Here is a 57,671-nt window from a genome sequence, read left to right on the forward strand (position 1 = left end):
GATGCTTTGTGGAAAACCATCGGCAGCATACTGCCGCTCTTCTCAGCATATGAATGCGGAAATTACTTCCTGAATTCAGGGTATGGACGTACTTAAATGCAGAATGCTCTAGTCAGCCGACGCCAAAAAATGGCGTGGCTGAGTGGGACATGCGGGCGGGTAGTTCGCAGTTATTTATTCTTGGCTTGCTTGGTTTTTTCTGAAATTCCCGCCAAAACGCCAGTGGTAATTTTATGCAGCAGATCAGCTGTTGCTTGAGTAAGTTGCAATCCAGCTTCGAGCTGGGTATGCCCGACAGATGCTATTTGTTGGGTAAAGGTGTCCAGAGTTTCTCGTAGCTGAGCACCAATCGCTGTACCATTGCGTTTTGCATGAGTGACCAGATCATTCAAGGTATCAGCAATCAAACCTTTGGCGGTCGTTGAGGTCTTTTGGACAACATCGAGAAATAAGCTTTCCAGACTTTCAAGATCAGCACGTGTCTTACTGAGTTCCTCACGCGAAAATTGCTGGGCTTTCCCGGCTGCTTCCTCCACTGCTAATTTTGAGGCTTCGGCGAATTGTGCGAAGGCGGTTTCCAATCCAGCAACTGCATGGGTAATTTGGGTCTGGGCAGCATGGGATTGTTCCGTTGCATGCACCAATTTCTGCTGCGCCCCATCGTGCGCACCTTGCATCACAGCGGCTGCAATCCGGCCCATCGATTCAATATCTAAACGATGTGCTTGCATTGCTTTGAGGGTCAATTGTCGCACCGTTTCTTTTACGTCCCCACCATGAGCGATTGCCTCGCGGACATCAGCTTCGAGTTTTGCCATATCATCCTGGTTATGCATCGTGCTATTGCTTTCATTTTGCATTTTAAGTACCTCCGGATTTAGAGAAATGTGTCACAGCAGGTTCATTTTCCGCCCTCAATGGCAAGTCGGTCAAGGCCACCCATATAAGACTGTAAAACAGATGGAATAGTTACGCTGCCATCCACATTTTGATAATTTTCAAGAATGGCTACCAGCGTTCGTCCAACCGCTAGGCCAGAACCGTTCAGTGTGTGGAGCAATTCCGGTTTTCCTTTTTCGTTGCGAAAGCGTGCCTGCATGCGTCGTGCCTGGAAAGCTTCGCAGTTGCTGCAGGAAGATATCTCACGATAGGCATTTTGTGCAGGTAACCACACTTCGATATCATACGTCTTTGCAGCCGAAAATCCCATATCACCAGTACATAATGTCATCACCCGATAGGGCAATTCCAGTTTTTGCAAAATTTTCTCTGCATGGCTGACGAGCTGTTCCAATGCCTCATAGGATTCTTGTGGATGCACGATATGCACGAGTTCGACTTTATCGAATTGATGCTGGCGAATCAAACCGCGAGTATCCTTTCCATAGCTGCCCGCTTCTGAACGGAAGCAAGGGGTGTGAGCAACAAATTTCAGCGGAAGCTGTTCAAGCGGAATAATTTCATCACGCACCATATTGGTTAAGGGTACCTCGGCAGTGGGGATCAGGTGTAATTTGAATGAATCCTGCTCGGTTGAGATGGTTGAACTAGAATGGCTGCAACTTCCAGCATGCACGACAAACAGGTCTTCCTCAAATTTCGGTAATTGTCCTGTACCCTGCAAGCAATCCGCATTGACCAGATAGGGGACATAAACCTCGGTATAACCATGCTCCTGAATATGTGTATCCAACATGAACTGCGCCAGCGCACGGTATAGACGAGCGATGCCACCTTTCATCACGTTAAATCGTGCCCCACTCAATTTGGCTGCTGTCTCAAAATCTAGAGAACCTAGTTCTTCACCTATGCTGACATGGTCTTTGATGGCAAAGTCGAATGATCTGGGCGTTCCCCAGCGCCGTATTTCAAGATTATCCGTTTCGCTTTTCCCTTCTGGAACACTGCTATGCGCTAAGTTAGGGGTTATCAGTAATATTTGTTGCAGTTCGGCCTGAATATGTTCAAATTGGCTCTCAGCCTGTTTAAGTTCATCTCCAAGATGAGCGACTTCTGCCATAATTGCAGTCACATCCTCGCCTTTTTGCTTGGCAATGCCAATTTGCTTGGATGTGGCATTGCGTTTTGCTTGTAACTCCTGAGTATGAGTCTGGATCGATTTGCGTTGCGCTTCCAGCGAATGGAATTGTACAACTGGGAAGGTATAACCGCGTTTGGCCAGGCGTGCAGCGATGTTTTCTAGATCGGTGCGTAATTGTTGAATATCTAGCATGTATTACTCCAAAAGAAGTGACTCATCTTAATTGACCGGCCAGATATTATGCCTGTAATTACGATATTCCTTGTGTTTTAGGTTTAAAGTTTGCTTATATTGAATCTGTGGAAATTTAAGCTGGCTTCGACATGCTCAGCCCGAACGGTGTGATACTTCACCATAGTGGATTGATCAATTTGAGTCACTTGGAATTTGACAATTCTGTCAAATAGATAATGGTCGGTTCAATCAGGTAAATATACGAAGGAAGTAAGTGTATTTGTTCAACTTCCCTCAAATTGGCATAATGCAAATACTTTTTGCCCTTGCTTTTCTAGACGAGCTCTACCGCCAACATCAGGTAAATCAACTACAAAACAGCATTCGACGATTTCTCCACCCATCTCCTGGATCAGCTTGACAGCTGCCTCCATGGTACCGCCTGTGGCAATAAGATCATCCACCAGCAATATCTGTTCTCCTTTCTGGATTGCATCGATATGAATTTCAATTCGATCACTGCCATATTCTAATTGATAGTCACAACCGATGGTTTCGGCGGGCAATTTGCCTGGCTTGCGTATCGGCACAAAACCAACTCCCAGTGCATACGCAACGGGAGCACCGATAATGAAGCCGCGCGACTCAATGCCGACAACTTTGTCGATCTTGCTCGTTCGGTAGCGCTCAACAATTTCCTGGACGGTAGTACGCAAACCAATAGGATCTTTCAGCAGTGTGGTAACGTCGCGAAACATGATGCCCTCATGAGGATAATGAGGAATGGTGCGAATACGGGATTTAATAGGCATAAAAAGTTTAATTAAAGAAAATCTATCGATCAGAGCAAAGTTGATATTTTTGTATCCATCTTAGCGTATTTTATCCAATCTAGCAGTATGTTGAATTTGCAGGCATAACATATTTGGATATTATGAAAACTAAATCTACCCTCTATCATAAATATGAGTTATTTTAAATTTGGCTGCGATGGGTGTTTCTGACGAGGTAATAAATTGCATTATTTCTCAGTTCTGATTTTTATTAGAACACTCGATAATATGGTGATGGCAAAAGTTCTCAGCCTAACCCGGCATTTTCTTTTCGTCGATCATGAGATCTGCAATTAAGGATAATTGACCATGAGAATTTGCAATACAGAGCGTGAATGGCGGCGGCCATGACGCGATACTGGAAATTGTTTACGCAGGTCAGTCAGCACCGTAATATGCTGGAAATTAGGAAAATCGATTTGAGAATAATGAGTTTCCACTGTTCCCAACGGCCCTGTTTGTCCTTTATTCTTATTTTAGTAAATTATTTTGTCTGCTTTTTCTAACCAACCTGAGAAGACTTTCAATGATTCTGGTCGTAGTATTTGCTCCATTGGAATCTTACGATGTGGCAAATTAGACATCATTTCTTCATAAATAAATTGATCGTCGAATCCGATTTGGGCTGCATCCTTTCGGGTACAGGCATAATATACTTTTTCTGGGCGAGCCCAATAGATAGCACCCAGACACATCGGACAAGGTTCGCAGGAAGTATAGATTTGGCACCCATCAAGCTGAAAAGTACCTAAATGCTGACATGCATCTCTTATTGCGATGATTTCAGCATGAGCAGTAGGATCATTCATCAAGATTACTTTATTGATACCTCTTCCAATAATTGAGTTATTTTTGACAATTACACAACCAAACGGCCCGCCCTCATTATGGATCATTCCATAAGCTGAGAGACTAATGGCTTCCAGCATAAATTGTATTTGTTGTGCTTCCTTCATGAGTTGTTTATCGTTTCTTTCTCTTAGCGCATCGCAAAGATCAATTCAGCTATGCTACAGAGCATTGTCTTACCAATAGCGCACATTCCCTGTATCAAGATGGATAAAGTTGGAGTTGGGATAATATCCAACGCCACCTACTTTTAACGATAAAGCCGCTTTTCTCAAATCAGCGAGGGAAAATTCAGGTAATCGAATGTCGATTGCCCTACCTTGCATATGCAGACTCTGCTTTGCTACGCCATGATTTTGCAAGGCAAGCATTTTGTTGGTTTCGGGTGAGCGATAGCCAGAAATAACTTGGAATTCTTTCCTTGCACCCATTCGACTATACAGAAATTGTAATATGTCGAGTAATCGAAGATCAATTATATGCGTTTTCCCGGTACGATGATCGCGCAGTATTTTTTCAATATCTCTTAGTGAGCTGGAAATATAACGGCCTTTTTCCCAGTAAACAGATTTTACTCTTTCGCCTGTATGCAAATTAAGCAACGCCAATTGTTTAACTGTTGTTTTTGGCTTACTGGCATAGGCTGCTGCTGGTAACGCTAGCAACGTGCAGGCGCTTAACCCTGTTTTAATAAAAAAGCGCCGACTAACATCCAGTTCTGTTAGTTGATTATTATCATTATTAGCTCCCTGTAAAAACACTGCGAGTCCTCCCATAAGATATCAAGATTTTATTTAGAAAAGATATTATTGCTTACCAGCGAACATGCTCTAGAATTCGCTTATCACGCCCATAAGTATCTGATGCGAAATAAATATTGTTTGAGTTGTCAACCCATGTCGTGAGATAGATTAAATAGATGGGTAAGCGTTTGGGTAAATTAACTGTAATTGTTTTACCGCTTTTTATTTTGTCAACGATATCAGTCACTGCATTGGGTTCATTCAAAACAAACCCAGCTAATTGCAATGGCTTTTCTAAGCGGATACAGCCCGAACTAAACATTCGAACATCTTTCTGAAACAATTGTTTAGAAGGGGTATCATGTAGGTATATGTTGAAAGGGTTCGGAAACATAAATTTTATAGTGCCTAACGCATTTTTCTCTCCTGGATCTTGCCTTAACACATAAGGAAAATTTTTGCCTGCTGCATGCCAGTTAATCAAATCTGGATTAACTGCTTCGGAATGACCATCATGGTTTACATAAACTCTTATTCTTTGTGAAGTAAAAAAATTAGGATTATTTTGTTGTTTAGGTAGTAAATCTTTACGCGCAATACTGTTTGGAACATTCCAGTATGGATTCAGGATAAGGTGAGAAATGAGGCTATTAAAACTGGGCGTTGAACGATAATCGCGTCCTACGATAATACGCATATCTAAAACATGCTTCTCATCCTCAATAGCAGCCAGACGAAATCCAGCAACATTGACCAATAAGTAACGATCACCTAATTCTCTTGGCAGCCATCGCAAACGTTCCATATTGATACGTAATTGTCTGATTTTCTGCTCAGGTGTTTTATTTAGTGCTGCCCGTGTATTAGGTCCGATAACCCCATCAGCATTCAGTCCATGCTGCTCTTGAAATACTTTGATCGCGTTTACCAATTCCTCATCATATTTTTCGCTTTTACTCGGAGCGATATCATAGTCAGGATTGCCGAGCATGGCAAAAGCTTGCGCGATTCGGGAGCGAAGCAGTGGAATAATCGAGTGATTCATATTGGGTCGAATCAGGGGTGCTTCCGGAATAATGGTCCAATTAATGCCGCGTGCTACCAGCTCACGATATTTGGCTAAAGCCTGTTTCATCAGCTGATAGCCCTTGGATTTAGGAGGTAAATCTTCTAGAGATGATTTTAAATTTCCAGAAGCAATAGCGTTCTGCAAGTAAGCTGCTGGATCGAATATCTGCTGTTGAATATGCCAATCAGGGTCAACTTCTGAGGCTATCAGACGACCCTTGCGTAAATCTCTAGCGAGCATCAAGATTGCTTGAGTAGTGCGTAACTCGAGCTCAAGTAGAATAGAGTCCTCGTTACTTTGTTTACGTAAGTGTAATAATTGTTCAAGCTTATAATCTTTGCTATCCAGGCCTTCCTGTTCGGCAGTTGCAATGAATGCTATTGCTATATCAAATCCGGGTGATAGATTGTCAGCCTGTACCCAAGCGGGATGATAATCGCGCATTGCATAAAAGTGTTTTAAAATAGCTACATCAATTTTGCTCGATGCAGTAGGAAGCTTATCAAGCTGATTGCGCAATGCTTGAGCATTAATTGAAGTGACATCCTTAGCAGTTGCGGGAAGTAAGCAAAATATTCCAATAATAAAAAAGACTGCTTGAAGTGCTCGAATTTTAGTAATCGGGGTATTTTTAATGTGGAAATAGAAAAACCTCGTACTACCTTCTAATAGACTACTCATGCAATATCGATAAAACTTAAACCAATTTATAGTAACTTGGCTTTTTACCATATATCGGCCAAAATTACTAAGAGAGAACTGATATATTTTGAGCTTATTTAGAAGATTTATAAAAATGGAGGTGTAAATCACTATCATTACCAACAATAGATTAAAGCGTCATAACTTGATCATTGACCCTAATGATGCTGTCACGTAAAGTTAAACATATTAAGTATAAGATAAATAAACTGATATAGATAAAAGAAAGGATATTCAGAAAATCATGGATATTAAAAAATGGACTGATGAAGAGCTTTCTTCAACACGCGATAAGCTCGATGTATGGTGCCTCAAGCATGCCACCTCAAGCTGGGGGAATCGCATGGGGCTATTGACTGCAGTGCTCGGAGCCATAGCAATTTCAACCGGTGTGGTATTTATTTTCTTTGATGGTATTACTGCGATGAGTATTGTCTTGATCATACTTGGCGTAGTCACCTGCTACAGCTGGTACAAGAGTGAGAAGCAGCGCAAAACCAATATGGATTTCCTTGAGGAACTTAAGGTAGAAATCGCGCGTAGGGCTAAACGTAAAGAAGAGAAGTCAACAAGTTAAGCTTATTTACTCCAGATTTTTTGCATGATGTTAGCGGTAATTTTTGAAATTACTTAAGCAGAGAGTTACTGAGAAAAAAGTATCTGTTAATTCTGTTTTAACGGTTTGCAAAGAAAAAATTGTTTACTTTAATGTATTTATTCAGTCTGTCTGAAGGCAGGGTGGTTAGGTAAGAATGCACGTCTATTTTATGAGGGGGATCAACGGCTCTGTTGTACGGTTATCTACTTAATCAATGGGCAAATTGTTCCTTTTCCAAAGCATCCCTGATCTCTGCCAATTCTTTGCGATGAGCTTCAGTAGCAATGGGATAGCTAATCTGGAGCATTTTCATTGTATTCCTGATAATTTTGGATACGAGCAATTGGGCATTGCGTTTGTCGTCTGCTGGTATGATATACCAGGGTGAATGCTCGCTACTGGTAGCACCCAGGCATTCAGCATAGGCTATTTGAAAAGAATCCCAGTGTTGACGGGCTTCCATATCAGCACGGCTGATTTTCCAGTTCTTTTTTGGCTCGTCAATGCGTGCAAGCAAGCGTTGTCGTTGTTCTTCTTTTGATAAATGAAGAAAAAATTTGACAATGCGAATCCCATTGCGATGTAAGTAGCTTTCTAGGTTGATAATATCCTGGAAACGTTCCTGCCAGATTTTTGCTGGGTCGAGAAACTCCATGGGTAAATGTTGCTGCGCCAATAACCCTGGCATGACGCGAACTGCGGTTACTTCTTCGTAATAAGACCGATCGAAAATACCGATACGCCCTCTTTCAGGGAGGCGATTGTTGCTTCGCCATAGAAAATCATGATCAAGATCCTCAGCAGTGGGTTGCTGAAAACTGAATATCTGACATCCTTGTGGATTGATACCAGTCATCACATGTTTGATGATGCTTCCTTTGCCTGCTGAATCCATGCCCTGAAAAATGAGTAACATGGCATAGCGATTGTGCGCATAAAGCATATCCTGGAGAGTACCCAGTTCTTCATGTAATTCATTTAAAAGTTCCTGGTGATGTTTTTTGGATGAATAGAGTGGCTTAATTCTGGTTGGCCACTCGGATAAATTTACCTGTGTGTCGGGATCAATCTTGAAGTTGGCAAGTTCTAAATTAAGCTCCATGTTAATTCCTTATAACAAATCCATCATTCTGAGGCTGCTTCTGGAGGTTATTTTATCAATCGAATTGAGGCAATCAGATATTGCATCTGATTATTAAGATTACGACTAGCATCTCCTCATTTTGTTGATTTTCAGGCGTGTTGATGGGAAAGAGTTAATCTTGCATACATTTCCTTTCTGATCATTGTAAACAAACAGTTCTTTCGCATGGATACCTTTTTATTTTTTCAGTAGTTAACTTCATATTTAAACTCATGATCAAGTTAAGGTTTGCTTTAAAAAATTTTTGCTGAGTCATGCAGAGCGATCTTATTTAACAAAAACAAGCTGCTAAAAAAAGCAGAAATAAAAAGACAGAAGTAAAACGTTTGACAGCTCCTGCTTCATTCATTTCTATTATTGCTAGCCTCTCTATAGTATATTGACGTATACCCTATAGGGGTATACGATAAGCTCATTTCTGCAATAAAAAGTAAGGAGGGTCAAGGTGAGTACGCTTACACATAAACACATTGAGCTGCCGATAGAAGGGATGACTTGTGCGGCTTGTGCGGCGCGAATTGAAAAGAATCTCAACAAATTACCGGGTGTGCATGCGGCAGTAAATTTTGCCAGCGAGAAAGCGATAATAGAGTTTGATGATGCCGCAACGCATGCTGAAGATCTGATTCACTCGATTGAGAAAGCTGGCTTTCATGTTATTCCTCCGACAATACAACTGCGGATCAGCGGCATGACGTGCGCGGCATGCAGTGGGCGCATTGAACAAGCGTTGAATAAAATTCCTGGTGTTACAGCCACCGTTAATCTAGCGACAGAAGTTGCTCATGTCAGCTTCAATCCGGCTGCGGCAACGGTGGATGATTTGATTGCGGCTGTTGTCAAGGCAGGCTATGGTGCGAGTGAGATCAGTGAAGCAAGTCGCAATGAAGAGAAAGTCAGGCGACTGGCAGCTTATCAGGCGGAGCTTCGTACCTTCTGGTTATCCGCTGCACTTACCTTACCATTTATGCTGCAAATGGGTGTTATGTTGACGGGAGACCATGCTGATCTGCTGCCACGCTGGCTGCAGTGGTTATTGGCAACACCTGTGCAGTTCTGGGTGGGGAGACGTTTCTACGTTGGCGCCTGGCATGCCTTACGGGGCGGTGGAGCCAATATGGATGTGTTGATCGCATTGGGCACCAGCATGGCTTATTTCTTCAGTGTAGCCGTTACCCTTTTCGCACTGGATCAGCACGTTTATTTCGAGGCAAGTGTCGCCATCATTACGCTGGTATTGTTAGGTAAGTTGATGGAGGTTCGCGCAAAAAGCAGAACTTCTGCCGCCATTGAAGAATTGATTAAGCTGCAACCCAAAATCGCCCGGGTTGAGCGTGAGGGTGAAATTATCGAAGTCGATGTCGATACCCTTAAAGTAGGCGATGTTTTTATTGTGCGGCCCGGCGAGAATTTGCCTATAGATGGGGTTGTGATCGAAGGTACATCCAGTGTGAACGAAGCGATGCTGACAGGAGAGAGTCTGCCGGTAACTAAACAGGTCGGTGCCAAAGTATTTGCAGCCACTCAAAATCAACAAGGGTTACTGAAGTGCCGTGCCACTAGCGTGGGGGCGCATACGCAGCTTGCCGCCATTATTCGCCTAGTAGAGGAAGCACAGGGTTCCAAGGCGCCGATCCAGCGTATGGCTGACACCATTTCAGGAATATTTGTGCCGGTAGTCGTGGTCATCAGTATCCTGACCCTGGTATTAACGTGGTGGTTGATGGGGAATTTCGTATTGTCGCTGATCAATGCGGTTGCAGTGCTGGTCATTGCATGTCCATGCGCACTGGGATTAGCGACGCCCACAGCCATTATAGTGGGTACTGGGCGCGGTGCTCAAGTGGGTGTGCTCGTGAAAAATGCTGCCGCGCTTGAGCATGCTGAAAAAATTCAGGTTTTGATTGTAGACAAGACAGGCACCCTTACGGAAGGGAGGCCTGTTGTTACTGATGTCGTTCCGGCAGGCCCAGTTACAGAACAAGCATTGTTACAGATAGCTGCTACCCTGGAACAAGGGTCAGAGCATCCACTCGCAAAAGCCGTGCTCGAGTACACAGCTAGCATGGCTATCCAGCCTCAGGCGATGAGTAATTTTACAGCGGTAACTGGAAGTGGCGTTATGGCTCGTATCAGTGACGCTGAATATTTACTGGGCTCGCCAAAATTTCTACAAGCGTATGGCGCAACCCTTGACCAATCTCGCTTGGCAGCACTTCAGGCTGAAGGCAAGACTGTGATTGGAGTAACTGTGCATTCAGACGGGGTGTGGCAGGTACTCGGTTATCTCGCCATCGCTGACCGGTTACGGCGTACTTCCGCGCAGGCCGTCCAGCGATTGCAGGCAATGGGCATTCAAGTCATCATGTTGACTGGCGATAATGTGGCTACCGCAGCTGCCATTGCTAAACAAGCAGGTATTAACCACTATCGCGCCGAAGTCTTGCCCCAAGACAAAGCAGCCGAAGTGACCAAAATAATAGCAAGTGGACAATTCACCGCTATGGTAGGGGATGGCATTAACGATGCTCCTGCACTGGCTGCAGCTGACGTAAGTTTTGCCGTTGGCGCGGGATCTGATGTGGCGATCGAAGCAGCGGACATTACGCTGATGAATAATGATTTGATGAGCGTGGCCGATGCGATTTCACTTTCCCGTGCGACTTTGGGCAAAATTCGCCAAAACCTGTTCTTTGCCTTTATCTACAATGTGCTCGGTATTCCATTGGCTGCCATTGGCATGCTTAGCCCGATTATCGCGGGAGCCGCCATGGCCATGAGTTCGGTGTCGGTCGTCAGTAACTCACTGCTGCTTAAGCGATGGCAGCCAGGTACCTAAATTAACTAATATAAAGAGGAGTCATTAGATGCAAACAACCATCATCAATATCAAAGGCATGACCTGTATGGGCTGTGTTAGAAGTATTAAAAATGTGCTGGAAAAGATTCCGGGAGTGAGTGGCGCGGAAGTCTCACTGGAGGATGCTCAGGTTACCATCGAGTACGACGCAGCTATCACCGGTATCGATCAGTTTAAACAAGCAATCGAGGAAGCAGGTTTTGAAACCATTATCTAATAACAAAAAAGAGTTATGCCACGTGCCCGATCACGTGATACAACCCAATAAGGAGGCGTTAATAAAACGCCTTAACCGCATTGAAGGTCAGGTGCGCGGTGTAGCCAAAATGATTACGGAGGATCGCTATTGTGTCGATATCCTGAATCAGGTTTCAGCCCTACAGTCTGCCCTGGATGCGGTGGCCATGCAATTACTTGAAAACCATACGCATGGTTGTATGCAGTCGGCCATTCAGTCTGGTAACGGTGATGCTGCTATTGATGAACTTATGGCTGTGGTGCGGAAGTTTGCACGATAAGAAGATTGTAAATTTTGTTATTTGTTGGGAATTTGTGCTGTCGGGCGCCCAAAGTAATATCCCTGTGCGAGGTCGATGCCCATGCTTTTGATCATGCTCAATGTGGCAGCATCTTCAACAAATTCTGCTACTGTCATCTTTCCGAGTCCGTGTGCCACTTCTACCATAGCTTTAACGATAATCTGATTATCCCGATTCTTAGGGAGATCGCGAATAAATAAACCATCTATTTTTATTATTTCTACATCCAGATATTTCAGATAGCCAAAAGTGGCAAAACCGCTACCAAAATCATCCAGACAAACTTGGCAACCAGATTGTCGAATTGCTTCAATAAAGCGTTGGGCATCCTGGATGTCTGACACCGCCACAGTTTCGGTCAGCTCTATAATAAGGCGCCTGGGATCCACATCAAATTTGTTCAGCAGATTATGAATATAGTTTGGGATAGCCGGATCACCAAACGTGCGGCCTGAAATATTAATCGCTACCGGTGGCATAGTTGGATTCTGACTAAGTAACTCGATACTGCGTTTTATTACCCATTGGTCTATGTGAACGATTTGTCCGTTTTTCTCTGCGACTGGTATGAATTGATCCGGCATGATCAAATTATCGGATCCATTTGAGTTCCGCATCCTGATGAGGGATTCTAAATGCGTCAGGGTATTCCGGCTGGTTTCATATACACCTTGGAAATGAATTTCGAACAGCTCTTGATCAAGAGCTTGTTTTATCCGGTTGTGCCAAGTTATTCGGTTTAACGTGGCTTCAGAAGTATCATGGATAGGATCGTAGATGGCCCAGGTATTTTTACCTTGATTCTTGGCTTGATACATGGCGGCATCGGCATGAGCGATCAGGTTTTCAGCTGTTTCTCCATGTTCTGGGAAGATAGCTACACCTACACTGCTGGTGAAACGAATATTTGTATTGTGAAAACGCAAGGAAATAGATGAAGTGGTTGTTACGATACGGACAGGCAGTGCGCTGATATCATCTTTTGGTTGAATAAGACTTAGAATAGCAAATTCATCGCCTCCTAATCGTGCGAATATTTCAATATGGCGAACAATGCTGGAGATTTCTCTGGCAGCACGAACTAATACCATATCACCTGCCCGATGACCAAAAGTATCATTAATGTATTTGAAATCGTCCAAATCAAAATAGAGCAATGCAAATTTGCTTTGATTGCGTAAGGAAGTTGCGATTAAATTGTCTAACTCTTCCTGAAAACGATGTCGGTTGTATAAGCCTGTCAGCGGATCTCGCTCAGCAAGATAAATGAGTTGTTTGGCTGTTTGCCGCTCCTTGGTAATGTCTTCATAAATCCACAGTCGTCCTATAGATCGACCTTTAACATCGTTTACCGGGTAAGATAGCTGGGTAAGTATTCGTCCATCAGTGAGTTGAAGCTCAGACTGTTCGCTAACTTCATGGGTATCGAGAGCGTCACGTCTAAATTTTGCTGCATGGCTGGATTGTACAAAATACTTAGTAAATCGCTCAAACACAGTTTTGGTCGGTATATTCAATAAGTTTTCATGGGAGCTAATATCCCACATATGAAGAAAAGCTGGATTAAAATACTCGACTTTCTGTTCATCATCCTCAAACAGAATTCCGATATTCATGGCGGAGAGCAAAGCCCTCATACGGCTTTGCTCTCGCTCCGCCAACGTGCGGAGCTCACGTTGGTGCTTTTCAGAGATACGCAGTTCTTCTATAGCTGATTTTAGATTTTCTTCAGTTTGTCTTTGATTCGTGATATCAAACAGGACACCTTGAAATAATAATGGTTTACCCGCTGCATCTTTTAGTAAAATGGCATCATCCCGAACCCAGGCAATATTGCCATCCTTTTTAAAAATACGATATTCCAAATTGTAAGGCTCACCAGCCATAAAGCTGACTGACAAGCTAGCGATGATTTTTTCCCTGTCATCCGGATGAATTTGTTTTATCCGCATTTGTGGATCATCAAGACATTCTTGAACACTAAAGCCGATCTGTGATTCGATTTGTGGGCTAACATAAAGAGTATCTCCAGTAGAATTGATGTTGGCTATGTAAGTTACCGCTGGAATTTGTTCGATCAGTGTTCGATATTTTGACTCGGCATTCAAGCGATCAGTAATATCTCGCGCATACGCCAAGACACCAATTACTTCGCCATTGGCATCCCGCATTGGCAGTTTCCAAGTATCAAACCAGCGTAGCTGCCCATCTGCCAGCGTCGCAGGATCAGCAGGGTTATGTACTGTTTTACCGGCAATCGCTTCATCGTCATCCGTGTGAAACCCTCTGATTCCCTGAGCTGGATCACCATAACACAGATGCTCAGACCAGAAATCAGTATCCGGTTTACCTATCATCTCAGCTGGTTTAAGTCCTTGACTGCTGGCAAATGACTGATTTACCAATACAAAACGATACTGTTTATCTTTGACGAAAATCCAGTCTGGGGTTGCATCAATAACTGTTTGCAGTAATGTCTTTGCTTGCTTGACTACTTCTTCTGCAAATTTACGTTCGCTGATATCTTGAACCGTACCAAGCACTTCAATTGCTCTGCCACTACTATCAGATGTGATTTCAGCTTGCTCTTTAACCCATTTAATTTTTCCATTGGCGTTAATTTGGTGTTCGATATCGTAAGGCGCACCTTGCAAGGCTGCACGCCAGGCACAATCAACCCAATCCCGGTCTTCTGGTACCACACAGGCCAGAAAGTCCTCATAATTGAGGAGAGTACTATCTTTTACTCCAAAAATTTTGAAAGCTTCCTCAGACCAGGTGAGTACATTATTTTTCAGATTTAAATGCCAGCTACCCAGTTTGGCTAGGGACTGTGCACGGCGAAGTGCATCTTCGCTTTGGCGTAAAGCGAACTCCTTAGCTTTACGCTCACTGATATCAGTATGAGTACCCAACATGCGTAGCGGATGTCCTTGGTCGTCCCATTCGACCATCTTGCCCAGAGAAAGTATCCATTTCCAATCACCTTGCTGAGTGAGCTGGCGGAATTCCACCTGATAATCTTCGCGTAAGCCATTGAGGTAATCTTTGTAAATTTGAAAGGCTGACTCGCGATCTTCTGGATGAAGGCGATCGCGCCAATAGTTAATGGTTTCCTCAAAGGTTTTTGGATCATAACCCAGCATACGAGCATATTCAGGGCTGACAGTTGCTACTCCTGTTTGCACATTGAAGTCATAAAGACCCTGGTTAGATGCTGCCAGTGCCATACGCAGGCGCGATTCACTGTCACGCAAGCCTTGCTCTGCTTGGCGCCAGCTAGCCTGAATACCGATCATTATGTGCGAGATGAGCGCAACGGTTGCCACAAAGATACACAAGACTAACTGATCTAGCTGGGGATGGCCTTGAGAAAAAGGGCCGAGATTCTGTGAGGTCCCCCAGATGGCAAGCAAAGTAATTGCTGCAGATACAATAGAAATGCCTATGATATTGAAGCGTAACCCTGCCCAAATCAAGGGGGGAAATACCAAGAAGGCGAGCGATAACTTGAGGTGGCCCAGCGCCAGAGCATCACCGAATGCCAGCCAGGTTACGGCAATACAGCTACTTATGACCAGGAAGAATTCCAATCCGAGTCGAGGATGACGAAGGTCAGGATTTGCTTGATTGGCTGCCCAGGCTAGCAGTAGAGGGGAAAAAATCATTACCCCGATTATGTCTCCTAGCCACCATCCTAGCCAAGCGTCAAATACTAAGTCGCTTGATAGCAGGCCATTAAAATACAAAGAGAGCGTGCCACCCGTCGCGCTCAATAGCATCGAACCAGCAGTAATCAGAATAAAAATAACTACATTTCGACCTCGTCTAAAAATGTTTTGAGATCCTATGATTCTTTTCAGCATCAGCGCCCCGAATGTCGGAGCAAGAGTATTGCCTATAGCGATCTCAAGTGCAGTGGAGAAGATAGGTTCGCCCGTAGTTAAATTAACTAAGAGCGCACCGAGAAAAATGCCAATCCAGCATGAAGGTCCCCATACTAAGATAGCCGCTAGTGATATTCCGGTAGGTGGCCAGAACAAGGTAATGTTAGAACCAATGAAGGGCATGCTTAGTCCCAGCTTTCCGGCTATAAAATAAGCTGCCGTTAGGGCGATAACTCGCATCATGGGAAATTCAAGCGAGTTTAGTAAGTGCAATTTCATGCTGGATTTAATTGCAGTCAGGAAGGAAAGGAGGATAGATATTTATGAGATAGATTGATGCTACTTTCCAGGTAAACGCTAGCCATCCTTTGGTAACATATAGCTGGGCAAATTGCCTTTACTGGTTATCAGGAACATGCCATCTTTTTATTTTCTCTATTAATATCTGCTTGATGCTTCATTATATTATTTGAGTCTAATTTAATGTCATATAAATTTTTAGTGTAGTCATAGATGTGTTGTAACAAAATATGCAATGCCAGCTAAAATAACGCACTAAATATTTGTTGGTATTTAATATTTACTCAGATAATTAATGTAGATACGCCAATGGCGGTAAAGAAAGGAATATCTCATGTCAAATTTGTATCAAAAGAATTCACAGTCAATTGGGCGAACGCCGTTAATTCGTCTTAATCGGATTACTGATGGCGCAGTAGCGACTGTGCTAGCAAAGATTGAGGGGCGTAACCCAGCATATTCAGTCAAATGCCGAATTGGCGCTGCAATGGTCGATGATGCAGAGCGTCGAGGATTGCTCGGTCCTGGTAAGGAGTTAGTAGAACCTACGAGTGGAAATACCGGGATTGCCTTGGCATTTGTCGCTGCTGAACGAGGTATTCCATTGACCTTGACCATGCCGGAAACCATGAGTACCGAACGTCGCAAATTACTTGTTGCCTTTGGTGCCAAGCTGGTTTTGACAGAGGGTCAACGGGGAATGGGAGGCGCTATTGCAAAGGCCAATGAAATCGTTGCTTCTGATCCTGATCGCTTTGTGTTGTTACAACAATTTAAGAATCCTGCTAATCCAGCGATACACGAACAAACGACAGGTCCTGAGATCTGGCAGGATACCGATGGTGCGATTGATATTTTTGTTGCGGGAATAGGAACAGGCGGTACGATGACTGGCGTTTCCCGATATATAAAACACATCAAAGGTAAAGCGATTACATCTGTTGCTGTTGAACCGGTTGCCAGTCCCGTTATTACGCAGCAGCGGTCGGGTCAGCCTTTAACACCAGGGCCTCACAAGATTCAAGGAATTGGTGCTGGTTTTGTGCCGGATAACCTTGATCTTTCCCTGGTAGATGAAGTGGAACAAGTCAGTAATGAAGAGGCTGTTTTATATGCGCGCCGTCTTGCGCGGGAAGAAGGGGTACTTTCTGGTATTTCCTGTGGTGCCGCAGTTGCAGCAGCTATTCGGCATGCTAAGCGTCAAGAAAATGCAGGCAAAACGATCGTTGTCATTTTGCCGGACTCTGGTGAACGTTATTTGAGCAGTATACTCTTCGAAGGTATGTTTAATGAACAGGGGTTAAATATAGAGTGACTAACGTCAATAGAATCAGCGATCTCCAGTTAAGAAGTACTTACCTTGAGATTGATCATATCGTTGGAGAATTACGTGCCCTGCGGTTAGCATCGCTGGAAAATCGACAAAGGCATAGAAGGCCTCCTAAACTTCCTTCACGTAAAATTCTGGTTGGTGTTGCAGAGGGCTTGAGTGCGGCGATGTTTCCTAATCGCTTGGGTCCGGCCGATCTTGCAGATGAAGGAGTTGATCATTATGTTGGGCACACTCTGAATACTACTCTGCGTACGCTGCTGGTACAAATACAGCATGAATTACATTTTATCTCAGGTTTGGAAAACCCTAGTGACGAAGATCGTGAACGGGCAATAGATATCACGCAAGCATTCGCCAAGCGTTTACCTGTGATTCGCAGTTTACTGGAAAGCGACATTGTTGCAGCTTACGAAGGTGATCCAGCAGCGCACAGCGTTGATGAAGTATTGGTATGTTATCCGGGCATCTTGGCAATTACTTACTATCGGCTCGCGCATGAGTTGCACCGACTCGGTATGCCACTGATTGCACGCATGATTTCAGAAATAGCGCACTCACTGACTGGAGTAGAAATACATCCAGGTGCTCAGATTGGTGGCAGCTTTTTTATTGATCATGGCACGGGTGTAGTCATCGGAGAGACTGCCATTATAGGCCGCAATGTGCGGCTGTATCAGGCTGTTACTTTAGGTGCAAAACGATTTCAGGTAGATGAGTACGGGGCGTTGGTGAAAGGTATACCGCGGCATCCCATTGTCGAGGATGATGTTGTAATTTATGCGGGGGCTACTATCTTGGGGCGTATTACCATCGGACGTGGCTCAACAATAGGCGGGAACGTCTGGTTGACACGCAGCGTGCCAGCTGGCAGCCATATTACCCAAGCACAGATGCGTCATGAAATATTCGAAAGTGGAGCAGGGATATAGGATTATATTGAGGAACAGAGATGGCAAATAGCAAACTTTTTCTGACACTTGAGGACGCCAAAGAAATCGCTGCAGCTGCAGAAGCGGAGGCCAAGCGCAATAATTGGCCAGTAGTGATTGCTATTGTTGATGAAGGAGGTCATCTACTTTACTTGATGCGGTTGGATAATACGCAGTATGGCAGTATTGAAGTTGCTATACAAAAGGCCAGGTCAGCCATTGCTTTTCGGAGACCAACTAAAATACTGGAGGAGCAAGTCAATCAAGGGCATGTGCGCTACTTAAGTTTATCTGGAGCAATACCCATTGAAGGCGGGCTGCCTATTGTACTTGGTAATCAATTTGTGGGTGCGATCGGCGTGAGTGGCGTAAGATCTCATCAAGATGCACAAATTGCGCAAGCGGGAATCAATACACTTAATCCGGATTCTTTTTAATCTGTAATTTTGGACAGAAGGAGTAGTGTGTAGATAATTGATTGTTGGATAGCTATTTTCAATCAGATTGCGATAGGATTTTGGTTCGCATAATCTATTGTTGTATCTAAATTCTCTGACAATTAAACGATCTGGAAATGTAAAAGAAATGGTTTGCAAAAAGTTTTACTATGGAAGCACGCTATAATTGTAAAGTACTCATTAGCAAAGGGCGCGAGTATTATGGCCTGCAACTATTAGCAGTGATATAACTAGATCAGTAGTATCTAACGATGGCGTGGTGTTGTTCTCATTAAAAAACCTTTTTATAGAAAGCGTGCTGCAGGTTACTGCAGCTTTCTATATCCCCATTTTCACTTTCTTAACAATCGTACGCTATTCCTCGAAATAATACCCTAAACTTATCCGCGACCACGATGGCTTCAGTAGAAGCATGCTTAATACCACTTTAACTCGGATATTTTGCCAGTACCTGGAAGGCAGACGGTACAATTGGTTTTGCGTAAATTTATTCGGAAGCTTCAACGTTCATTTATCGATCAAATAAGCTAAACTAACTATCCGTCTTTTTGTAAATATTTGTTAAGTATGGATCTACTTACTCAAGGATTGTTGGGTGCCAGTCTTGCTCAGTCAAGTATGCGGCAAAATGAAACGCGTTTAGCTACAGGCGTTGGTTTTTTTGCTGGATTACTTGCAGATGCGGATATTCTGATTCAGTCAGCCAATGATCCTTTATTAACTGTGGAATTTCATCGCCATTTTACGCATTCCATCTTCTTTGTTCCGTTCGGTGGCTTGATTGCGGCGCTTATTCTGTGGCCATTTCTTCGGAAGCGGCTATCTTTTGGACGCCTATACTTGTTCTGCTTTTTGGGTTATAGCTTAAGCGGTGTGCTAGATGCGTTGACCAGCTACGGTACCCATTTATTCTGGCCAGTGAGCGAGGAACGGGTTGCGTTTAATATTGTTTCTGTCGTTGATCCCATTTTTACCTTGATATTGTTGATCGCAGTCATTTGCGCTTACAAGAAGAAGGCAGTCATGGCTGCAAAAATTGGCTTAATCATCGCAACTCTTTATCTTGTGTTTGGCTGGGTACAGTTGCAACGCGCAGAAGCAACTGCTGTAGCCCTGGTTGCTTCCAGAGGCCATGTCGCTGAGCAATTGTTGGTTAAACCGACTTTGGCCAATTTGGTATTGTGGCGTTCAATTTATGAAACAGAAGGAAAATTCTATGTCGATGCGATTCGGGTTGGCCTGTTTTCGCAACCTCGTATCTATCCAGGAGAATCCATCAAAAAATTCACGATCGATCAGTTTCTGGATCAACTGCCTAAGGATTCAACTTTAGTAAAGGATATTTCTCGTTTTACCGTTTTTTCTGCTGGTTTTGTTGCTATTCAGCCTGAGTATCCTGATCTTCTGGTTGACGTGCGTTACTCAAATTTACCCACGACCATTGCGCCGTTATGGGGGATAGAGATGAATCTACAGGACCCTGATCAACATGCACTGTATCGATTATTCAGAGACACTTCCAAAGAAACACGCCAAAAGTTTCTGGCTTACCTGATAGGCGAATCTATCGATTAATGAGATAGCTTATATCGACTATTTGCGATTATTCTCGCTTATCTTTTGAGATCAATTTGAAGGTACTTTTTCAGGAATGATCGCGCGTAATTCCTGAAACAGGGCGCGGAAGTTTTTAGGAGGCTTTCCTGTAAGTTTCTCTTTGGTAGTATTGCGAACGAGTACTCGCAAACGTTGTAAGTCAGCGTCGGGATATTGTTGTCCAAATTCAGTAAAAGCTGCCTCATCCGCTAGAAGACGCTCGCGCCATCGCTCCAGAAGATGTAACCATGCAGTATGGTGTAAGCTTGCATTTTGCCTCGCATTAATTTTCTCCTGAATGGGCGCTACGTCAATTTCTCGCATCAGCTTGCCAATATATTGGAGCTGGCGCCGACGTGCTTCATGCTTGGTGATACGTTTAGCCTCAAAGAGGGCGTCCCTGAGTATTTCTGGTAAATCAAGCTCAGCTATTTGTTGGGGATCAAGCGCAACCAACTGCTCGCCGATATCCTGCAATGCGTGCATGGCACGTTTGCGGCGTGTCTTGCTGAGCGGAGATTCCTCTTCAGAATCATGTTTTAGGTTATTTTGCATGGCTAGCTATGTAATGCAATAACGAGAAGCTGTTATCATATCGCTCTTTGAGTACTAATCTTATTAAATTTACCTTAAAACGATTATATTGACTTCATTGTGAGTTGATTTTCATAAAGTTAATTATATGAATAATGATATCTCGTCATCTCAACATTTTTCTTATCCCTTTGGAGTACTTCAGCAGATTGCACGCGATATTCTGGACCACGCCCAGAAAGGGGGTGCCAGTGCATGTGAAGCCAATGTATCTGATGGTTGTGGTTTGAATGTCACAGTTCGACAAAGTACTGTGGAAACTATTGAGCACACGCGAGACAAGGGATTGTCTGTGACAGTATACATTGGTCAAAATCGTGGTCATGCAAGTACCTCAGATTTCTCCCCAAAAGCCATCGGTGATACGGTAGCGGCTGCACTTTCTATTGCACGACATACCGCTGCAGATGATTGTGCAGGACTGGCTGATGCGAAGTTGCTGGCAACTTCGTTTCCTGATCTCGATTTGTATCATCCGTGGGGGTTGTCAGTCGAACAAGCAATTGAGCTTGCGCAAGGTTGCGAAACAGCGGCATTTGCAATCGATAAGCGCATTACCAACTCGGAAGGAGCAACTGTTTCGATTAATACTTCTCAGTTCGTATACGCGAATAGTTATGGTTTCATGGGAGGATATCCTCTTTCGCGACACAGTATTAGCTGTGCAGTAATTGCAACAGAGCATGATGCTATGCAGCGCGATTACTGGTATACCGTGGCGCGTGATGCAGCTGATCTAGAATCCCTCAATGATGTGGGCAAAAAAGCGGGAAAGCGTGCTGTGGCTCGTTTGGGTGCGAAAAAAATTGCTACCTGTGAAGTACCCGTATTATTTGAGGCATCGATTGCCTCGAGTCTGATCGGGCATTTTATTCAAGCTGTTAGCGGAGCCAGCCTTTACCGTAAATCATCATTCTTGCTGGATAGTTTGGGGAAACAAGTATTCTCGCCAGATATTCGAATACGTGAATTGCCTCATATTAAGAAGGGGCTAGCAAGCTGTGCGTTTGATGATGAAGGCGTAGCGACGCATGAACGAAACGTGGTTGAGAACGGGATTGTGCAAGGGTATTTTCTCGGTAGCTACTCGGCACGTAAGCTTGGTTTGTGTACGACCGGTAATGCAGGAGGCAATCATAATCTGATTGTGGAAAATTCCACATCCCTGTCGTTTCCTGATTTGCTAAAAAAAATGAACAAAGGGTTGTTAGTAACAGAATTACTCGGCCAGGGTGTGAATGGAGTAACAGGAGATTATTCACGAGGTGCTACCGGTTTCTGGGTAGAAAATGGTGAGCTATGTTATCCAGTTGAGGAAATTACTATCGCTGGCAATTTAAAAGAAATGCTGCGTGGAATAGTCGGGGTGGGGAGCGATAGGATAGTTCGTGGCTCCAAGCAATGTGGGTCGCTGCTGATAGAGCGTATGACAGTTGCCGGGCATTAAATGGAATTGCAGAAGATAACTGGAGTTTGTGAAGAGATTTGCTGCATGCTTAGATTGTACCATTAAATATTCAAGTCTCTTTTTGATACATCCATTTGATTTTGCGAATATTTTATTCGCGTAGGGTAACGCTCTTATCGGCGAGAACTCTGGACATAAATGGTGGAATGGTCTTCTTTATCCTTCTTAATTATTGGCATTGATCGTTATTTTTCCAGGGATCAGCTTATTTATCTGATGAAATGAGTTATTTCTTTTTTAAATAAAATAAAAATTCACCGCTTGTTTCAGCTGAAGATAATAGTTGGTTACCCGTTTGTTCGGCAAAGACTTGAAAATCAATGATAGAAGCAGGATCAGTAGCGACAATTTTCAGTATTTGTCCGTGAGTCATATCTGTTAGAGATTTTTTGGTACGTAGTATGGGTAATGGACAGACTAGTCCACGTACATCGAGTTCCTTGTCAAAATTCATACTTCTCCTTTTTTATAAGCAATTTTACTTAATTTTACCGGGTATGGCATAAGGTACCAAATAGCCTGATTTCAGATTGTTGAAACCTCCAGCCGAAGATAAGTTACGATAATGCATTTTTTAATAATTTTATTATATGCCAGTTAATATTCCTCCCTTGTTACCTCAACAATTGTTACCGATTCAGGGCGTATCTCTGGGTATTACTGAAGCAGGAATCAAACGACCTGATCGGAAAGATCTCTTAGTTATTGCGCTTGATGAAAATGTAAAAGTAGCGGGTGTTTTTACCAAGAACCGCTTTTGTGCTGCACCAGTCGTAGTGGCGAAGGCACATCTCTCTGTAGCCAGCTCAATTCGTGCATTGGTTATTAATACCGGTAACGCTAACGCTGGTACGGGAGAAGAAGGTATTACCCATGCACGGGCGACTTGTGCTGCGCTGGCTAAGTTGCTTGGCTGCCAGCCCCAGCAAATATTACCGTTTTCCACAGGCGTCATTATGGAGCCATTACCAGTTGACAGAATTATTGAGGGTTTGCCTCGAGCAGTGAGCGACCTTAAATGTGATAACTGGTTTGCTGCCGCACAAGCGATTATGACGACCGATATTGTTCCCAAAGGCGTTTCCAGTCAGATTCAAATCCATGGCACAACAATCACGATAACGGGCATTGCCAAGGGATCGGGCATGATTCATCCGAATATGGCAACCATGTTGGGATATATCGCAACAGATGCCAAGATATCTCAATCGTTGTTACAGGAGATGGTGCGCCATGTTGCGGATCATTCTTTTAACCGTATTACGGTAGATGGTGATACCTCCACCAATGATGCTTTGCTATTGATAGCAACTGGCAAGGCAAATCACTCGCAGAGTATTGATCGGGAAAGCCCGGAGTTTAGCTTACTGCAAAATGCAATTACGGAGGTGGCTGTGAAGTTGGCCCAAATGATTGTACGAGATGGGGAAGGTGCGACTAAATTTATTACGGTGCAGGTGGAAAAAGGAAGCACGCTGGAAGAATGCTCTCAAGTCGCTTATGCAATTGCTCATTCGCCATTAGTCAAGACGGCTTTCTTTGCATCTGATCCTAATCTAGGGAGGATACTTGCTGCGATTGGTTATGCTGGCATAGACGATCTCGATGTCAACAATATTCAGCTTTACCTGAATGAAGTTTTGGTTGCAGAACATGGTGGCAGAGCCAAAAGCTATTGTGAGGAGGATGGTCAGCATGTGATGAAGCAATCTGAAATCACAGTGCGAGTGGTATTAAATCGTGGCGTAGCTGCAACTAATATATGGACGTGTGATTTTTCTTACGACTATGTGAAAATCAATGCAGATTATCGGAGTTGATTTGTTATGAATGAGCTTGATTTATTCTACGAACGGTTAGATGAACTGCTTGCCCGTATCGAAAACGTGCTTCCTGCTAAGCAGCGAGATGCCGATCTTGATTCTGCGATAGCATTCCGATGGCGCAAGCAAGCAAATGCTGGATATCTTCAGCCAGTTAACCATCCTCATAACATCGTACTTGATGCATTACATGGCATTGATGAACAAAAGCAGCTGATCGATCAAAATACGTATCAGTTTGTCCTGGGCTACCCCGCTAATAACGTTTTATTGACTGGATCACGAGGTACCGGAAAATCTTCTTTGGTGAAAGCGTTGTTGAACAAATACGCAAACAAGGGGTTGCGGCTAATCGAAGTAGAAAAACATGATCTCATTGATTTGCATGATATTGTTGAGCGAGTTTTTCAGCGACCAGAGCGTTTTATTTTGTACTGCGATGATTTGTCATTTGAAAGCGATGAACCAGGTTATAAAGCACTAAAAGTTGTTTTGGATGGCTCAATTGAGATGGCATCTGATAATGTGCTTGTTTATGCGACTTCCAATCGTCGACACCTGATGCCTGAGGCTATGCGGGATAATCTTGAGACGCGCCATCTCGACGGAGATATTCACCCCAATGAGACTATTGAGGAAAAAATTTCATTGTCAGAGCGTTTTGGCATATGGCTTTCGTTTTATCCTTTTGATCAAGCACAATACTTGGAGATTGTTCGTTACTGGCTTGCTTTTTACGGTATCAGAAAAATGACTGCGCTGGCACGGGAAGAGGCGCTGCGATGGGCGCTTACGCGTGGCTCGCGAAGTGGACGAGTAGCTTGGCAATTTGCACGAGATTGGACTGGCAAATATAAGCTTCATCGTCTTTCTCAAAACAACTCGTTGTAATTTGTAGGCAAGCAATTTCATGGCTCAATTTATTCCATTTGTTGAAGTGGCTGCGGCAGTCATCATTCGACCAAATGGTCATTTTCTGCTAACAAGCAGACCGGAAGGAAAGCCTTATGCTGGTTATTGGGAATTTCCTGGTGGGAAAATTGAAGCGGGTGAATCTGCCTTGCAAGCACTTGGCCGGGAGTTGCAAGAAGAGCTCGGCATCCAGATCAAGCAAGCTTATCCTTGGATTACACGGGTATTTACTTATGCGCATGCAACGGTTCGTTTGCATTTTTACCGAGTGGTTGATTGGTATGGAGAACCATTCGGACGCGAAAGTCAGCTGTTATCCTGGCAAACGGTCGATAACCTGTCAGTCACACCTTTGTTGCCGGCTAACTTTCCGGTGATGCGTGGACTTGCTTTACCACCCATTTATGCGATTACCAATGCATCAGAGTTAGGTGAAGAAGCTATGCTACATAAGCTTGAGCATGCTTTGCAGCAGGGCTTGAAGTTTTTGCAGATTCGTGAAAAATCGCTGGCAAGTGATAGGTTTTGCTGGTTAGCAAGCGAAATTATCAGGCGCGCGCATACCTTCGGGGCTAAGGTAGTCATCAATAGCGATATTTTGCTATCTCGGGAATTGGGTGCGGATGGTGTGCATTTAACTTCTGCACAGTTAATGTCGCTATCTAGCCGCCCTGATGTAAATTGGTGTGGAGCTTCTTGTCATAATGCTGAGGAACTTTATCAGGCGGAGCGCATCGGGGTAGATTTTGTGGTATTAGGACCCGTATTACCAACTGTAAGCCATCCCGGATTAACTACATTAGGTTGGCAAAAATTTTCTTCATTGATACGCGATTATTCTTTACCTGTCTATGCGCTCGGTGGCTTAGTTCAGACGGATTTGGCTATTGCCCTGCAACAGGGGGGGCATGGCATTGCCATGCTGCGAAATGTTTGGGCAGCAAATGAACGTCATAATTTGAGCTTATTCGCGACTACAAAAATGCAGAATTAACTAAAGGTATCTGATTTGTTGTTGAGAGTCACATGCTCCTCTTCCTGTTCAGCCTCTGATATACGATAAGATTCTGTTGCCCATTGCGCTAGATCATGCATTTTGCAACGCTCAGAGCAGAAAGGGCGATAACGGTTTGTTGTACTCCAAGTTATAGTTTCACCGCATTGAGGGCAATTAACAATAGTTTGTTTCATTACTTTAGATAGCTATAAATTACAGTAAGTTAACTCAAAATCAATATCTTCCTCGTAGACACCCATTTTCTGATCTGATCCAAACGGGATAAAACGGATATTAAGTGCATATTTATTAGCACTGATTTCAGGAACGCACGGAAGTTCCTTATCGATTTTCAGACGCAGCAGATGTGCTAAATGACTAGAATCAGTCTGTTGAAATAAACCTTGGTATGCCGTATGGCGAAAAGTTCTTCCGCTGTTTCTCAGCAACTTTAATACGATATTAGAACTGCTGCGTATAGGTAATAATGGAGTGATCCATTCATTAAAATCATGATGACGCACTTCTGACGCTATACTTAGCCAATAATGATAGGACGGTAAATCAAATTCACATGCTCCGCCTGGAATGCTCAGGCGTTGTTTGATGCTCATTAACCATTCATTATCACGTAAATGTCCACCTATTCGGCCAGGGATATTAAGTAAATCTTTGAATGTGACTTTAATGTCATTGAGCACGCGGTTTAATGCTTCTTCAGAGATTTCCGGGTTCTTGCGTAAACCTTCCAGCATGCTTCTTTGTCGTTCCAACTCTTGCAGCAAATCCGATTTAATATCAGCACGCCCGGTTACATCAAGAATCTCAAATAACGCGACAAGTGCAGCATGATGTTGAATAGATGTGTCGCATGCTAAAAAGAAATCAACTTTATTAAATAGATCTTCAAGTCGCAACAAAGTGCGAATGCGTTCATTGAGGGGGTGTTCGTAGCAAATCACGGTAGTTATGATACGTAAAGTAATAATAACATAATAGAATCATACGCTATGAGATATCATTTCTGTATGAAAGTTTGATTCTTAAGCTAAAACCAATAAGGTTAGCTAAGCAGGTTTGTTCAATTTGTCTCTTGATAAGGCAAGATATTTTAGATGGAGCATTTCAACTTGCTTATGCAGATGATCAAGGTCCTGGTCATTGACAATGATATCATCAGCTTGCTCTAGGCGTTCTTTTCGTGAAGCTTGTGTTGCCATGATAGCGTGTACTTCTCGTTCGTCTAGTTTGCTGCGTGCAATTGTACGTGAGATCTGCGATTGTTCAGTACAATCGATTACCAAAATTCGATGGACTAGTTTTTGAAAGACCTCTGATTCCAACAGTAATGGTACAACAATGATGATATAAGCAGAAGTCGTTAAGCTAACGCGACGTACCACTTCATGATAGATAAGCGGATGCAGGATGGCTTCAAGTTTATCCTTGAAAATTTGATCTGAAAACACCAGTTCACGCATTTTGTTCCGATCTAGAGAACCATTTTTAGTAGTAAAGTTTGCACCAAATGCCTTTTTAATGATGTCCATTGCTTTGCCTTCTGGCAGCGTTAATTCGTGTGCAATTTCATCCGTATCGATAATGTCAATACCATGCACAGCAAAGAACTTTGTAGCAGTAGATTTACCGCAACCTATTCCTCCAGTTAAGCCAATAATCAAAGGCATGTATTAGAATAAGCCAAGATAAGCGTGGTTGATCTTATTCCCCCAGAATAAGGCGATCAGACCTCCTCCAGCAAGATAGGGGCCAAATGGAATTGTGGTGTTTCTCTGATGTTTCTTAATAATTATCAATATGATACCTATTATTCCTCCCACAAATGAGGAAAACAGAATAACTAATGGTAACATCTGCCAGCCTAGCCATGCACCAATTGCAGCGAGTAACTTGAAATCACCGTAACCCATCCCTTCTTTTCCAGTAGTGAGTTTGAAACTCCAATAAATGGTCCACAGAATAAGGTAGCCGGCAACTGAGCCTATGATAGCTGATCGAATATCAATGAAACCGTTATCCAGATTAAATAAAAGTCCGATCCAGAGTAAAGGTAATGTAATAGCATCTGGCAATAATTGCCTATCAAAATCTATGAAAGTAAGTGCAATCATTGCCCAAATAAAAAGCAAGGCGGCAAGGGCAGTCAAGCTAAATCCGAAGTGCCATGCAGTAAAACCGCTCATAATACCTGTCAACCCTTCGACAATCGGGTAGCGAAGGGAAATACGCGTATGGCATTGTGAGCAATATCCTCGTAGGAATAAGTAACTGATTATAGGAATATTTTCGAGTACGGCAATTCTATGTCCACACTGAGGGCAAGTAGAGCGAGGTGTTGCAAGATTGAATACCGGTAAATTATGAATATTTTCTCCACGTAATTCAGCACATTGTTGGTGCCATGCATGTTCCATCATTCTGGGAAGTCGATGAATGATTACATTCAAAAAACTACCTACCATTACTCCAATAATGGTGCTAAAAGCAATGAAAATTGTCGATGTATTCTGAAAAGACTCGATTAATGTCATGTATTATTTAACAGATTGGTTATAAACAGGAATTAGCCAACAACTTGGCCCATTTTGAAGATAGGTAAGTACATTGCGACAACCATGCCCCCGATGAGTGTGCCAAGAACTACCATGATAATTGGTTCCATTAGGCTTGATAGCGCTTCCACCGCATTATCCACCTCTGCTTCAAAAAAATCTGCGATCTTACTTAACATGGAATCCAGCGAACCAGATTCTTCTCCAATGGCTACCATTTGTAGAACCATGTTAGAAAACACATTTGTCTGCGTCATCGCATCTACTAAACTACTCCCTGTACTCACTTCTATCTGAATTCTTTTAGTAGCATCAAAATAAACGTGATTCCCTGCAGCACCTGCAACTGAATCCATTGCTTCAACAAGTGGAACACCTGCAGCGAACATGGTGGAAAGCGTGCGAGACCAGCGTGCAACAGTCGCTTTTCTGATTACCTCTCCAAAAATGGGTAATCTCAATGCAAGCCGGTCCATAACACGTTGCATAGCAGCTGAACGTTTCCATACATAAAAGAAAGTATAAAGACTAAGCCCAATTCCGCCAAAAATGGCCCACCAGTAATCGACAAAGAAATCCGAAATGGCCATGACTATCAACGTCGCAGCTGGGAGATCAGCTCCAAAATTCTGAAATAATTCTTTGAAGGCAGGAATGACAAAAATCATAATAACTGCTGTAATGATAAAGGCAACTACTATAATTGATATGGGGTAGAATAGTGCAGATTTGATTTTTCCTTTAATCGCTTGAATTTTTTCCTTATAAGTAGCTAAACGATCTAACAACTCGTCAAGAATGCCAGCTGCTTCTCCTGCTGCAACAAGGTTACAAAACAAGGAATCAAAGTAGAGCGGGTATTTTCGAAAGGCATTTGCCAGACTATTCCCAGTTTCAATATCCATTTTTATATCCATCAATAACTTACCAACCGCCTGGTTACTATGCCCCTTACCTACGATATCGAAGGCTTGTAACAAGGGAACGCCAGATTTAATCATGGTGGCAAGTTGACGCGTAAACAAAGTAATGTCTTTATCCCTAATTGTTCCCTTCGATTTTGTTTTGGTAACTTTTGTGACCCGGATACCTTGACGGCGCAGAGTAGATGTGACAACGATAGCACCTGCTGCGCGCATTTCCCCTTTAACTACTTTGCCAGATCTGTCTTTACCTTCCCATGAGAAACTAATTTCTTTGACTTTCTTATCTGGACGTTCCACCACAGTCGACATACCAACTCCTTGTTATCCCAGTATTATTAATAATCCTAAATGTGGTTTTTTTAGGATAATGCCACAAAATTTTAAGATTGCTGAGTTTACTAATATTATTAAAAATAGCGTCAAAAATGATCGACGCCATCCTGGGATTTAACGGCAATCATCATCGATTTACTTAGATTCTATAAATGTTCGTTAGATTCATGCTGGATTGCCTTAGCGATACCGCTGGTAACAGTAGGGTAAAGTAATTTGATATGTAGTTCCCGTTTTATGCGAGTGTTTGTTAAACGGCGCGATTCATTCATGAATGACATCAAGCTAGGCGATATATATTTATTTGCTTGAAAGCGAGGAATTCTTGGTGGGCGTGGCAAACCGAAATGATCGGCCACCAGATCAAAATAATCGCCCATTTTTAAATGTGAATCATCACTCGCATGGTAGATTCTGCCTGATTTTCCATAATGAAGTGCTGCAGCAATAATACGAGCAAGATCATCTGCATGAATATGGTTGGTGAAACTGTCTTCATCTGTTGAAAGTACGGGTGTACCTTGTCGTAGGCGTGCAAGAGGCAGGCGATCAGCTGCATAAATTCCAGGTACACGAATAATGGAAACTTGCACATCGTTGCGTAACCCCCAATTTCTAATTTGTCTTTCTGCATCAACGCGTCGCCATGCACGCTCGTTAGTTGGATTGAGTGGATGGTTCTCGCTTACCCATTCGCCTTTACAATCACCATATACTCCACTGGTACTGATATAGATTAGCCGTTGTGGTAGTATTCTTCTTTTTGCTAAAGTCTGCCGAGTCAGAGCTGCTAACAGATGGGTAGTGCGTGAATCTTTTAAACCATAACTGGGCGGCGGAGCTAAATGGAGTATTGCGTGTGCCATTCCCGCAAGTTTATCGAGACTGTCTGGCTGATCAAGATCACCGAGTATGGGTGTAATTCTGTGGGTACGTAATTTGCAGAAATTTTCCGGTTTTCTACATAAACCTAGTAACTGGTAGCGTTTACGCAGTAACGGCGCCACTCGGAAGGCGATGTCACCACATCCTACAATCAAAAGCATTTTTTTCATTATTACTTATTTTATCAATAGTTTTTTCATTTACTCACGAGAAAATGTCGTATCAAATCATTATTAAGCCGAGTAATCATATTTTTACTGTAGAACCTCACGAAACGATACTTGAAGCTGCATTGCGGCAAGGGTACTCACTTCCTTACGGTTGCCGTAACGGCTCATGTGGGGCATGTAAGGGAAAAATTATGCAGGGTACTGTTGATTATGGCAGATATAATCAAGAAACGCTTACAGATACTGAAAAGCAGCATGGCTTAGCGTTGTTTTGCTGTGCTAAGCCATTATCTGATTTGATTATCGAATGCCGTGAAGTAGATGCTATTAAGGATATTAAAATCAGGATAATGCCAAGTCGCGTGCACAAGCTAGAACGCGTTGCACCTGATGTGATGATCATTTACTTGAAATTACCCACAAACGAGCGATTACAATTTCTTCCAGGTCAATATATCGATATTCTATTGAAAGATGGAAAGCGTCGTAGTTTTTCGTTGGCAAATGCACCCCATGATGACGAATTTTTGCAGATTCATGCACGTAAGTATCCTGGAGGCGTATTTTCGGAGCATGTTTTCTCGCATATGAAAGAGAGGGATATCCTTCGTTTCGAAGGTCCCCTCGGTTCTTTTACCCTGCGCAATAACTCTGTTGATATCCCTATTATTTTTCTTGCTAGCGGTACTGGTTTTGCTCCTGTAAAAAGCATACTCGAGCATATTTTTTATACTGAAAACATTTATAAGTACAACAGAAAAATGACGCTTTACTGGGGAGTGCGCACGAAGGCAGATCTTTATCTAGAGAAATTACCAAAAAAATGGGAACAGCAACATAAAAACTTTACTTTCATTCCAGTATTGTCGGATGCACTACCGACAGATAACTGGACGGGTAGGACTGGATTGGTGCATAGAGCAATTCTTGAGGATTTCGAGAATTTAGCAAACTACCAAGTATACGCTTGTGGCTCACCGCTTATGATTAAAGCAGCTTATCAAGATTTTACACAATTGAGAAATCTGCCGGCTGAAAATTTCTTCTCTGATATATTTTCACCATCGACAGGCAATCCTGTCGAATAAATTTATATATTCAATTTCTTTAATGTGAACCCTAATCCTTTGTGATAATGATCTGCAGCTAACTCAGGCTTATCTAGCTTTTCGAATAATTGCGCTAAGGCAAGATGAGCAGCACGGCTTGACTCAATCGACAAGCTTGCTTCAAGGTAATTCTGCGCTTTACCCCATAATTCACAGTAAGTACATAATTTTCCAAGTGTTAGTAATAATTCAGCATTGTTAGGATGCTTTCTTAGCCAGCCTTCCGCTCGCTGGATTTGCCAGCTTACACTGCCATCCAAGCATTTGGCATAAAGTGAGATCAGTTCGGCATCCAATTTATTATCAATGCTTTGTTCAATAATTTTTTGAGCAGTTGATACCTCATTCAATGCCATGTAAGCACGAGCAGCAGTTGCAGCTAATCTACTATCAAGTTTTTCTGCTGGAGATAAATTGTTCCAGTATTTATTAAGTAATTCTAAATTCAATGCATGTTTCTTAATATTCTCTAAATGAGCACGATGCTTAATTTGTTCAATTAATGTCTTATCTATGGGGTAGCGTTTTTCAAGAATATTCGTCAATTCTAGAACTGCATCCCAATTTTGGGCCATCTGCTGCGCTTTTAATTCCAATTGAAGGACAGCTGTACTTTGTAGCCCACCAATTGAATAAAGGGATCGTAAGGCATTTAAGACTTCTTCATGACGTCCCTCTTCAAGCAATAGTTCTGCTTGAGTTACAAGCCTTAGCGCTTTTTCTTGGGGAGCCTTTTGTTCCGAAATGTCTAGATAATGGTCGCGTTGTGAATAGTTTGCTTGATGATGGGCTGCACGTGCTGCAATAGCTGCGTTAATCGCGCTAATAACAGGAGGGCTTTTTAGTTTTAATACTGTTGCTGCAGCTTTCTCGGCTTTATCATATTGCTCCTCAAAAAACGCTTTCACAGCAGCAAGCATTGTTTCATTAATTTTTTTATGATGTAACTGTCTATTTAATCCTAATACTCTTGCTATCAGCCTGACTAACAAATAGAAAATAAAGAAAGCAATAATCAATGAAATGATAAAAATATTAATCGTCAGCTCAATCCTATAAGGTGGCACGATCATTAATACAGAACCGCTATCATGTTGAGCGGCGATCACAATAGCCACTGCTGTAGCAAATAGAGCTAACACCCAGAGCACCAATTTCATTTACTCTCCTCATTACGTTTAGGCTGATAAATGTGCACTATATCAAGACGTTCTGAAACATTTGATAGCGCCTTATCAATTGTATAATCATGTATTTGATCTAATTGATTAAGTAGATCGGTAACAGATTCTGCTTGTTTGTCATAATGGCGATTGACCAATTTTGTTGCAGTTTCCAGATTTGTCTGGAAGTTTGTTTGATCATAAGAAAGAAGGGAAAATTGCGCCAATAACAATTGTAGTTTTATCTTTTCTCGTAGAAGCTCACGTTGAGAAGGGGATAGCAATTCAATTTCTGGATTATCAATTTTCTGAATAATTATAAATTGCTGAAGATCTCTCCAAATATCATTAATGAGTTTATAGCAACGATTATCTTGTAATGCATGCTGTTCAAACGGAAGATTAACTTTTTTTAAATGAGCATCCATCGCTAAAGGTAATGCATCAATCTTTTCGAGCAAATTTGAGAGCTTCTCTAGCGCTTCTCGTTGCTCGGGAGAGGTAATCACTTCTGCATACAGTTTATTCAGTCTATTCAGTCGCTGCTGGGTTTCATGTATAGCAGCTTGCACTTCAGCGATAAGCTGGCGTGGTCTCTTACCTAGAAAGTCAACGTTAGTTAAATATCCAGCCATGGATCCCTGAATATCGATGATGTAGCCTCGCCTATCTGCCCATTGCCATGCCAAGAAAGCGATCGTTATAAAAATAACAAAAAATAGAATCGAACCACTCAGGTGGGATGATTTTGGTGGGGCCGTTTTAATCTCTCTATTCATGATTTTCGAGAAGCTATGCTTGATTTTTAATTGATAGAAAATATTCCAGCAATCCTTGTACTAATCCATCATCTCCAGCAGCAGTAACGTGTATATTTGTAAGACCAAGTTCTTTTGCAACATAAGCGATTCGTTCATGCGCAGTAAACAAAGGGGTTTTTTTTAGCAATTGTTGGCCAACTTTACCTATCATGTCAAATAAATTATGCAGCCCTTCACTGCTTGTCACTGTAACGGCGTGTAACGCATTATTTGACCAGCTATCCAACAGTAGGGATGCGTCTGTTTTAGGTTTGTCACGACGATAGCATTCAACATATTCTAATCGAGCCCCTCGTTGAATCAAGGTATCACCCAATAATCTTCGTCCATCATTCCCACGAAAAATAACAATGTTTTTATCTAGTACTTGCTGTAATTCCAGCATTTCAAGCAAGGCTTCGCTGTCATGGCGGCAAGTTGGCACGATAATGTCATTTATTCCATACTGTCTGAGCTTATTAGCGCTTCCTTCTCCTACTACAGCAATTTTCAGGTTTGGTGGCAATGTTCTATGAGCCTGGATGAGACGGATTGCTTTATCAACAGCATTTGGACTAACAAAAATTGCCAAATCAAATTCATCGAGACGGTCAATAGCCTTTAGAAGATGCTGAGGATTATTTGTGTCGGATATCTCCAGAACAGGAAATAATACCGGATTGCCACCCCTCTTCCTGATTTCATTAACCAGATGAGTGGCTTGATGTGCCGGGCGTGTGACTAAAACGTATAACCCTGCTAGTGTTTGCGTTTCTGGCAAGCTGCACCTTCAATCATGGGGTTGTGCTAAGGCTGCTAAAATTTCATCAGCGCCTTGTTTCTTGAGACTCTCAGCTAGTTGCTGACCAAGTGCAACACCCGCTTCCGGCTTACCGTTTAATTGATCACTTATCATGTTCGTTCCATCGGGATTAGCTACAAAACCCCGCAAAGTGAGTACATCATCCGTGATTTCTGCAAATCCTCCTAGCGGCACTTGGCAACTACCTCCCAATACGCGACTCATTGCTCGCTCTGCTTCAACACAATATGCTGTTTCAACATGATGTAAAGGTTGCATCAGTAATGCCAAATCAGCTCGATCATTGCGGCATTCTATGCCAAGTGCACCTTGACCAACTGCAGGTAAGCTTATTTCAGGTTCAAGTATTGAAGAAATCCGATAAGTCAGTTCCAAGCGCTTTAGTCCAGCTGCTGCTAGAATGATGGCGGTAAATTGACCCTCATCCAGTTTCCGCAAGCGGGTTTGAACATTTCCACGCAAGGACTGAACTTGCAAATGTGGGTATCGTGCGCGTAACTGAGACTCGCGCCTTAGACTAGAGGTTCCGACTACACTACCGGCAGGCAATTCGTCAGGATGAGTATATTTGTTTGAAACAAAAGCATCACGGGGATCTTCACGTTCTGCAATAGCAGCCAGCATAAATCCTGATGGCATGTTCATCGGCACATCTTTCATGGAGTGAACGGCAATGTCTGCACGGCCATCTTCCAGAGCTTGTTCGAGCTCTTTGATAAATAATCCTTTGCCACCAATTTTTGAAAGAGAGACATCAAGAATTTGATCGCCTTGTGTGGTCATGCCAAGTATGTTGATTTCGGTTTGCGGGTATAATTCACGTAATTTTTCCCGAATAAAATTTGCTTGCCACATGGCAAGAAGACTTTCACGCGAAGCAATGGTAATTTTAGAAGGGGGGGTAAATAAATTTGACATTGATCTTAATATGAAAAGATTACAAAACTTTCAGACACGAATCATTTTAGCATGGACGATCATAATATGGACTGTAGCATGCGTGAATAACCAAAGTTTTAGTAGATGGGAGATACATTGAGATGAGTTCTGACGCTAGCGTAAGCGTTTATTCTGACAATAATATGAGCGAGGAAAAGGATAAGCCTTTGCGTGAGGATATTCGTATGCTTGGGCGCATGCTGGGGGATACTTTGCGGGAGCAGGAAGGGGATGCGACATTTGAATTGGTCGAAACTATTCGTCAAACGGCAGTTCGCTTTCGTCGTGAACAAGATCCCAAGGCGCGACAAGAGCTTGACGCGATCTTGAATCGATTAAGCAATAAGGCGACTATCGCCGTCGTACGTGCATTTAGTTACTTTTCACTGCTTTCCAATATTGCGGAAGATCTGCACCATAACCGTCGGCGACGTGCTCATTTGCGTCAAGGCTCTTCACCTCAACCTGGCAGTGTTACGCTCGCACTGGAACGTGTGCTGGCAAGTGGCATAGATAACACGAGCTTGGGTAATTTTTTTGCTAAAGCCATGGTATCACCGGTATTGACGGCTCATCCTACCGAGGTTCAGCGCAGGAGCATACTCGATTGTCAATTGACTATTCAACGCTTACTGCAGGAACGTGATCGCATCCAGCTCACTCCTAACGAATTGCGTCACAATGAAGAAGCATTGCGTGCTGCCATTCAGATCCTATGGCAAACCCGTATGCTGCGGTCGGTACGTCTTACCGTTCATGATGAAATCGAAAATGGCCTGATTTATTATACGTATACCTTCCTGAGTCAGGTACCTTATATCTATGCAAAGATTGAGGATTTGCTGGAGCGTCACCTGGGTAGAGATGCCCCTCGTATCGCATCTTTTTTGCGTATTGGAAGCTGGATAGGCGGAGATCGCGATGGAAACCCTTTTGTTACGCATCAGGTCATGTTGCATGCAGCAGAGCGTCATGCTGCCCTCGTGTTGGATTTTTATATGGACGAAGTCAGTAAGATTGGCCAGACCATGAGTCTGACTGAGCGCCTGATCCACGTAAGTGATGAACTTGAACAATTAGCAGCCGCCTCGCCAGATATTCCCGCTAGCCGCGTCGATGAGCCGTATCGACGAGCATTTCTCGGCATTTATGCACGTTTGGCTGCAACAAGTCAGCAACGCGGTTTTGCAGTGATGCAACGACAGCATGTTAATCCAACAGAACCTTATGCAGATAGCGCAGAGTTTGTGCATGAACTTGATATCGTGATCAATTCACTCAAGCAGCACAAATCAGATTGGCTGGCGCGGGGGGCATTGCGAAATTTACGTCGGGCAGCTGATGTATTTGGATTCCACCTTGCATCACTCGATATGCGGCAGCATAGTAAAGTGCATGAACAGGTTGTTGCGGAGTTATTTGCGCGCAGCGCACATCGGGATAATTATCTCGAGCTGTCGGCAACTGAGCGCATGAAATGGCTGTTAGGGGAAATCAGTAGTTTGCGATTACTCCATTCACCCTATTTGAGCTACTCCGAAGCAACACAAAGTGAATTGAGAATTTTGCAAATGGCAGCAGAAATCCAGCGCCGTTTTGGTCATACTGCGCTGCCGAATTACATTATTTCCATGACAACAGGTGTCATTAATATCCTGGAAGTCGCGCTATTATTGAAAGAGGTTGGTCTACTCCAGGCTGGCGAGAATCCGCAGTTAGGCCTGAATATTATTCCTTTGTTTGAAACCATTGAGGATTTGCGCAATTGCAGCATCATCATGGATGAATTATTTTCGTTGCCATACTATCGTAAACTGCTGGATTCTCGTGGGAATGTGCAGGAAGTAATGCTCGGTTATTCGGATAGTAATAAAGATGGTGGTTTTCTTACTTCCAACTGGGAAATAAACAAAGCTGAAATTGAATTGACGAAAGTTTTTGCCAAGCATAAGGTGGAACTACGTTTGTTTCACGGGCGAGGGGGGACTGTTGGACGAGGTGGAGGGCCTAGCTACCAGGGGATTATGGCTCAACCACCGAGAAGTGTTAATGGACAGATACGACTGACCGAACAGGGAGAGGTTGTAGCGAGCAAATATACGGATCCTGAAATAGGACGCCGCAATCTTGAAACACTGGTTGCCGCAACGATTGAAGCGACATTGCTGAGTCCTGATACAATTCGGGAAAATGCTGCAGAGTATTACCAAGTAATGGAAACACTCTCATCCACTGCATTTGCAGTCTATCGAAATCTGGTATATGAAACGCCAGGTTTTAAGCAATTTTTCCAGGAATCAACTCCGATTCGGGAAATTGCCGGACTGCATATTGGCAGTCGGCCTTCTTCCCGTAAACCTTCTGATCGAATTGAAGATTTACGGGCTATTCCATGGGTGTTCAGTTGGAGTCTCAATCGTACAATGCTTCCAGGGTGGTATGGTTTTGGCTCGGCGATTGAAGCATTTGTTCAGCAAGCGCAAGGAGAGGAAGCAGGGTTAAAATTATTGCAGGAAATGTATCAAAAGTGGCCATTTTTGCAGACATTGTTGTCGAATATAGACATGGTGTTGGCAAAAACCGATATGGGGATTGCTTCACGCTATGCTGAATTAGTCACTGATGTGACATTGCGTACCCAAATCTTTGGGCGCATTCAAGCAGAATGGGAGCGTAGCGTAAAATGGTTGTTTGCAATAACGGGGCATACAGAGTTGCTACAGGAGAATCCTACCTTGTCGCGCAGCATTCGTATTCGTACTCCTTATATAGACCCGCTTAACCATTTACAAATTGAGTTGTTGCGTCGTTATCGTGCTGGTGATGATGTAGAGCAGGTACATCGCGCTATCCATCTTACAATTAATGGCGTTGCAGCAGGGCTTAGAAATACTGGTTAAGCCAGGAAGTGGAAGTTTATGATTAAAATTTATTCTGTTGAGGGCAATTCAGGGTAAGCTCAAGCATCAGCAGCTCGATGCAGTCAGAGGTTGTGAAAAAAATCGTAGCGAACACTCCAAGCGCAAGGCGGATGGAACGTAGCAACGAGAAAACGAACGAAGTGAGTTTCGATAAAATGAAGTCTCAGCGTAGCTACATATCAAGGAGATAGGCGAGGAGTGAGTGCCGTCCAACACAACGATTGGAGTGCGTAGTAGATTTATTGGCGACACTTCGTTTTATCGAAACTCATTACATTCGTTTTCACAACCTCTCAGATAATGCCTTCAGTTTTAGCTTAAGTGAGCGAGAGGAATCACACAGCCGGGGCTGATTTACAGATCCTGGGGAAATATTTTGCCTCCATTTTGGGCTGAAAATTGATTGAAGGGTGCGCATTCCCAGGAAGAGGCCCGAGTGTACGGGGTCACGGCACGCTCGCGATTGAATTGCTCGGAAGATAGCTTCGTATATCCGTTAGCCAGCAACACGGACTCGATAGCGGTTTCAAAAGCGGCTTAGTGGTTTTCATAGGCGCATCCTTTACTTATGGGAGCGCTTGGTTAAAGAAATGGCGTTTTCTTTAACCAAGCCTTCGGCAGTGTGAACCTGATCAGCTCGATGGGTTTACCAGGGTAGCGCAAACGCAAGCGTCCATGGGCGACCATCGCATCGGGGTGAGAAATCGCGAACGCAGGCTGGACCTGCTCCCGATCATCGGCGAACGCCAATGCTGTGAGGCTCATTCCCAACGCGTCTTGTCAACCCCGGAACCGGCCTTCTCGGCTGCGCCGATCAGCATAAACATGGTTTGCAGCCACTTGTTTCGACACTCGCTGATATTGCCGCGCAGCAACTGATCGAAGGAGACCAGGAAGGTGCCAGGGTTGGAAAACTCGAAGGTATCGCGGAATTTCTCCTCGACGATACTACCTTGGCCCGTTGTAGTCGGCGTGAGTCAGCGCATTGACCAAGGCCTCCCGGATCGCCTTGTGGACCTCCGTTTTCCCTTTGTGGAAGAGATCGGCGTTGAGGTGAAAGGGCAGGTTCAAGTCGGCGACCAGGCGTTACGCCAAGACTGATTCTGATTTCCATGAAAATAGATGAACCGTGATGAATAAATCAATTATTCTGAGTTATAGCAAATGCACAATCGATGCGATGATAGAATCACCCATGTTTCTATACAAAAAAGAATGGGAATTCTGGATAAATTGGATGCTATTGCGAGGAAATTTTATGAAAGATGAGATTAAACAACGATTACAAAAAACTGAGACGTGGATGCGTGGGCTTTATATGCTGTTGTTCATCTTCGTCTATGGCCTTGTGGAATTTTTGATTATTCTGGTGATGATATTTCAGTTTTTCTCCATTGTGCTGTCAGGCAATACCAATGCGCAGCTACTCAAATTCGGCCAGGATCTGGCGGCATATGTCTATCAGATCATTACTTTTCTTACTTTTAATAGTGAGCAGCTCCCTTTTCCATTCAGTACCTGGCCAAGTGAAAAGAGTGAGCATGCTGAAAATAATCAAAAACGGGATAATGGTGTGTGACTGAGAGATCTGATGTTAGTACGGAGGTTATAGTGGCGACCAATAGCTAGCTAGAGTTATTAAGTGAGAAGGGGTTGTTGAAAATATTAGGGATTCCTCGTTATCAGAAGACCGTCAATGCAGTGAAAAAGGGAAGCACATGCTGCCAGAACTCTACGCTTCCTTAATAATCTGATACCGTAACTGAATATGAATAATCGCATTGTCCAGTAGCGTTGATGTCAGCTATCTTAAAACATTTTTCTTTTATTTTCCTTAAATGAAATTAATGACTGTCGTCAGGCTTTTATTGCTGGTGGTATTTACAACGACTTTAGGAATTCATTTTGTCACGGAGCATGTCAATGCGGGCTGGCAAACTGCGAGTCGCGAACCTGTAGGGTTGGCGCCCGATCCTGAACAAACTCCGGAAGCGATCATACAGGTTTATGGTGCGCGTGCTTATGGTTGGCGAGGCTATTTCGGTGTTCATACCTGGATTGCGGTGAAACCATCCTTTGCCCGAACTTACACAGTCTATGAAGTCATTGGCTGGTATTTGCGCCGAGGTGGTTCGGTCGTGTCAATTCATCAGCAACAACCAGACAGACGCTGGTTTGGTAGCATGCCAATCCTGTTGGCTGAGAAGCGTGGAGATGGCGTGGATGTATTGATTAGCCGTATTGAAGAAGCAGCATTGAGCTATCCCTATGCGCGGGAGTACACCATGTGGCCAGGCCCAAATTCAAATACCTTTACTGCCTGGATCTCGCGTGCTGTACCAGAGCTAGCGCTAGATTTACCCCCTATGGCAATCGGCAAGGATTATCTTGGAAGTAGCATGACTGCGGTCGCCCCCAGTGGCAGAGGTTGGCAGTGGTCTTTATTTGGGTTATTGGGAGTCATTGTCAGTGAGGTTGAGGGATTTGAAATCAATTTTCTTGGGCTGACATTTGGCTTCTCTCACAGCCCGATTGCGATTAAATTGCCACTGATTGGGCGAATAGATCTGAGCACACAAAATAGGGTGGTTGTTTCAGCTCAGGAATAATCTTGCATTCCAATTCTACAGACAGCTAGTGGCACCTGCATAACAAGTGCTGGCGCACAAGTTTCAGACACGCGTTCTTTCTTGGCCGTAACCCAGCATTCCCTGCAAAATTCGAACGATGTAATAACTAATCCAATTTAAGGATCGATTTATCCAGGACTGCTTTCCCCAATATATTTTTGATACGGGATTAGAGTCTTCCATAGCTTGTTGCAGACTAGTTCTCAGTTCCATTGCAAATGCCTGATCAAGAATTATGACATTGGCTTCGCGCGCCATTAGCAGACTCAAGGGATCGATATTGGAAGAGCCGACCGTTGACCAGTAGTGATCAATGACGGCTACTTTAGCATGTAAAAAACTCTTTTGATATTCATAAATCTTGATGCCAGCATCCAGCAAATTACCATATAAGGCACGTGTCGCATAATATTGTATGCGGTACTCAATTTTTCCTTGAAGCAGTAGGATAACCGATACGCCCCTGCGGGCTGCATAGATAAGGGCACGTCGAAAATTTCTGCCAGGAAGAAAGTAAGCATTGGCGATAATGATCTCATTGCAGGCAGTGGAGATTGCTTTGAGATAAGTGCGTTCAATGTCACGGCGATGGCGTAGATTGTCGCGGATGACAAATGCTGCACGCTGGTTACCGACCAATTTTGTCGTAGGTTGCAACTCGAGATGAGTAGTCCAGCGTTTTTTGAAGTGCGCCCAGGCGACCAGCATCCATAAACGTTTGACTGTAGAATGAATGGTGGTAAGCAAGGGTCCTTCTATTTTTACTGCATAATCAAAACGGGGTAAAGGTTGGCCAGGTTTCTGATGATCATTGATGATGTTGATTCCCCCCACAAAAGCGATGCGGGCATCAATGACGGCAAGTTTACGATGCATGCGGCGTAATCGATAGCGCCTGAACCGGAAAGAAAAAACTTCTTGCCGGTAATGCAAAACTTGAACACCTGCAGCAAGCAGGCTCTGAATGGCTTTCTCGGGAAAATCAAGAGAGCCATAACCGTCTATCAACAGGTGAACGGCGACTCCACGCTGGGCGGCACGCTTTAAGGCGTTAGCAATACTGATGCCTGTTAGGTCGTATTTGAAAATATAAGTCTGTAGATGAATTTCCTGACTGGCCGCATCAATTGCGCTTTCCAGTGCGGGGAAATATTCCGCACCATTATGTAACAATGTAACCCGGTTACCTTTGATGAAATGGGATAACTTCATGCACGAACGATATTGGCTGACAAAGCTGCATGATCAGAAATTCTTGACCAGGGGCGGCTTTGATGCACACATACATTTTTTATCCGAAAGCCACGGACATAGATACGATCAAGGCGCAGTAATGGGAAAATAGAAGGATAACTGCGGGCGGTTTTACCATGGGTCTGTTCAAAAACCTCGGTGAGTTTTAGGTGTTTCATCAGGATGCGGCTGGCTGTTCCATGCCAGTCATTGAAATCTCCCGCAATCACAAGTGGAGCATGAGGTGGAACGAGTTGTTTGATACGTTTCTCCATCGCCTCGAGCTGCCTGCGCTGGCCGCGCCTGAATAACCCCAGATGAACACAAATACAGTGCAAATTTTCCTTCCAGCCAGGAATACTGATTTCACAGTGGAGTAAGCCACGGTTCTCAAAACGATGAGATGAAATGTCTTCGTTTTCCCAACTTACAATAGGAAAGCGGCTGAGAATGGCATTACCATGATGACCTTCGGAGTACACCGCATTTTTACCATAAGCAAAATCTTGCCATTCCGAATCTGCCAAAAACTCATGTTGAGAGCTGTTTGGCCAGTTTTCAAAACGGGAAGCATGCTTGCTATGCTCTCCAACCACTTCTTGTAAAAAAACGATGTCAGTATCAAGGGAGCGCAGCTGATCGCGTAATTCGTGCAATACCAAGCGATGATTGAAATAGGAAAAGCCTTTGTGGATATTGTAGGTAGCAATATGCAGTTTATCGATCATAGACAACTATAAGAAATTGCATAATCAGAAAGTCAAAATCCTGACGCATTGAATATATCCCATCTTACTACTTTGAAACAGCAAGCATTCTTTCAAGTGTCAATTTGGCAAGCTTTGCTTCATGGGCCGGCACCTTGATTTGGTTGACTACACTACCTGTTGCGAGATTTTCTAGTGACCATGCTAGATGCTGAGGATCAATTCGTGCCATGGTCGAACACATGCACACCATAGGTGACATGAACTGAATGATTTTTCCCTGAGATTTGAATTCTTCCGCAATGCGTCCAACCAGATTCAATTCGGTACCTACCAACCAGCGTGTTTCTGCTTTGGCTTCACGGATGGTATTGATAATGAATTCAGTGGAACCGACATAATCGGAAGCTTTGCAAACTTCAAAACTGCATTCTGGGTGCGAAATGACCAAACCCTCAGGGTATTGATTGCGAAATTTCAGAATATGTTGAGGTTGGAACATCTGATGCACAGAGCAATGTCCTTTCCATAAGAAGATCTTGGCTTTTCCGATTTGTTCTTCGGTCAATCCTCCCATGGGTTCATCAAAATCCCATACGGGCATTTGCTCTAGGGAGAGATTCAATTTATAACCACTCCAGCGTCCTAGATGCTGGTCAGGAAAGAATAGCACTTTTTCGCGCTGTGCAAACGACCATTGCAGGATTTTAGTAGCATTACTGGAGGTACAAACTATGCCGCCATGCTCTCCACAAAAAGCTTTTAAATCAGCGCTCGAATTAATGTAAGTCACAGGCGTGATTACTTCATCTGGATCAAGTATTTCAGCTAGTTCACGCCACGCTCTTTCTACTTTGGCGAGATTGGCCATATCAGCCATCGAACAGCCTGCTGAGAGATCAGGTAAAATAGCAATCTGCTCCGGACTTGAGAGGATATCTGCAACTTCTGCCATAAAATGCACGCCACAAAAAACCAGATAGTCAGCATCCGTTTTCGCGGCGAGATAAGACAGTTTCAAAGAATCTCCCGTCAGATCTGCATGCCGATATACATCGGCTCGTTGATAATGGTGTGCCAGAATAACAGCACGTTTTCCTAATTTTTCTTTGGCAGCGATAATACGTTGTGCACAGATTTCATCCTGCAACAATTCAAAGTTTTCAAAATCGATGGCATTTGTGTGCATGGTTATTTAAAAATTTGATTGGAAAATGTATTAACATAATCATATTGTGGCAGGGATTCAAGTCTAAAGAGGACAAATCATAAAAAATTCTAGATAGAATCCTTGATGTTTTTATTTCTATCTGAAGAATACTAACCAACAATAAAAACAGCATTTTTGACTGTTTGGTTGATTAGAGTGTGACTTTGATATAATTATCCAGCCAAATTAAATTACAAGCGCTTGGATTATTCATTTGCTGATTAAAACTAAATAGCTTGGTGCATAAAACAGTTAAGCTTTTTGTAGTTAACGAATATAGATTGTTATTTCCAAGCAATTCTCTCGCTATTTTATTCACCACTGCTTTAGTAGCGGGTATAGGAGATTGTCATGAGAAAAAAAATGGTGCCGTGAGATGATCCGTCGTTTGCTTCCAGGCCCTATTGCTATTTTGATGATACTTGTGTTGTTAACATTCTGGCTGGATCAAACGATCCAACATCCAAGAATCCGTGAAGATTACGATTTAAATCATCAACCTGACTATATTATTGAAAATCTTTCGGGTGTCGAAGTGGCTCATGATAAAGCACGTCAGCTTCTTTTTTCTGCAGATGTGTTGACCCATTATCCGGTAGGAGATATGACCGATTTTGAACAGGTTGATTTTTCCCGTATCCAGCCGGATAAACCGTTGGTACGAATAAGCGCTGATTATGCTGAGTTTGCCGGTGGTAAGGATAATATCTATCTCAAGGAGAACGTGATCATCATTAGAGAAAAGGATGCAGATAAGGTGACGATGCAAACTGAATTTCTACATCTGATCCCTGATGCTGAAATTGCAAAAACAGACCAACCGGTGACGATAACAAGGATGGATAATACTGTCGTGAATGCGGTAGGAATGGAGTTAAATGATCGAACGGAGCGAATTGATCTGAAATCAAGGGTAAAAGCGCGAATGGATAAAAGGCATCAGAGTGCTGATCGACCTTCGAATAAGAAGTAGCGAGCCCAACTAAATTATCATAAAAAATGAATGTATTTTTTTTCGTCTTTTTGTTCTTTAGCATACTATTTTCAAATCCCATTCTGGCAGAACGTGCTGATCGTGACAAACCGATTCATATAGAAGCAGATAGTGCCACAGTTGAAGATTACAAACTCAGGGATAATTTTCGCACAAGCACCTTTACGGGTAATGTTATTTTCACTCAGGGGACGCGTGTCATTCGGGCAGATAAGGCCATCTTGAAAGAGGATCTCAAAGGTTTCCGCTATGCGACCGGTTACGGAAATCTTGTCTATTATCGGGAGAAACGCGATGGTGTTGACGAATATGTTGAGGGTTGGAGTCAGCGCGTAGAATATAATGAAAAAACCAACAAAATCGAGTTATTTGACAAGGCGCGATTAAAGCGAGGAGAGGATGAAGTGCAGGGCGACTATATTTCTTATGATATTACGCGTGATTTCTTTCAGGTTATGAGTAGCAAGGAGAAAAAAGCTAAAGAGAGTTCGGAGAGCAGAGTACGAGTGATCATACAACCTAGAAAGTCGCCCAAAACAGGAGATGCTGAAGAATAATTTTTTTGTGCTACTGGAATAGATCACTTAGAAAATATCATGAGCGTACTTAAAGCCGATCATTTAATGAAAAGTTATAAATCTCGTGCAGTAGTCCGGGATGTGTCCTTTTCCATCGGAAGTGGCGAGGTTGTTGGTTTGCTCGGTCCCAATGGAGCCGGCAAAACCACTTGTTTTTATATGGTAGTGGGGCTGATACCATTAGGCAGTGGTGAAATCCATTTGGATGACCGTGACTTGAGCAAAATGCCGATTCATCAGCGGGCGCGCCTTGGCTTGAGTTATTTACCTCAGGAAGCTTCCATTTTTCGACGCCTCTCGGTCGAAGATAATATCCTGGCAGTATTGGAGTTGCAGAATTTTGATGCTGCTGAAACTCAGCAACGACTGGATCACCTGTTGCAAGATTTGCATATTAGTCATTTGCGGGAGAGCTCGGGTATTAGCCTATCGGGCGGGGAGCGGCGGCGTGTAGAAATTGCGCGTGCTTTAGCAACAAAACCAAGCTTTATTCTTTTGGATGAACCCTTTGCAGGAGTAGACCCAATCGCGGTCATGGATATCCAGAAAGTGATTGGCTTTCTCAAGGAGCGTGGGATCGGCGTGTTGATTACCGATCATAATGTGAGAGAAACATTAGGAATATGTGATCGCGCCTATATAATCAGTGAAGGAATCGTGCTTGCCAGCGGTAAACCCGATGATATTATAGGTGACGAACGGGTGAGGGAGGTTTATCTAGGAGAGCATTTTCGACTTTAACTATGGGTATTCGATTCATGAAGCCAGATAGGTGGCCGCTGCTTTCTCAAAACCATGAAACCTACTCTTCACCTTAAATTAACTGCCAGTCTTAAGCTTACGCCACAGTTGCAACAGTCAATTAGATTACTGCAACTTTCTACAATTGAGCTAAATCAGGAAATAGAGCGTATCGTACAAAATAATCCTCTGCTGGAATTAAGCGATGGAACTGATTATGAGCAAGTTTCTGCAGAAGGTTTCTCGAACTCGTTATCCTCAGATATAACGAGTTCGTCAGTTGAGTCGAATAGCGCGCAGCATCCAGAGAAGGATGAAGGTGAATTGATACTACCTTCAAATGAAGATACTCATTGGCTTGGTGATCATGAAACCTTTTCCAGTCATCGAGAAAGTGACGAAGATGAATGGGATTTTACACAACAGATGATAAATCCTCCCAATCTGCGCGAACATCTTATTATGCAAATCAGCTTGAGCCAGATCAGCGAGCGTGACCGTCAAATCGTGGGGATATTAATCGATAGCCTGGATGATGATGGCTATCTTATGCAGGATTTGCAAGAATTATTAGAGATGTTGCCAGTAGAGTTGGGCATTCATCTAGAAGACTTGCAGGCTGCGCTTAAATATTTGCAACAACTGGATCCACCCGGTATAGGTGCGCGCAATTTACAAGAGTGTTTACTCTTGCAACTGCAGGCGCTTCCTGAAGAAACTCCTTATCGTCAGAAGGCAATTTTGCTTGTGGAGCACGATCTTGAGACACTTGCTTCAAAAGATTTTAAACAAATTAGGAAGTTATTGCATTGTGATGATGATTGCCTGCGTTCTGTGCAGCAACTTATTACTCAATTGAATCCCAAGCCAGGTAGTACGTTCAATTCAACTGTCTCGCGTTATGTCATCCCTGACGTGATTGTAACTAAACTTAAGGGAACATGGTTAGCAAAACTAAATCCTGAATCAATTCCTCGTCTCAGTATTAATCAACTTTATGCTGATATATTAAAGCGTGATCGAAATGATTCGACTCAAATGCTGATGAGTCAACTTAATGAGGCCAAATGGATGCTCAAGAATATTCAGCAGCGTTCTGAAACTATTTTTAGAGTATCTACTATGATAGTTGAGCACCAACAGGCTTTCTTTGAGCATGGCGCAGTTGCCATGCGCCCGCTTGTCATGCGGGAAATTGCAGAAGCTCTGAATTTGCATGAATCTACCGTGTCACGTGTTACCACACAAAAGTTTATGCATACACCACACGGCATATTTGAACTTAAGTATTTTTTTGGAAGCCATGTTGCAACTGACAGCGGCGGGGCCTGCTCTGCTATTGCAATTCGTACCTTAATCAAACAATTGATACAAGATGAGGATCAGAAAAGGCCGCTTACTGATAATCGGATTTCCGAGATTCTGGCAGAGCAGGGAATTATTGTTGCACGCCGTACTGTTGCAAAATACCGCGAAGCTATGCATATTCCGCCGACTAACCTTCGTAAAATGCTTTGATAGCATCAAATATGTTGGCTGCAACCAAAATTCTCGTTTGTTAATGCTAATTCATCAGTTTCAGGATGATTGAGTATTCCAGTTTTCTTAACAATCAATAAAGATGAAACTTTCCTTTGCTTAAGTAAAGACTCAAATCCCTAAAAGGTAGAAATGTATCCAAACTTTTAACTTATGGCGTAGCTTGGATCTGAGAAAGAATTTTTGATCGCCTGTTAATAAGAGCTGCTTTACGTGCTTACACGTATTCTTTTAGCCAGTATATTTCGATAATCTATTGAAGCATCAAGCCTGATATAAATAGCATTTATTTTTTTCCTGTTTACTGCGAAGGATAGTGAAATTATCGAACAGCGCGATAACGGTTGTTGCAGAATCTAGTCCGTCATGCCCTTAAGTGCTTTGCTTAACCGAAGGTGAAATCAGTGCATCGCACCCAAGCTCAAAATAACGCATAAGGAGTCCTTGATGACTTCAAATACCACACCCCCTCCACCCGATGATTTGTCTAGTAAAGTGACGGAAACGGTCATACGCCTAGGTGTGCTGGGGATTGTGCTGATATGGTGTTTTCAAATATTGCAGCCGTTTATTATCCCGCTGGTGTGGGGAATCATTATTGCAGTGGCGATCCATCCTCTTTATCTCATGCTGCTCAATCTACTTGGCGACCGGCGCGTAATCGCAGCAATGCTGCTTATCGCTATGTTGCTGGCGCTGTTAATGGTGCCTACCGTCATGCTGACGAAGTTGTTGGTGCAAAACGTCGTAGCACTGGCGGAGCAATTTCTCCATGGGCAGTTCACTATTCCGCCACCGCCGGAAGCCGTCAGGAATTGGCCTCTCATCGGTGAGCCCATTGCAAAAATATGGGATCTTGCCTCGACGAATTTGGTCGAAGCCTTGAAATTGGTGCAACCCCAACTCAAAGCGGCCGGTGCCTGGCTGGTCAACGCCGCTGCCAGTGCAGGTATGGGGATAATCATATTTGTTGCTGCGTTCGTGATTGCCGGTGTCTTGCTGGCTCATTCCGAGAGCAGTTATCAGCTCGTGCATGGTATATCCAGGCGATTGGTGGGAGAGCGCGGCGATGACTTTGCCAACCTTGCCGAAGCCACAATTCGCAGTGTTGTCCGCGGTATATTGGGCGTTGCCGTAATCCAGGCATTGTTAGCAGGTGTAGGTTTTATCTTTGCTGGCGTGCCCGGTGCTGGAATATGGGCGTTGTTGTGCCTGATCTTGGCAGTGGTACAGATCGGGGTGGGGCTCATTGTGATTCCAGCCATCATTTACGTTTTCGCAACCGGCGATACGCTTACCGCGGTGATATTCCTAATCTGGAACGTGATGATTATGGTGCTGGATAACGTGCTAAAGCCATTGTTGCTAGGACGCGGTGTCGGCGTACCCATGGTGGTGATCTTTTTGGGTGCTATAGGGGGGTTGCTGTTGTCTGGTATCGTTGGACTGTTCGTCGGCGCTATTGTGTTGACGTTGGGCTATAAGCTGTTTCAGGCCTGGTTGAATATGGAATCTTTATCTCGGTAGACCTGCACTGCAAAGCAGCGTGTCGTCTTGGAAGCAATTATGATTTATCCGCTGGAGAAGCCGCGTTCGGTTTGTTCCTGAGATTCGTTAGCAAAATATACGTGCTGACCAGCAGCACCCATAATGGAAACACCAGCGGCGTCCAGTTAAAATACCCGACGCTCAGTAACAGCAGCAGCGCCATTGCATAACCAAGAAACACAATCCACCGTGGGAGAATTTTTGTACGGACGGCGACGGTACAGGTTGAGATCATAAACACCCCTGCCATTTTCATCGCATAGACGTTGACAATTTGATACACCACAGTGCGACCAAATATGTAAATGCCGGATTCGACCAGCTTGTCGGGTGTTGCGTTGTAGCTAATCATGATACCTGCCGCCACTGCTCCCGAAGCAAACAGCATGGCTAGAAACAGCAGGCCACTGCCGAGGAATACAGTCGCGAAAAAGCGGTCTTCGTAGATCCCAATTCGATCCCGCAGCACGCCGATGAACCATAAAAAGGCGATGCCTGCGAACGGTTGCAGATACAGCGCCAGATTAATAGACTTCCAGCTACTCGCCAGCCATGTTCCGGCATCATGCGGATCAGCTGGGACCGAGAGCCGGACGAGCACCAGGCTAGTGATATACAACACGGAAAATACAATGCCAGCAATAGCCGCTGCGCGCGGTGTCTTCAAGCGATTATGAGTGAGGGCTTTTTCTTGCTCCATGTTTTCCCCCAAGAAACATATCGCAGCACTTACCCTTCGCCAGGTGGAAGGTCATAAGCCCTTTCATTCAACTAAAAACATGAGTTTCATTTATGATAGATAATGCGATTGAACAAGTTTTTTATTTTCCTGCCTAGAACCCTTTCGCAGCCATGCAGGAAGCAAACGCCTCATTGTAGGCATCCTGGGCTCTTCTGTCCTGACGACGCTCTTGGCGTTGTTTAGCCGCGCCTGCAGCGGCCCCCATCTTCGCTTTTTCTTCCATCTGATTGCGAGTGTATTCTTCGGTTACGCTCTCAGAAACGCGTCCGTGTTGGCTAGTTTCGCTTCTCCCCTTTGCAGCACCGGCCATAGCGCCGATTGCCGCGCCCCTGGCTCGGCCGCCCACTTGTGGCTGGTCGGCGCCGGGATTATAGCCGGTTTGCTGTTGAGCGATACTCTGGCACTCGGCTTGGGCTTGCTGAAACAATGCATCGTTTTGTGCAAGCACCGAGCTACCAAAGATAACACCGAAGGCACCGATGACCAGATGAATGGATATTGGTTTAAACATGGCTTATCTCCTCAGAAATCATCAGTCTTATAGTTTTAGAGGGAATAGATATATTCCTAACCTTAGTTGATATTGAATTTTCCTCTAACAGGTTATTTTGAATTTCTCCTGCTGCCGATAAAGGAAAATCTATTACTCATCCTGGGGGTTTGTTATGAATAACGCTTCAACAGATTATCGAAATATATCGGTTAAGAAAATACGTGCAAGCACTTATGTTATAAGTTTGAAGCAGTAATCGGTTAAATTGCACGTTCATTCATCGTTTAAGAAAATCAATAAGTTCTTTGGGATTGTCAGTGATAATGCCATCTACGCCTTTTTCAATCATTGATTGCCAATCTTCTTTCGTGTTAGGAGTCCATGGAATTACGCGGGCTCCCATTTTGTGGATCTCTGCAACATCTTGTGCCGTCAGCCATTCATAATTTGGCGAAAGAATTTGTGCCTGATAGGCTTTCATTAACTGTACCAGAGTACCTGCTTCTGGAGGTCTATCTTCGATCAAAATGGAAAGAGATAGCCTAGGTTCTAATTGGCGTGCAACTTTTAAAGTGCGTAAGTCAAAGGATTGCAAAATCACTCGACTCATGAGGTTATGTTTTTTCACAACCGCCAGCACAAGCTTTACAAATTCCTCGGGCGAAGGCGAGTATTCAGGGTGAGCCTCTTCACTTTTTGTTTCAATATTGAAATGCACTTTTTTTGCGGCGGGAAGCTTTGATTTTTTAACCATTTCGAATACCTCATCGAGGGTTGAAATGGGTGTTTTGGGTTGAACTACTTGCTGAGGGAAGCTTGGGTTGACTAAGGAACCGCAGTCATAAGCTTTTAACTCCTTCAATGTCAGTGAACGAATGGGAATTTGGGTTGTGATTTTCTTTCCTTGAGGATCTAAGCAAATATCAGGATTTAACGTCGGATCATGATGAACGACTACTTGTCCATCTTTGGTTATAAGCGTATCTAACTCCAAGGTATCCACGCCCACTTGCAATGCATATTCAAAGGCTGGAAGAGTATTTTCTGGTCGCACCCAACGAGCACCTCGATGTCCCTGTACTTCAAGTGCATAGGCAGACTCAAAAAGTGAAATTAAAAAAGTACCCATCAGTAATCCTCTTTTCATTTTTATGCTCTTTTTAAATCGAGTGGATAAGCAAGGCCTGTACTCTAATTACTCTAATATCAGCCTCCATCTACGGAATCTGGACGATGCGCTATTTCACTGCTAATTAAAATTAAACTGATAGAGTCTTCATCATTAATCAGATCCGCAACAGTTTTTGCTGATTTCAAATCTGGAGGCAGGATGCAATTGGTCATCACATTAAGCATATAATCTACTGATTTGAAGCATAGATTAAGTTAGAAAAGGATTTACTGACCGCTTATTAATAATAAAGATTATTTTTACGTATTTGCATGTATTTGTTTACTTCCTATTTTTCTATATCTTATTAATAAATAAGCAGGAAAGTATTGATTTTAACATTAGAATAATTAAGATTGCCCTAATGATTATGATTCCATTGATACATTGAATTAGCAGAAGATCAAGAATCAATGATTAATAATAAGGAACGAAGCGCTATGATCAAGATAATGGTTAAAGTAATTTGTTTAGGTATGGCATTAGTTTGTTTGCTTTCAGCCTGTTCAACTACTCAGAAAATGACAAATTCACATAGGAGTGCGACCGAGCAGTTATTAATCAGTGAAGCGGTGATGCGTAGTCTTTCCAAGCAACCCGAATCGGCTTTGCCTATTCCGCAAGGTGCAAATGTCAAGCTTGATATTTCCGGAATAAGCCCAGATAAAGATTTTATACTAGCCGTTGTTGCTGGGTGGTTGGGGGAGCATGGCTACACGGTTCAAGGAAGTGCGGAAAATGCTACCTATCATATTAATATTGTAATAAATTCGCTGGGAACTGAATTGGGGAATACATTCTTTGGGATTCCTACAGTTCAAGCTTCTTTAATACCCCTTTCACTGCCTGAATTAGCGATCTATAAAGCTGAATACCAGACTGGATATGCAAATTTCTATTTTGATATTTTTGAGCTGCCATCTAATCGATTTGTTGGGTCATCTTCGCCGTTTATTGCCGATACTTTTTACAATGCATACACAGTATTACTTGTGTTCACTCATAAAAGGACAGATCTAGTTTCTCCTCTGCCTCTCCATTAATAGAATCATCTCGTAAGCCAAATAAAATAGCAGCAACCTAAATAAAAAAACAACTATCCCATAAACTGATGGGACAGCTTGTTCGCCAACTTTTAGGCAAATATCCTATTGATTTATTCATAGCTCTATTCTCTTGTCTTGAGAAATAGAGTCTCCGGCAAGCTCAGATACTTGAGTTATTCCTACGTGTTCGCACGTATTTTTTTTGCAAGGATATTTATATAGGCTTTTTGTAGTATCCCTTTAAAGGAGTTCTGATAATGAACTATACCGGACAAAGACCTACAACTGCCAGCAATCCGCTCAGTGCAGAAGAGTTGCGCGCGATGAACGCTTGGTGGCGCGCCTGCAACTATCTTTCGGTGGGCATGATCTATCTGCGTGACAATCCCCTGCTCAAGGAATCGCTCAAGATCGAGCATGTCAAGCATCGACTGCTTGGCCATTGGGGTGCAAGCCCGGCTTTATCGTTCGTCTGGTTGCACCTTAATCGAGTTATCAAACGTGACGACCTTGACATGATTTTTATGGCCGGACCTGGACATGGGGCGCCGGGTGTAATCGGGCCTACCTATCTAGAAGGCACTTATTCTGAGGTTTATCCTGACAAGAGTGAAGACACGGAGGGGTTGCGCAAGTTCTTCAAACAATTCTCCTTCCCCGGTCAAATTGGCTCGCACGTTACACCGGAAACACCTGGCTCCATTCATGAGGGCGGCGAGCTGGGCTATAGCCTGTCTCATGCCTATGGCGCCTGTCTGGATAACCCGGATCTCATCGTTGCCTGCGTAGTGGGTGATGGCGAAGCCGAGACCGGACCACTTGCTACCGCCTGGCATTCGAACAAGTTTATTAACCCCATCCGCGATGGTGCAGTACTGCCAATTTTGAATCTCAATGGCTACAAAATTGCTAATCCGACCATCCTCGCACGCATCAGTCACGATCGACTGGCGGCGCTTTTCCACGGCTATGGGTACACACCCTATTTTGTAGAAGGTGACGATCCCGATTCCATGCACCAGGCAATGGCGCAGACGCTCGATACTGTCATTAGCGAGATTCGCGCTATCCAGAAAGCTGCGCGCGCGAGCGGCAAGGCTGAGTTGCCGAGTTGGCCCATGATCGTGCTGCGCACGCCAAAAGGCTGGACGGGTCCGAAAGAGATCAATGGTCACAAGGCTGAAGGTTCCTGGCGTTCGCATCAAGTACCCTTCTCGGATGTGCGGACCAATTCCGCGCATTTAAAGCTGCTGGAAGACTGGTTGAGCAGCTATAAGCCAGAAGAACTGTTTGATGCGAGCGGCCGGCTCATGTCGGAACTGCGTGAGCTCGCCCCACAGGGACAGAGACGCATGAGCGCCAACCTGCATGCCAACGGTGGTCTGTTGCGCAAGGATCTCAAACTACCGGATTTCCGCAACTATGCGGTGGAGGTCAAACAGGCCGGCAAGGTGCTGTATGAGAATACCAAACCACTCGGAGAGTTTTTGCGTGATGTAATGCGCAACAATATGACCAACTTTCGCGTCTTTGGCCCCGATGAGACGGCTTCTAACCGCCTGCAATCGATCTATGAGGTGAGCAAGAAGGTTTGGATGGCGGAGCTATTGCCTGAGGATGCTGATGGCGGCGAATTGTCCCGTGATGGACGGGTGATGGAAATGCTCTCCGAGCACACTCTGATTGGCTGGCTGGAAGGTTATCTTCTTTCTGGCCGGCACGGCTTTTTTCATACCTACGAAGCTTTCGCCCACGTAATCGATTCCATGTTCAATCAGCACGCCAAATGGCTGGATATCTCCAAAAACCATGTACCATGGCGCGCTCCAGTGGCGTCGCAGAACATACTCTTATCCTCCACCGTTTGGCGACAGGATCACAACGGTTTTTCGCATCAGGATCCCGGTTTCATCGATCTGGTTACTAACAAGAGTCCAAGTGTCACCCGCATCTATCTGCCGCCTGACGCCAATACTTTGCTGGTGATTGCAGATCAATGTCTGCGTTCAACCGATTGCATCAATGTCATTGTCGCCGACAAACAGAAACATTTGCAGTTCACCACCATCGAGGAGGCGATCGTGCATTGCGCCAAGGGTATCGGTATTTGGCGCCGTGCCAGCAACGATGAGGGGGTGGAGCCGGATGTGGTGATGGCATCTTGCGGTGACGTGGCTACCCAGGAGGCGCTGGCGGCAACTGCTTTGTTGCGCGAGCATCTTCCTGATCTGAAAGTACGCTTTGTCAACGTGGTGGATCTCTACAAAATGCAACCGATAACTGAACACCCGTGCGGTTCAACCGACCGGGAATTCGACAGCCTTTTCACGACCAACAAACCAGTAATTTTTAATTTCCATGGTTACCCTTGGTTGATTCACAAACTCGCTTACCGCTTCAAGAACCACGAAAATCTGCACGTGCGGGGTTACAAAGAACGCGGCAACATCAATACTCCGCTAGAGCTTGCGATCTTGAATCAGACCGACCGTTCTACGCTGGTGATCGATGTCATTGATCGGGTTCCTGGGCTTGCTGCCAAGGCGGCGCATTTGAAAGAGCAGATGAAGAATCAGATCATCCTCAATTTGGCTTATGCGCATGAGCATGGTACCGACAAGGATGAGTTCACCAACTGGGTATGGCCGTATTGAGGCCAAGTAACATGAGTAAGCAATCCTCATCATCCATTACAGGTCCGACAACTGTTAGTTTGGCTGACGAGGAGGCGGTGAAGCGCATCCTCGTTGAGACGATCTTCGGTCTATGGGCGGCGGTGAATAATCTAACCCGCCTGCGCCCTTCCAGGCGCGAGCACTATCGCGTCACGATTTTCGGCTCGGCGCGCACTCAACCTGGACACTGGGTATATAAAGAGGTTAAGCGCATGGCAGAAGCACTGGCGGTTATGGGCTGCGATATTGTGACAGGTGGGGGACCGGGCCTGATGCAGGCCGCCAACGAAGGTGCGGAAGCGGCCAAAGCGCCGGAGCGGGTGCACAACATCGGCATCCGTGTGAAGCTGCCGTTTGAACAAGAGGTTAATCCATTCGTTGAGGAAGCTTTCGAGCATCAGACATTCTTCACTCGTTTGCACCACTTCGTACTGCTGTCCGATGCTTTCATTGTGGCGCCGGGCGGCATCGGTACCGTGCTCGAATCCACGATGATTTGGCAGCTATTGCAGGTGAGGCATCTGCATGATACGCCGCTAATTTTTACTGGTCCGATGTGGCGAGGACTGGTCGACTGGGCGACGCAGATGATGTTACGTCCCGGATTCGAATTGGCAAACGCCGAAGATATGAAGATTCCATGCTGTGTGGATACCGCCGATGAAGCGATTGCCATTGTGCGGGAACACTATGCGCACTGGTTAGCCGAACATGCCGGAAGCAGGACTACCGAAATCAGACCCTGAAGTAGCCGAGTGGATGTATGTTTATTGAGAAGAATTTTGCTACAAAACGAGAATAACCGAAAACGAGTAAAGCACAGAATGACTTTGAGAGGAATCAACAATCATGGACAGCAAAGTACCCTTGAAACAAGCAAAAACTGCTGCACCAGTCACCACAAAAGGTCTTGCAGAGTTGGATGTCCGCACTGGTATGCAGGCCGCTGCACTCAAACAAGCCGTAACCGATCACCTGCGCTATTCCATCGGTCGCTTGCAGGTGGTTACGACACCGCATGATTATTACTATGCGCTCGCCCTGGCGGTGCGCGATCGCATGCAGCAGCGCTGGATCAATACCAGCCAGACCTATTTTGATCTCAACCGCAAGATCGTCTGCTATCTCTCGGCGGAATTCCTCATGGGGCCGCATCTTGGTAATAATCTGCTGAATCTCGGCATCGAACAAGAGGCCCGTACTGCGCTGGCTGAACTCGGGCAGGATCTCGATACCGTCCTGGAGTGTGAGGAGGAGCCAGGATTGGGTAATGGCGGCTTGGGAAGGCTCGCTGCCTGCTATCTCGATTCACTGGCAACGCTGCAACGCCCGGCCATTGGCTATGGTATCCGCTATGAATTCGGCATCTTTGACCAGGAGATTCATGATGGCTGGCAGACAGAAATAACAGACAAATGGTTGCGCTATGGCAATCCGTGGGAGATTGCAAAACCCGAAGTTGTTTACTATGTCAATTGGGGTGGCCACACTGAACATTACCGCGATGTAGCGGGTAACGATCGTATACGTTGGGTGCCGTATCGGGTGGTAAAGGGCACTGCCTATGACACGCCGATCCAGGGTTATGATGTTAACAACTGCAACACCTTGCGGCTGTGGAGTGCCGAAGCGGTTGAATCTTTCAACTTCCAGGCTTTCAACATCGGTGATTACTACCAGGCGGTGGATGACAAAGTAATTTCTGAAACAGTAACCAAGGTGCTTTATCCTAACGACGAGCCGCAGATCGGCAAACGTCTGCGCCTGGGCCAGCAATATTTCTTCGTTTCCTGTTCGCTGCAGGACATGCTTCACATCTTGGATCTTGTTGGCGTGCCGATAGAGAATTTTGCGCAACGTTATGCTGTGCAGC

At 44.0% G+C, this 57,671-nt stretch carries 54 protein-coding genes (1 of these 54 running past the window's edge); 26 read left to right on the forward strand and 28 right to left on the reverse strand.

Annotated features, from left to right (window positions below):
- Window positions 1–170: 170 nt before the first annotated feature.
- From R2Q26_RS04640 to R2Q26_RS04665, 6 genes are all read right to left on the reverse strand, one after another.
- Window positions 171–860, reverse strand: a complete 690-nt coding sequence (locus R2Q26_RS04640) for a DUF6781 family protein (protein ID WP_317535196.1) — start codon at window positions 858–860, stop codon at window positions 171–173.
- A gap of 41 nt (window positions 861–901) precedes the next feature.
- The gene (serS, locus tag R2Q26_RS04645) at window positions 902–2,233 is read right to left on the reverse strand and encodes a serine--tRNA ligase (protein ID WP_317535197.1); all 1,332 of its coding nucleotides are present in this window, start codon (window positions 2,231–2,233) and stop codon (window positions 902–904) included.
- Between the two features lie 266 nt (window positions 2,234–2,499).
- Window positions 2,500–3,027, reverse strand: a complete 528-nt coding sequence (locus R2Q26_RS04650; protein WP_317535198.1) for an adenine phosphoribosyltransferase — start codon at window positions 3,025–3,027, stop codon at window positions 2,500–2,502.
- A gap of 497 nt (window positions 3,028–3,524) precedes the next feature.
- Window positions 3,525–4,004, reverse strand: coding sequence for a nucleoside deaminase (locus R2Q26_RS04655; RefSeq protein WP_317535199.1), 480 nt, complete (start codon window positions 4,002–4,004; stop codon window positions 3,525–3,527).
- 69 nt (window positions 4,005–4,073) lie between these two features.
- Window positions 4,074–4,658: a YcbK family protein gene (locus tag R2Q26_RS04660; protein WP_218132298.1), complete on the reverse strand. Its 585-nt coding sequence runs from the start codon at window positions 4,656–4,658 to the stop codon at window positions 4,074–4,076.
- Window positions 4,659–4,710: 52 nt separating this feature from the next.
- Window positions 4,711–6,390 (reverse strand): murein L,D-transpeptidase, encoded by a 1,680-nt coding sequence (locus R2Q26_RS04665; protein WP_317535200.1) that lies wholly within the window; start codon window positions 6,388–6,390, stop codon window positions 4,711–4,713.
- Between the two features lie 265 nt (window positions 6,391–6,655).
- Between R2Q26_RS04665 and R2Q26_RS04670 the strand changes: the two genes are divergently transcribed.
- Entirely contained in the window at window positions 6,656–6,988 is a 333-nt protein-coding gene (locus tag R2Q26_RS04670) for a hypothetical protein (RefSeq protein ID WP_317535201.1), read from the forward strand.
- A 232-nt stretch (window positions 6,989–7,220) separates the two neighbouring features.
- Here R2Q26_RS04670 and R2Q26_RS04675 read toward each other — a convergent pair whose 3' ends face one another.
- Complete coding sequence (locus R2Q26_RS04675) at window positions 7,221–8,111, reverse strand: PPK2 family polyphosphate kinase (protein WP_317535202.1); 891 nt, start codon at window positions 8,109–8,111, stop codon at window positions 7,221–7,223.
- A gap of 487 nt (window positions 8,112–8,598) precedes the next feature.
- Here R2Q26_RS04675 and R2Q26_RS04680 point away from each other — a divergent pair, with 487 nt between their 5' ends.
- From R2Q26_RS04680 to R2Q26_RS04690, 3 genes are read left to right on the forward strand one after another with little or no spacing between them, the layout of a single operon-like run.
- Window positions 8,599–10,992, forward strand: coding sequence for a heavy metal translocating P-type ATPase (locus R2Q26_RS04680; RefSeq protein ID WP_317535203.1), 2,394 nt, complete (start codon window positions 8,599–8,601; stop codon window positions 10,990–10,992).
- A gap of 28 nt (window positions 10,993–11,020) precedes the next feature.
- Window positions 11,021–11,230, forward strand: a complete 210-nt coding sequence (locus R2Q26_RS04685) for a heavy-metal-associated domain-containing protein (RefSeq protein ID WP_090567492.1) — start codon at window positions 11,021–11,023, stop codon at window positions 11,228–11,230.
- Window positions 11,214–11,531 carry a metal-sensitive transcriptional regulator gene (locus R2Q26_RS04690; protein ID WP_317535204.1) on the forward strand — a complete coding sequence of 106 codons (318 nt, stop codon included), beginning with the start codon at window positions 11,214–11,216 and terminating at the stop codon, window positions 11,529–11,531. Before R2Q26_RS04685 ends, R2Q26_RS04690 begins: the two co-directional genes overlap by 17 nt.
- Before the next feature lie 17 nt (window positions 11,532–11,548).
- Here R2Q26_RS04690 and R2Q26_RS04695 read toward each other — a convergent pair whose 3' ends face one another.
- Complete coding sequence (locus R2Q26_RS04695) at window positions 11,549–15,682, reverse strand: EAL domain-containing protein (protein ID WP_317535205.1); 4,134 nt, start codon at window positions 15,680–15,682, stop codon at window positions 11,549–11,551.
- A gap of 391 nt (window positions 15,683–16,073) precedes the next feature.
- Here R2Q26_RS04695 and cysK point away from each other — a divergent pair, with 391 nt between their 5' ends.
- The 4 genes from cysK (at window position 16,074) to R2Q26_RS04715 (ending at window position 20,034) form a co-directional block, all read left to right on the forward strand.
- The gene (gene cysK / locus R2Q26_RS04700; protein ID WP_317535206.1) at window positions 16,074–17,054 is read left to right on the forward strand and encodes a cysteine synthase A; all 981 of its coding nucleotides are present in this window, start codon (window positions 16,074–16,076) and stop codon (window positions 17,052–17,054) included.
- On the forward strand, window positions 17,051–18,001 hold the full coding sequence (gene epsC, locus R2Q26_RS04705; RefSeq protein ID WP_317535207.1) for a serine O-acetyltransferase EpsC: 951 nt from the start codon (window positions 17,051–17,053) through the stop codon (window positions 17,999–18,001). The genes cysK and epsC overlap by 4 nt, the downstream gene beginning before the upstream one ends.
- A gap of 20 nt (window positions 18,002–18,021) precedes the next feature.
- Entirely contained in the window at window positions 18,022–18,438 is a 417-nt protein-coding gene (locus R2Q26_RS04710; protein ID WP_317535208.1) for a heme-binding protein, read from the forward strand.
- Between the two features lie 588 nt (window positions 18,439–19,026).
- A complete protein-coding gene (locus R2Q26_RS04715; RefSeq protein ID WP_317535209.1) occupies window positions 19,027–20,034 on the forward strand; it encodes a metal-dependent hydrolase in 1,008 nt (335 codons plus the stop codon).
- A 51-nt stretch (window positions 20,035–20,085) separates the two neighbouring features.
- On the opposite strand, the gene yjgA is transcribed toward R2Q26_RS04715, so the two are convergent.
- On the reverse strand, window positions 20,086–20,610 hold the full coding sequence (gene yjgA, locus R2Q26_RS04720) for a ribosome biogenesis factor YjgA (RefSeq protein ID WP_317535210.1): 525 nt from the start codon (window positions 20,608–20,610) through the stop codon (window positions 20,086–20,088).
- A gap of 127 nt (window positions 20,611–20,737) precedes the next feature.
- Between yjgA and pmbA the strand changes: the two genes are divergently transcribed.
- The gene (pmbA, locus tag R2Q26_RS04725) at window positions 20,738–22,096 is read left to right on the forward strand and encodes a metalloprotease PmbA (protein WP_317535211.1); all 1,359 of its coding nucleotides are present in this window, start codon (window positions 20,738–20,740) and stop codon (window positions 22,094–22,096) included.
- Between the two features lie 247 nt (window positions 22,097–22,343).
- On the opposite strand, the gene R2Q26_RS04730 is transcribed toward pmbA, so the two are convergent.
- Window positions 22,344–22,571, reverse strand: a complete 228-nt coding sequence (locus R2Q26_RS04730; protein ID WP_090567469.1) for a sulfurtransferase TusA family protein — start codon at window positions 22,569–22,571, stop codon at window positions 22,344–22,346.
- A gap of 136 nt (window positions 22,572–22,707) precedes the next feature.
- Between R2Q26_RS04730 and argJ the strand changes: the two genes are divergently transcribed.
- From argJ to R2Q26_RS04745, 3 genes are read left to right on the forward strand one after another with little or no spacing between them, the layout of a single operon-like run.
- On the forward strand, window positions 22,708–23,937 hold the full coding sequence (gene argJ / locus R2Q26_RS04735) for a bifunctional glutamate N-acetyltransferase/amino-acid acetyltransferase ArgJ (protein WP_317535212.1): 1,230 nt from the start codon (window positions 22,708–22,710) through the stop codon (window positions 23,935–23,937).
- Between the two features lie 6 nt (window positions 23,938–23,943).
- Window positions 23,944–24,831 (forward strand): ATP-binding protein, encoded by an 888-nt coding sequence (locus R2Q26_RS04740; protein WP_317535213.1) that lies wholly within the window; start codon window positions 23,944–23,946, stop codon window positions 24,829–24,831.
- Between the two features lie 19 nt (window positions 24,832–24,850).
- A complete protein-coding gene (locus R2Q26_RS04745) occupies window positions 24,851–25,846 on the forward strand; it encodes a Nudix family hydrolase (RefSeq protein ID WP_317535214.1) in 996 nt (331 codons plus the stop codon).
- On the opposite strand, the gene R2Q26_RS04750 is transcribed toward R2Q26_RS04745, so the two are convergent.
- From R2Q26_RS04750 to R2Q26_RS04775, 6 genes are all read right to left on the reverse strand, one after another.
- On the reverse strand, window positions 25,843–26,043 hold the full coding sequence (locus R2Q26_RS04750; protein WP_090567457.1) for a DNA gyrase inhibitor YacG: 201 nt from the start codon (window positions 26,041–26,043) through the stop codon (window positions 25,843–25,845). The two genes, R2Q26_RS04745 and R2Q26_RS04750, sit on opposite strands and share 4 nt — an antisense overlap.
- A gap of 12 nt (window positions 26,044–26,055) precedes the next feature.
- Complete coding sequence (gene zapD, locus R2Q26_RS04755; RefSeq protein ID WP_317535215.1) at window positions 26,056–26,811, reverse strand: cell division protein ZapD; 756 nt, start codon at window positions 26,809–26,811, stop codon at window positions 26,056–26,058.
- 105 nt (window positions 26,812–26,916) lie between these two features.
- Complete coding sequence (gene coaE / locus R2Q26_RS04760) at window positions 26,917–27,537, reverse strand: dephospho-CoA kinase (protein WP_317535216.1); 621 nt, start codon at window positions 27,535–27,537, stop codon at window positions 26,917–26,919.
- A gap of 3 nt (window positions 27,538–27,540) precedes the next feature.
- Window positions 27,541–28,401, reverse strand: coding sequence for an A24 family peptidase (locus tag R2Q26_RS04765; protein ID WP_317535217.1), 861 nt, complete (start codon window positions 28,399–28,401; stop codon window positions 27,541–27,543).
- A gap of 32 nt (window positions 28,402–28,433) precedes the next feature.
- Window positions 28,434–29,657: a type II secretion system F family protein gene (locus R2Q26_RS04770; RefSeq protein WP_317535218.1), complete on the reverse strand. Its 1,224-nt coding sequence runs from the start codon at window positions 29,655–29,657 to the stop codon at window positions 28,434–28,436.
- 170 nt (window positions 29,658–29,827) lie between these two features.
- Window positions 29,828–30,736 (reverse strand): SDR family oxidoreductase, encoded by a 909-nt coding sequence (locus R2Q26_RS04775; protein ID WP_317535219.1) that lies wholly within the window; start codon window positions 30,734–30,736, stop codon window positions 29,828–29,830.
- A gap of 44 nt (window positions 30,737–30,780) precedes the next feature.
- On the opposite strand from R2Q26_RS04775, the gene R2Q26_RS04780 reads away from it, so the two are divergent.
- The gene (locus tag R2Q26_RS04780) at window positions 30,781–31,824 is read left to right on the forward strand and encodes a CDP-6-deoxy-delta-3,4-glucoseen reductase (RefSeq protein ID WP_317535220.1); all 1,044 of its coding nucleotides are present in this window, start codon (window positions 30,781–30,783) and stop codon (window positions 31,822–31,824) included.
- A gap of 2 nt (window positions 31,825–31,826) precedes the next feature.
- Here the strand turns inward: R2Q26_RS04780 and R2Q26_RS04785 are convergent, their stop codons facing one another.
- Genes R2Q26_RS04785 through hemC form a run of 4 tightly spaced genes read right to left on the reverse strand, consistent with a single transcriptional unit; the run spans window position 31,827 to window position 35,549 of the window.
- A complete protein-coding gene (locus R2Q26_RS04785) occupies window positions 31,827–33,005 on the reverse strand; it encodes a heme biosynthesis HemY N-terminal domain-containing protein (RefSeq protein ID WP_317535221.1) in 1,179 nt (392 codons plus the stop codon).
- Window positions 33,002–33,787: a uroporphyrinogen-III C-methyltransferase gene (locus R2Q26_RS04790; RefSeq protein ID WP_317535222.1), complete on the reverse strand. Its 786-nt coding sequence runs from the start codon at window positions 33,785–33,787 to the stop codon at window positions 33,002–33,004. Before R2Q26_RS04790 ends, R2Q26_RS04785 begins: the two co-directional genes overlap by 4 nt.
- 13 nt (window positions 33,788–33,800) lie before the next feature.
- Complete coding sequence (locus R2Q26_RS04795; RefSeq protein ID WP_317535223.1) at window positions 33,801–34,589, reverse strand: uroporphyrinogen-III synthase; 789 nt, start codon at window positions 34,587–34,589, stop codon at window positions 33,801–33,803.
- A gap of 9 nt (window positions 34,590–34,598) precedes the next feature.
- On the reverse strand, window positions 34,599–35,549 hold the full coding sequence (hemC, locus tag R2Q26_RS04800) for a hydroxymethylbilane synthase (protein ID WP_090567426.1): 951 nt from the start codon (window positions 35,547–35,549) through the stop codon (window positions 34,599–34,601).
- 122 nt (window positions 35,550–35,671) lie between these two features.
- Here hemC and ppc point away from each other — a divergent pair, with 122 nt between their 5' ends.
- Entirely contained in the window at window positions 35,672–38,470 is a 2,799-nt protein-coding gene (gene ppc / locus R2Q26_RS04805; RefSeq protein WP_317535224.1) for a phosphoenolpyruvate carboxylase, read from the forward strand.
- A 603-nt stretch (window positions 38,471–39,073) separates the two neighbouring features.
- Here the strand turns inward: ppc and R2Q26_RS04810 are convergent.
- Window positions 39,074–39,256 (reverse strand): hypothetical protein, encoded by a 183-nt coding sequence (locus tag R2Q26_RS04810; RefSeq protein ID WP_317535225.1) that lies wholly within the window; start codon window positions 39,254–39,256, stop codon window positions 39,074–39,076.
- Entirely contained in the window at window positions 39,253–39,366 is a 114-nt protein-coding gene (locus R2Q26_RS15465) for a hypothetical protein (RefSeq protein ID WP_411182318.1), read from the reverse strand. The genes R2Q26_RS04810 and R2Q26_RS15465 overlap by 4 nt, the downstream gene beginning before the upstream one ends.
- Here R2Q26_RS15465 and R2Q26_RS04815 point away from each other — a divergent pair.
- The 3 genes from R2Q26_RS04815 to R2Q26_RS04825 all read left to right on the forward strand — a co-directional run bounded on the left by R2Q26_RS04815 (window position 39,322) and on the right by R2Q26_RS04825 (window position 41,100).
- Entirely contained in the window at window positions 39,322–39,480 is a 159-nt protein-coding gene (locus tag R2Q26_RS04815) for a hypothetical protein (RefSeq protein WP_317535226.1), read from the forward strand. The genes R2Q26_RS15465 and R2Q26_RS04815 overlap by 45 nt on opposite strands.
- A 269-nt stretch (window positions 39,481–39,749) precedes the next feature.
- Window positions 39,750–40,070: a DUF4389 domain-containing protein gene (locus R2Q26_RS04820; RefSeq protein ID WP_317535227.1), complete on the forward strand. Its 321-nt coding sequence runs from the start codon at window positions 39,750–39,752 to the stop codon at window positions 40,068–40,070.
- A 268-nt stretch (window positions 40,071–40,338) separates the two neighbouring features.
- Window positions 40,339–41,100, forward strand: coding sequence for a DUF3750 domain-containing protein (locus R2Q26_RS04825; RefSeq protein ID WP_317535228.1), 762 nt, complete (start codon window positions 40,339–40,341; stop codon window positions 41,098–41,100).
- Between the two features lie 63 nt (window positions 41,101–41,163).
- Here R2Q26_RS04825 and clsB read toward each other — a convergent pair whose 3' ends face one another.
- The 3 genes from clsB to nadA form a co-directional block, all read right to left on the reverse strand.
- Window positions 41,164–42,333: a cardiolipin synthase ClsB gene (gene clsB / locus R2Q26_RS04830; RefSeq protein ID WP_317535229.1), complete on the reverse strand. Its 1,170-nt coding sequence runs from the start codon at window positions 42,331–42,333 to the stop codon at window positions 41,164–41,166.
- The gene (locus R2Q26_RS04835) at window positions 42,330–43,082 is read right to left on the reverse strand and encodes an endonuclease/exonuclease/phosphatase family protein (RefSeq protein ID WP_317535230.1); all 753 of its coding nucleotides are present in this window, start codon (window positions 43,080–43,082) and stop codon (window positions 42,330–42,332) included. Before R2Q26_RS04835 ends, clsB begins: the two co-directional genes overlap by 4 nt.
- A gap of 67 nt (window positions 43,083–43,149) precedes the next feature.
- Window positions 43,150–44,250 carry a quinolinate synthase NadA gene (gene nadA / locus R2Q26_RS04840; RefSeq protein WP_317535231.1) on the reverse strand — a complete coding sequence of 367 codons (1,101 nt, stop codon included), beginning with the start codon at window positions 44,248–44,250 and terminating at the stop codon, window positions 43,150–43,152.
- 397 nt (window positions 44,251–44,647) lie between these two features.
- On the opposite strand from nadA, the gene lptC reads away from it, so the two are divergent.
- From lptC to R2Q26_RS04865, 5 genes are all read left to right on the forward strand, one after another.
- Window positions 44,648–45,244, forward strand: a complete 597-nt coding sequence (gene lptC / locus R2Q26_RS04845) for an LPS export ABC transporter periplasmic protein LptC (protein ID WP_317535232.1) — start codon at window positions 44,648–44,650, stop codon at window positions 45,242–45,244.
- A 26-nt stretch (window positions 45,245–45,270) separates the two neighbouring features.
- On the forward strand, window positions 45,271–45,822 hold the full coding sequence (lptA, locus tag R2Q26_RS04850; protein WP_317535233.1) for a lipopolysaccharide transport periplasmic protein LptA: 552 nt from the start codon (window positions 45,271–45,273) through the stop codon (window positions 45,820–45,822).
- A 39-nt stretch (window positions 45,823–45,861) separates the two neighbouring features.
- Window positions 45,862–46,584, forward strand: coding sequence for an LPS export ABC transporter ATP-binding protein (gene lptB / locus R2Q26_RS04855; RefSeq protein WP_317535234.1), 723 nt, complete (start codon window positions 45,862–45,864; stop codon window positions 46,582–46,584).
- Between the two features lie 54 nt (window positions 46,585–46,638).
- Window positions 46,639–48,102, forward strand: coding sequence for an RNA polymerase factor sigma-54 (locus R2Q26_RS04860; protein WP_317535235.1), 1,464 nt, complete (start codon window positions 46,639–46,641; stop codon window positions 48,100–48,102).
- 468 nt (window positions 48,103–48,570) lie between these two features.
- Window positions 48,571–49,650 carry an AI-2E family transporter gene (locus tag R2Q26_RS04865; protein WP_317535236.1) on the forward strand — a complete coding sequence of 360 codons (1,080 nt, stop codon included), beginning with the start codon at window positions 48,571–48,573 and terminating at the stop codon, window positions 49,648–49,650.
- Window positions 49,651–49,687: 37 nt separating this feature from the next.
- On the opposite strand, the gene R2Q26_RS04870 is transcribed toward R2Q26_RS04865, so the two are convergent.
- From R2Q26_RS04870 to R2Q26_RS04880, 3 genes are all read right to left on the reverse strand, one after another.
- Window positions 49,688–50,371, reverse strand: coding sequence for a hypothetical protein (locus tag R2Q26_RS04870; RefSeq protein WP_317535237.1), 684 nt, complete (start codon window positions 50,369–50,371; stop codon window positions 49,688–49,690).
- A gap of 133 nt (window positions 50,372–50,504) precedes the next feature.
- Window positions 50,505–50,924, reverse strand: a complete 420-nt coding sequence (locus R2Q26_RS04875) for a hypothetical protein (RefSeq protein ID WP_317535238.1) — start codon at window positions 50,922–50,924, stop codon at window positions 50,505–50,507.
- Between the two features lie 259 nt (window positions 50,925–51,183).
- Window positions 51,184–52,053 (reverse strand): glycerophosphodiester phosphodiesterase, encoded by an 870-nt coding sequence (locus tag R2Q26_RS04880; RefSeq protein WP_317535239.1) that lies wholly within the window; start codon window positions 52,051–52,053, stop codon window positions 51,184–51,186.
- 464 nt (window positions 52,054–52,517) lie between these two features.
- On the opposite strand from R2Q26_RS04880, the gene R2Q26_RS04885 reads away from it, so the two are divergent.
- The 4 genes from R2Q26_RS04885 to R2Q26_RS04900 form a co-directional block, all read left to right on the forward strand.
- Window positions 52,518–53,120 carry a hypothetical protein gene (locus R2Q26_RS04885; RefSeq protein WP_317535240.1) on the forward strand — a complete coding sequence of 201 codons (603 nt, stop codon included), beginning with the start codon at window positions 52,518–52,520 and terminating at the stop codon, window positions 53,118–53,120.
- A 260-nt stretch (window positions 53,121–53,380) separates the two neighbouring features.
- Entirely contained in the window at window positions 53,381–55,777 is a 2,397-nt protein-coding gene (locus R2Q26_RS04890; RefSeq protein WP_317535241.1) for a phosphoketolase family protein, read from the forward strand.
- Between the two features lie 11 nt (window positions 55,778–55,788).
- Window positions 55,789–56,544 carry an LOG family protein gene (locus R2Q26_RS04895; RefSeq protein WP_317535242.1) on the forward strand — a complete coding sequence of 252 codons (756 nt, stop codon included), beginning with the start codon at window positions 55,789–55,791 and terminating at the stop codon, window positions 56,542–56,544.
- 103 nt (window positions 56,545–56,647) lie between these two features.
- A protein-coding gene (locus R2Q26_RS04900; RefSeq protein WP_317535243.1) for a glycogen/starch/alpha-glucan phosphorylase crosses the window boundary here: on the forward strand, window positions 56,648–57,671 show its start. The gene runs 1,496 nt beyond the window's last position; only the first 1,024 of its 2,520 coding nucleotides appear in the window; the start codon lies at window positions 56,648–56,650; the stop codon falls past the right edge of the window.

This window comes from Nitrosomonas sp. Is37 (assembly GCF_033063275.1).
Lineage (GTDB): Bacteria > Pseudomonadota > Gammaproteobacteria > Burkholderiales > Nitrosomonadaceae > Nitrosomonas.

Coding starts and splice junctions, on each gene's coding strand:
- R2Q26_RS04640 (WP_317535196.1), bottom strand. CDS start 860: ATGCAAAATGAAAGCAATAGCACGATGCATAACCAGGATGATATGGCA.
- serS (WP_317535197.1), bottom strand. CDS start 2,233: ATGCTAGATATTCAACAATTACGCACCGATCTAGAAAACATCGCTGCA.
- R2Q26_RS04650 (WP_317535198.1), bottom strand. CDS start 3,027: ATGCCTATTAAATCCCGTATTCGCACCATTCCTCATTATCCTCATGAG.
- R2Q26_RS04655 (WP_317535199.1), bottom strand. CDS start 4,004: ATGAAGGAAGCACAACAAATACAATTTATGCTGGAAGCCATTAGTCTC.
- R2Q26_RS04665 (WP_317535200.1), bottom strand. CDS start 6,390: ATGAGTAGTCTATTAGAAGGTAGTACGAGGTTTTTCTATTTCCACATT.
- R2Q26_RS04670 (WP_317535201.1), top strand. CDS start 6,656: ATGGATATTAAAAAATGGACTGATGAAGAGCTTTCTTCAACACGCGAT.
- R2Q26_RS04675 (WP_317535202.1), bottom strand. CDS start 8,111: ATGGAGCTTAATTTAGAACTTGCCAACTTCAAGATTGATCCCGACACA.
- R2Q26_RS04685 (WP_090567492.1), top strand. CDS start 11,021: ATGCAAACAACCATCATCAATATCAAAGGCATGACCTGTATGGGCTGT.
- R2Q26_RS04695 (WP_317535205.1), bottom strand. CDS start 15,682: ATGATGCGAGTTATCGCCCTAACGGCAGCTTATTTTATAGCCGGAAAG.
- cysK (WP_317535206.1), top strand. CDS start 16,074: ATGTCAAATTTGTATCAAAAGAATTCACAGTCAATTGGGCGAACGCCG.
- R2Q26_RS04710 (WP_317535208.1), top strand. CDS start 18,022: ATGGCAAATAGCAAACTTTTTCTGACACTTGAGGACGCCAAAGAAATC.
- R2Q26_RS04715 (WP_317535209.1), top strand. CDS start 19,027: ATGGATCTACTTACTCAAGGATTGTTGGGTGCCAGTCTTGCTCAGTCA.
- yjgA (WP_317535210.1), bottom strand. CDS start 20,610: ATGCAAAATAACCTAAAACATGATTCTGAAGAGGAATCTCCGCTCAGC.
- pmbA (WP_317535211.1), top strand. CDS start 20,738: ATGAATAATGATATCTCGTCATCTCAACATTTTTCTTATCCCTTTGGA.
- R2Q26_RS04730 (WP_090567469.1), bottom strand. CDS start 22,571: ATGAATTTTGACAAGGAACTCGATGTACGTGGACTAGTCTGTCCATTA.
- argJ (WP_317535212.1), top strand. CDS start 22,708: ATGCCAGTTAATATTCCTCCCTTGTTACCTCAACAATTGTTACCGATT.
- R2Q26_RS04740 (WP_317535213.1), top strand. CDS start 23,944: ATGAATGAGCTTGATTTATTCTACGAACGGTTAGATGAACTGCTTGCC.
- R2Q26_RS04745 (WP_317535214.1), top strand. CDS start 24,851: ATGGCTCAATTTATTCCATTTGTTGAAGTGGCTGCGGCAGTCATCATT.
- R2Q26_RS04750 (WP_090567457.1), bottom strand. CDS start 26,043: ATGAAACAAACTATTGTTAATTGCCCTCAATGCGGTGAAACTATAACT.
- coaE (WP_317535216.1), bottom strand. CDS start 27,537: ATGCCTTTGATTATTGGCTTAACTGGAGGAATAGGTTGCGGTAAATCT.
- R2Q26_RS04765 (WP_317535217.1), bottom strand. CDS start 28,401: ATGACATTAATCGAGTCTTTTCAGAATACATCGACAATTTTCATTGCT.
- R2Q26_RS04770 (WP_317535218.1), bottom strand. CDS start 29,657: ATGTCGACTGTGGTGGAACGTCCAGATAAGAAAGTCAAAGAAATTAGT.
- R2Q26_RS04775 (WP_317535219.1), bottom strand. CDS start 30,736: ATGAAAAAAATGCTTTTGATTGTAGGATGTGGTGACATCGCCTTCCGA.
- R2Q26_RS04780 (WP_317535220.1), top strand. CDS start 30,781: ATGTCGTATCAAATCATTATTAAGCCGAGTAATCATATTTTTACTGTA.
- R2Q26_RS04785 (WP_317535221.1), bottom strand. CDS start 33,005: ATGAAATTGGTGCTCTGGGTGTTAGCTCTATTTGCTACAGCAGTGGCT.
- R2Q26_RS04790 (WP_317535222.1), bottom strand. CDS start 33,787: ATGAATAGAGAGATTAAAACGGCCCCACCAAAATCATCCCACCTGAGT.
- hemC (WP_090567426.1), bottom strand. CDS start 35,549: ATGTCAAATTTATTTACCCCCCCTTCTAAAATTACCATTGCTTCGCGT.
- ppc (WP_317535224.1), top strand. CDS start 35,672: ATGAGTTCTGACGCTAGCGTAAGCGTTTATTCTGACAATAATATGAGC.
- R2Q26_RS04810 (WP_317535225.1), bottom strand. CDS start 39,256: ATGAGCCTCACAGCATTGGCGTTCGCCGATGATCGGGAGCAGGTCCAG.
- R2Q26_RS04820 (WP_317535227.1), top strand. CDS start 39,750: ATGAAAGATGAGATTAAACAACGATTACAAAAAACTGAGACGTGGATG.
- R2Q26_RS04825 (WP_317535228.1), top strand. CDS start 40,339: ATGACTGTCGTCAGGCTTTTATTGCTGGTGGTATTTACAACGACTTTA.
- clsB (WP_317535229.1), bottom strand. CDS start 42,333: ATGAAGTTATCCCATTTCATCAAAGGTAACCGGGTTACATTGTTACAT.
- R2Q26_RS04835 (WP_317535230.1), bottom strand. CDS start 43,082: ATGATCGATAAACTGCATATTGCTACCTACAATATCCACAAAGGCTTT.
- nadA (WP_317535231.1), bottom strand. CDS start 44,250: ATGCACACAAATGCCATCGATTTTGAAAACTTTGAATTGTTGCAGGAT.
- lptC (WP_317535232.1), top strand. CDS start 44,648: ATGATCCGTCGTTTGCTTCCAGGCCCTATTGCTATTTTGATGATACTT.
- lptA (WP_317535233.1), top strand. CDS start 45,271: ATGAATGTATTTTTTTTCGTCTTTTTGTTCTTTAGCATACTATTTTCA.
- lptB (WP_317535234.1), top strand. CDS start 45,862: ATGAGCGTACTTAAAGCCGATCATTTAATGAAAAGTTATAAATCTCGT.
- R2Q26_RS04860 (WP_317535235.1), top strand. CDS start 46,639: ATGAAACCTACTCTTCACCTTAAATTAACTGCCAGTCTTAAGCTTACG.
- R2Q26_RS04865 (WP_317535236.1), top strand. CDS start 48,571: ATGACTTCAAATACCACACCCCCTCCACCCGATGATTTGTCTAGTAAA.
- R2Q26_RS04870 (WP_317535237.1), bottom strand. CDS start 50,371: ATGGAGCAAGAAAAAGCCCTCACTCATAATCGCTTGAAGACACCGCGC.
- R2Q26_RS04875 (WP_317535238.1), bottom strand. CDS start 50,924: ATGTTTAAACCAATATCCATTCATCTGGTCATCGGTGCCTTCGGTGTT.
- R2Q26_RS04880 (WP_317535239.1), bottom strand. CDS start 52,053: ATGAAAAGAGGATTACTGATGGGTACTTTTTTAATTTCACTTTTTGAG.
- R2Q26_RS04885 (WP_317535240.1), top strand. CDS start 52,518: ATGATCAAGATAATGGTTAAAGTAATTTGTTTAGGTATGGCATTAGTT.
- R2Q26_RS04890 (WP_317535241.1), top strand. CDS start 53,381: ATGAACTATACCGGACAAAGACCTACAACTGCCAGCAATCCGCTCAGT.
- R2Q26_RS04895 (WP_317535242.1), top strand. CDS start 55,789: ATGAGTAAGCAATCCTCATCATCCATTACAGGTCCGACAACTGTTAGT.